38 protein-coding genes and 4 pseudogenes (1 of these 42 running past the window's edge) are annotated in these 49,421 nt (G+C 71.1%); 25 read left to right on the forward strand and 17 right to left on the reverse strand.

The genetic code is table 11. The features are described from left to right. Nucleotides 1–884, reverse strand: the start of a protein-coding gene (locus ACIPPM_RS29875; protein ID WP_401453391.1) for a PA14 domain-containing protein. 1,765 nt of this gene lie to the left of the window's left edge; the window shows 884 of its 2,649 coding nt (coding positions 1–884); it begins with the start codon at nucleotides 882–884; the stop codon falls past the left edge of the window. Nucleotides 885–1,035: 151 nt separating this feature from the next. Between ACIPPM_RS29875 and ACIPPM_RS29880 the strand changes: the two genes are divergently transcribed. The 5 genes from ACIPPM_RS29880 to ACIPPM_RS29900 all read left to right on the forward strand — a co-directional run bounded on the left by ACIPPM_RS29880 (nucleotide 1,036) and on the right by ACIPPM_RS29900 (nucleotide 6,931). After that, complete coding sequence (locus tag ACIPPM_RS29880; protein ID WP_401453393.1) at nucleotides 1,036–2,073, forward strand: LacI family DNA-binding transcriptional regulator; 1,038 nt, start codon at nucleotides 1,036–1,038, stop codon at nucleotides 2,071–2,073. 158 nt (nucleotides 2,074–2,231) lie between these two features. Then, nucleotides 2,232–3,317, forward strand: a complete 1,086-nt coding sequence (locus ACIPPM_RS29885; protein ID WP_401453395.1) for an ABC transporter substrate-binding protein — start codon at nucleotides 2,232–2,234, stop codon at nucleotides 3,315–3,317. A 68-nt stretch (nucleotides 3,318–3,385) separates the two neighbouring features. Continuing rightward, entirely contained in the window at nucleotides 3,386–4,951 is a 1,566-nt protein-coding gene (locus tag ACIPPM_RS29890; RefSeq protein WP_401453397.1) for a sugar ABC transporter ATP-binding protein, read from the forward strand. Further along, on the forward strand, nucleotides 4,944–5,909 hold the full coding sequence (locus tag ACIPPM_RS29895; protein WP_393914328.1) for an ABC transporter permease: 966 nt from the start codon (nucleotides 4,944–4,946) through the stop codon (nucleotides 5,907–5,909). Before ACIPPM_RS29890 ends, ACIPPM_RS29895 begins: the two co-directional genes overlap by 8 nt. Beyond that, the gene (locus ACIPPM_RS29900) at nucleotides 5,909–6,931 is read left to right on the forward strand and encodes an ABC transporter permease (protein WP_401453400.1); all 1,023 of its coding nucleotides are present in this window, start codon (nucleotides 5,909–5,911) and stop codon (nucleotides 6,929–6,931) included. Before ACIPPM_RS29895 ends, ACIPPM_RS29900 begins: the two co-directional genes overlap by 1 nt. 22 nt (nucleotides 6,932–6,953) lie before the next feature. Here the strand turns inward: ACIPPM_RS29900 and ACIPPM_RS29905 are convergent, their stop codons facing one another. Further along, the gene (locus ACIPPM_RS29905) at nucleotides 6,954–8,798 is read right to left on the reverse strand and encodes a glycoside hydrolase family 76 protein (RefSeq protein ID WP_401453402.1); all 1,845 of its coding nucleotides are present in this window, start codon (nucleotides 8,796–8,798) and stop codon (nucleotides 6,954–6,956) included. Nucleotides 8,799–9,164: 366 nt separating this feature from the next. On the opposite strand from ACIPPM_RS29905, the gene ACIPPM_RS29910 reads away from it, so the two are divergent. The 3 genes from ACIPPM_RS29910 to ACIPPM_RS29920 all read left to right on the forward strand — a co-directional run bounded on the left by ACIPPM_RS29910 (nucleotide 9,165) and on the right by ACIPPM_RS29920 (nucleotide 13,870). Then, the gene (locus ACIPPM_RS29910) at nucleotides 9,165–12,398 is read left to right on the forward strand and encodes a TIM-barrel domain-containing protein (RefSeq protein WP_401453479.1); all 3,234 of its coding nucleotides are present in this window, start codon (nucleotides 9,165–9,167) and stop codon (nucleotides 12,396–12,398) included. 122 nt (nucleotides 12,399–12,520) lie between these two features. Beyond that, entirely contained in the window at nucleotides 12,521–13,492 is a 972-nt protein-coding gene (locus tag ACIPPM_RS29915; RefSeq protein WP_401453404.1) for a DUF4331 family protein, read from the forward strand. A 99-nt stretch (nucleotides 13,493–13,591) separates the two neighbouring features. Then, nucleotides 13,592–13,870, forward strand: a complete 279-nt coding sequence (locus ACIPPM_RS29920; protein ID WP_401453406.1) for a glutaredoxin domain-containing protein — start codon at nucleotides 13,592–13,594, stop codon at nucleotides 13,868–13,870. On the opposite strand, the gene ACIPPM_RS29925 is transcribed toward ACIPPM_RS29920, so the two are convergent. The 4 genes from ACIPPM_RS29925 to ACIPPM_RS29940 all read right to left on the reverse strand — a co-directional run bounded on the left by ACIPPM_RS29925 (nucleotide 13,854) and on the right by ACIPPM_RS29940 (nucleotide 17,903). Then, a complete protein-coding gene (locus ACIPPM_RS29925) occupies nucleotides 13,854–14,879 on the reverse strand; it encodes a LacI family DNA-binding transcriptional regulator (RefSeq protein ID WP_401453408.1) in 1,026 nt (341 codons plus the stop codon). The two genes, ACIPPM_RS29920 and ACIPPM_RS29925, sit on opposite strands and share 17 nt — an antisense overlap. A gap of 57 nt (nucleotides 14,880–14,936) precedes the next feature. After that, nucleotides 14,937–15,773, reverse strand: coding sequence for an ATP-binding cassette domain-containing protein (locus ACIPPM_RS29930; protein ID WP_393604168.1), 837 nt, complete (start codon nucleotides 15,771–15,773; stop codon nucleotides 14,937–14,939). Then, entirely contained in the window at nucleotides 15,770–16,765 is a 996-nt protein-coding gene (locus tag ACIPPM_RS29935) for an ABC transporter permease (RefSeq protein WP_388999780.1), read from the reverse strand. The genes ACIPPM_RS29930 and ACIPPM_RS29935 overlap by 4 nt, the downstream gene beginning before the upstream one ends. Before the next feature lie 115 nt (nucleotides 16,766–16,880). Beyond that, nucleotides 16,881–17,903, reverse strand: a complete 1,023-nt coding sequence (locus ACIPPM_RS29940; RefSeq protein WP_401453411.1) for a sugar ABC transporter substrate-binding protein — start codon at nucleotides 17,901–17,903, stop codon at nucleotides 16,881–16,883. A gap of 405 nt (nucleotides 17,904–18,308) precedes the next feature. On the opposite strand from ACIPPM_RS29940, the gene ACIPPM_RS29945 reads away from it, so the two are divergent. Further along, on the forward strand, nucleotides 18,309–20,858 hold the full coding sequence (locus ACIPPM_RS29945) for a GH32 C-terminal domain-containing protein (RefSeq protein WP_401453413.1): 2,550 nt from the start codon (nucleotides 18,309–18,311) through the stop codon (nucleotides 20,856–20,858). Between the two features lie 61 nt (nucleotides 20,859–20,919). Here the strand turns inward: ACIPPM_RS29945 and ACIPPM_RS29950 are convergent, their stop codons facing one another. Both ACIPPM_RS29950 and ACIPPM_RS29955 read right to left on the reverse strand, forming a co-directional pair. Continuing rightward, nucleotides 20,920–21,753: an alpha/beta fold hydrolase gene (locus tag ACIPPM_RS29950; RefSeq protein ID WP_401453415.1), complete on the reverse strand. Its 834-nt coding sequence runs from the start codon at nucleotides 21,751–21,753 to the stop codon at nucleotides 20,920–20,922. A 204-nt stretch (nucleotides 21,754–21,957) separates the two neighbouring features. Continuing rightward, the gene (locus ACIPPM_RS29955; RefSeq protein WP_401453417.1) at nucleotides 21,958–22,476 is read right to left on the reverse strand and encodes a PaaI family thioesterase; all 519 of its coding nucleotides are present in this window, start codon (nucleotides 22,474–22,476) and stop codon (nucleotides 21,958–21,960) included. A gap of 53 nt (nucleotides 22,477–22,529) precedes the next feature. Here ACIPPM_RS29955 and ACIPPM_RS29960 point away from each other — a divergent pair, with 53 nt between their 5' ends. Then, entirely contained in the window at nucleotides 22,530–22,964 is a 435-nt protein-coding gene (locus ACIPPM_RS29960) for a winged helix-turn-helix transcriptional regulator (RefSeq protein ID WP_401453419.1), read from the forward strand. 168 nt (nucleotides 22,965–23,132) lie between these two features. Here ACIPPM_RS29960 and ACIPPM_RS29965 read toward each other — a convergent pair whose 3' ends face one another. Continuing rightward, nucleotides 23,133–23,714 (reverse strand): TetR/AcrR family transcriptional regulator, encoded by a 582-nt coding sequence (locus ACIPPM_RS29965; protein ID WP_401453421.1) that lies wholly within the window; start codon nucleotides 23,712–23,714, stop codon nucleotides 23,133–23,135. A gap of 115 nt (nucleotides 23,715–23,829) precedes the next feature. Between ACIPPM_RS29965 and ACIPPM_RS29970 the strand changes: the two genes are divergently transcribed. From ACIPPM_RS29970 to ACIPPM_RS29980, 3 genes are read left to right on the forward strand one after another with little or no spacing between them, the layout of a single operon-like run. Next, nucleotides 23,830–24,900 (forward strand): alpha/beta hydrolase, encoded by a 1,071-nt coding sequence (locus ACIPPM_RS29970; protein WP_401453422.1) that lies wholly within the window; start codon nucleotides 23,830–23,832, stop codon nucleotides 24,898–24,900. Beyond that, on the forward strand, nucleotides 24,897–25,835 hold the full coding sequence (locus ACIPPM_RS29975) for an MBL fold metallo-hydrolase (RefSeq protein ID WP_401453423.1): 939 nt from the start codon (nucleotides 24,897–24,899) through the stop codon (nucleotides 25,833–25,835). The genes ACIPPM_RS29970 and ACIPPM_RS29975 overlap by 4 nt, the downstream gene beginning before the upstream one ends. Nucleotides 25,836–25,849: 14 nt before the next feature. Further along, entirely contained in the window at nucleotides 25,850–26,773 is a 924-nt protein-coding gene (locus ACIPPM_RS29980; protein WP_401453425.1) for a fumarylacetoacetate hydrolase family protein, read from the forward strand. A 280-nt stretch (nucleotides 26,774–27,053) separates the two neighbouring features. Here the strand turns inward: ACIPPM_RS29980 and ACIPPM_RS29985 are convergent. Together ACIPPM_RS29985 and ACIPPM_RS29990 are read right to left on the reverse strand one after the other, a co-directional pair. After that, nucleotides 27,054–27,172: pseudogene (locus ACIPPM_RS29985) on the reverse strand (SAM-dependent methyltransferase); the annotation flags it as partial. A gap of 72 nt (nucleotides 27,173–27,244) precedes the next feature. Next, nucleotides 27,245–27,805 carry a DinB family protein gene (locus ACIPPM_RS29990; protein WP_401453427.1) on the reverse strand — a complete coding sequence of 187 codons (561 nt, stop codon included), beginning with the start codon at nucleotides 27,803–27,805 and terminating at the stop codon, nucleotides 27,245–27,247. 308 nt (nucleotides 27,806–28,113) lie between these two features. On the opposite strand from ACIPPM_RS29990, the gene ACIPPM_RS29995 reads away from it, so the two are divergent. Next, the gene (locus ACIPPM_RS29995; protein WP_401453429.1) at nucleotides 28,114–28,923 is read left to right on the forward strand and encodes an oxygenase MpaB family protein; all 810 of its coding nucleotides are present in this window, start codon (nucleotides 28,114–28,116) and stop codon (nucleotides 28,921–28,923) included. 66 nt (nucleotides 28,924–28,989) lie between these two features. Continuing rightward, complete coding sequence (locus ACIPPM_RS30000) at nucleotides 28,990–31,701, forward strand: hypothetical protein (RefSeq protein WP_401453431.1); 2,712 nt, start codon at nucleotides 28,990–28,992, stop codon at nucleotides 31,699–31,701. Here the strand turns inward: ACIPPM_RS30000 and ACIPPM_RS30005 are convergent. Beyond that, on the reverse strand, nucleotides 31,672–32,646 hold the full coding sequence (locus ACIPPM_RS30005; RefSeq protein WP_401453433.1) for an SDR family NAD(P)-dependent oxidoreductase: 975 nt from the start codon (nucleotides 32,644–32,646) through the stop codon (nucleotides 31,672–31,674). The two genes, ACIPPM_RS30000 and ACIPPM_RS30005, sit on opposite strands and share 30 nt — an antisense overlap. Nucleotides 32,647–32,734: 88 nt before the next feature. Next, entirely contained in the window at nucleotides 32,735–34,252 is a 1,518-nt protein-coding gene (locus tag ACIPPM_RS30010; RefSeq protein ID WP_401453435.1) for a catalase, read from the reverse strand. Nucleotides 34,253–34,515: 263 nt separating this feature from the next. Here ACIPPM_RS30010 and ACIPPM_RS30015 point away from each other — a divergent pair, with 263 nt between their 5' ends. Beyond that, on the forward strand, nucleotides 34,516–35,679 hold the full coding sequence (locus ACIPPM_RS30015; protein WP_401453437.1) for an endonuclease domain-containing protein: 1,164 nt from the start codon (nucleotides 34,516–34,518) through the stop codon (nucleotides 35,677–35,679). Nucleotides 35,680–35,774: 95 nt separating this feature from the next. On the opposite strand, the gene ACIPPM_RS30020 is transcribed toward ACIPPM_RS30015, so the two are convergent. Continuing rightward, a complete protein-coding gene (locus tag ACIPPM_RS30020; RefSeq protein WP_401453439.1) occupies nucleotides 35,775–36,080 on the reverse strand; it encodes a hypothetical protein in 306 nt (101 codons plus the stop codon). Between the two features lie 306 nt (nucleotides 36,081–36,386). On the opposite strand from ACIPPM_RS30020, the gene ACIPPM_RS30025 reads away from it, so the two are divergent. Beyond that, the gene (locus tag ACIPPM_RS30025) at nucleotides 36,387–36,899 is read left to right on the forward strand and encodes a transglycosylase SLT domain-containing protein (RefSeq protein ID WP_401453441.1); all 513 of its coding nucleotides are present in this window, start codon (nucleotides 36,387–36,389) and stop codon (nucleotides 36,897–36,899) included. Beyond that, nucleotides 36,896–39,072: pseudogene (locus tag ACIPPM_RS30030) on the forward strand (hypothetical protein). The gene ACIPPM_RS30025 and the pseudogene ACIPPM_RS30030 overlap by 4 nt, the downstream one beginning before the upstream one ends. A gap of 18 nt (nucleotides 39,073–39,090) precedes the next feature. On the opposite strand, the pseudogene ACIPPM_RS30035 reads toward ACIPPM_RS30030, so the two are convergent. Further along, nucleotides 39,091–40,057: pseudogene (locus ACIPPM_RS30035) on the reverse strand (DUF1152 domain-containing protein). A 123-nt stretch (nucleotides 40,058–40,180) separates the two neighbouring features. Between ACIPPM_RS30035 and ACIPPM_RS30040 the strand changes: the two are divergent. The 6 genes and pseudogenes from ACIPPM_RS30040 (at nucleotide 40,181) to ACIPPM_RS30065 (ending at nucleotide 47,171) form a co-directional block, all read left to right on the forward strand. Further along, nucleotides 40,181–41,083, forward strand: a complete 903-nt coding sequence (locus ACIPPM_RS30040; protein ID WP_401453443.1) for an ADP-ribosylglycohydrolase family protein — start codon at nucleotides 40,181–40,183, stop codon at nucleotides 41,081–41,083. Between the two features lie 145 nt (nucleotides 41,084–41,228). Then, complete coding sequence (locus tag ACIPPM_RS30045) at nucleotides 41,229–42,038, forward strand: methyltransferase domain-containing protein (protein ID WP_401453445.1); 810 nt, start codon at nucleotides 41,229–41,231, stop codon at nucleotides 42,036–42,038. A gap of 370 nt (nucleotides 42,039–42,408) precedes the next feature. Continuing rightward, nucleotides 42,409–44,649, forward strand: coding sequence for a telomere-associated protein Tap (tap, locus tag ACIPPM_RS30050; protein ID WP_401453447.1), 2,241 nt, complete (start codon nucleotides 42,409–42,411; stop codon nucleotides 44,647–44,649). A gap of 15 nt (nucleotides 44,650–44,664) precedes the next feature. Further along, a complete protein-coding gene (gene tpg / locus ACIPPM_RS30055; protein WP_401453449.1) occupies nucleotides 44,665–45,228 on the forward strand; it encodes a telomere-protecting terminal protein Tpg in 564 nt (187 codons plus the stop codon). 334 nt (nucleotides 45,229–45,562) lie between these two features. Next, nucleotides 45,563–46,363, forward strand: a complete 801-nt coding sequence (locus ACIPPM_RS30060; RefSeq protein ID WP_401453451.1) for a hypothetical protein — start codon at nucleotides 45,563–45,565, stop codon at nucleotides 46,361–46,363. Nucleotides 46,364–46,617: 254 nt separating this feature from the next. Further along, nucleotides 46,618–47,171 (forward strand): annotated as a pseudogene (locus ACIPPM_RS30065) (Type 1 glutamine amidotransferase-like domain-containing protein). 134 nt (nucleotides 47,172–47,305) lie between these two features. Here ACIPPM_RS30065 and ACIPPM_RS30070 read toward each other — a convergent pair. After that, the gene (locus tag ACIPPM_RS30070) at nucleotides 47,306–47,956 is read right to left on the reverse strand and encodes a hypothetical protein (protein ID WP_401453453.1); all 651 of its coding nucleotides are present in this window, start codon (nucleotides 47,954–47,956) and stop codon (nucleotides 47,306–47,308) included. Between the two features lie 347 nt (nucleotides 47,957–48,303). Between ACIPPM_RS30070 and ACIPPM_RS30075 the strand changes: the two genes are divergently transcribed. Next, nucleotides 48,304–48,486 carry a hypothetical protein gene (locus ACIPPM_RS30075; RefSeq protein WP_401453455.1) on the forward strand — a complete coding sequence of 61 codons (183 nt, stop codon included), beginning with the start codon at nucleotides 48,304–48,306 and terminating at the stop codon, nucleotides 48,484–48,486. A gap of 43 nt (nucleotides 48,487–48,529) precedes the next feature. Here ACIPPM_RS30075 and ACIPPM_RS30080 read toward each other — a convergent pair whose 3' ends face one another. Next, a complete protein-coding gene (locus ACIPPM_RS30080; RefSeq protein WP_401453457.1) occupies nucleotides 48,530–48,985 on the reverse strand; it encodes a bacteriocin immunity protein in 456 nt (151 codons plus the stop codon). Nucleotides 48,986–49,421: the final 436 nt, after the last annotated feature.

Raw genomic sequence — 49,421 nt, forward strand, 5'->3', positions numbered from 1 at the left:
TCGGCGACCGCGACGCCGTCGGTGCCGGTCAGGCCGCCCTTGCCGTCGTAGCGCAGGTCCGCATAGCCGCCGTGGCCGCCGACCACCGGCTCCGTCAGCGGGACGATCAGCCTGCTGGGGTCGGACGGGTCCAGCTTGGCGGTGCCGCGCGGCCAGGCGGAGCCACCGACATCGATGTCGAGGTGCTCGTCGAACCCGGCCGGGGGAGCGGCGAGCTGCTGGGCGAAGTCCAGAACCAGGGTCTTGCCGTCCGGCTGGATCGCCGAGTCCAGCGGGCCGTTGTAGGTGAACCCGTCCGGCAGGCTGAACGCCGACTGCGGGATCGCCTCCTTGGCACCGCCGGGCGGTGTCCAGCGCACATGCAGGTTGGAGCCGCCGTAGTGCTCGAAGTACTCCACCTTGATGTCATAGGCGTGACCGGCTTCCAAGGTGACGGGCGCCGAGTTCTGCTCACGGTCCCAGTCGTCCACCCAGTGGTCGATGACCTCCTTGCCGTCGACCCACAGCCGGAAGCCGTTGTCGCCGGAGATCGAGAAGGTGTGCGCGCCGGTCTTCTCCGGGGTGAGGCGCCCGGTCCAGCGCACGCTCACGTCGTCCTGCTGGCCGGTGCGGGCCTTCAGACGGGGTTCGAGGTCGGGGAAGTCGAGCGAGGGGTCGAAGGCGGTCGCCTTCAGCGTGGCGAAGTCGAAGGCTCCGGACGCCGACTGGGTGTAGTACTCACCCTTGAGACCGTGGGCCTCGGCCGGCCCGTCGGCCTTCGGCGCGGCCGGTGATGCCGGGGACGCCTGGGAGGCGGCGGCGCCGGAGACCACGAGCGTCAGGGCGGTGAACGCGGAGGCCAGCCAGCGGTGCGGGCGGGACCTGCGGCGAGAGGATGGTGGCACGAGTACCTCCGGGGGAAACGGAGTTGCGGGTGCGTGCTCTGCCCGTGCTCCAGCACATCTTGTATAACGTTGGAAACAAGGGCAGTTGGCATGAGAACACGCCTCCTGCGCTCTGTCCAGGTGTCTGACACGAGGCGTGGGAGGACTGAGGATGCACGTGAGTCTGAAGGACGTGGCCGAACGTGCGGGGGTCTCCGTGAAGACCGTCTCGAACGTGGTCAACGACTATCCGCACGTCACCCCGGCCATGCGGGCCCGCGTCCAGTCGGCCATCGACGAGCTGGGCTACCGGCCGAATCTGACCGCCCGTCATCTGCGCAAGGGCCGCACCGGAATCATCGGCCTGGCCGTGCCCGAACTCGGCAACTCCTACTTCGCGGAGCTCGCCGGTGCCGTCATCGACGCCGCCGCCCAGCACGAGTACACCGTCCTGCTCGACCACACCCAGGGTCGCCGCGAACAGGAGATCCTGGTCTGCCAGGGCTTCCGCGCCCGGGTCATGGACGGCCTGATCCTCAGCCCGCTGGAGCTGGAGACCGAGGACCTGGCCGCCCGCCGCGACGACGCCCCGCTGGTCCTGCTCGGCGAGCGCCGCTACGACCTGCCCTACGACCACATCGTCATCGACAACATCGCCGCCGCCCGCGCCGCCGTACGCCATCTGCTCGCCCTCGGCCGCCGCCGCATCGCCTTCCTCGGCGCCCGCCGGGACCGCTCCCACCAGCCCGCCCACCTGCGGTTCATCGGCTGGCAGGCCGAACTGGCCGCCTCCGGGGTGGTGGTGGACGAACGGCTGGTGGCCACCACCACCGGCTGGGGCCACGAGGACGGCGCGCGCGCCATGGCGGAGCTGCTCGACTCCGGCGAGCGCCCGGACGGGGTGTTCGCCTACAACGACCTGGTCGCGCTGGGTGCGATGCGGGTGATGTCCGAGCGGGGCCTGCGGGTGCCCGAGGACATCGCCGTGGTCGGCTTCGACGACATCACCGAGTCCCGGTACGCCGCCGTCACCCTCACCACCGTCTCCCCGGACAAGGAGGCCATCGCCCGGCTCGCCGTCGAGTCCGTCGTCGGGCGGCTCAAGGGTGACCAGAACCAGGAGACTCCCCGAGCCGCGCGCCTGCTCCAGCCCGGCTTCACCCTGGTGGAACGGGAGAGCACCCTCGGACGGCGTCCGCACTCGTTCTGACCAGCGTAAATCCCGTGTCACAAGCCCCAGTTGGCGCTGGTATCGGTTCGGTGTCGCCCGGCGCAAGGTGTTTACACGGCACTTCCAACGATGTAAAAAGCATCCTGATCTGGTCACGGCCGGACGGCCTTCCGCAGTCCCGAAGTGGGGTAATCCGCATGAAGCCGCACTCCCGCACCACCACCAGAAACATCCTCGCCATGGGGCTCGTCGCCGGGCTGGCGCTCGTCACCGGCTGCACCAAGTCCGAGAGCGACAACTCAGCCCCCACGCAGTCGAGCAGCGCGGGCGACGACGCGGGCAAGCAGGTCGCCGAGAGCGGCGGCGGCAAGACCTGCGCGATCGGCGACTACGGCGCCGACACGCTCGACCTGAAGAACGCCACCGTCGGCTTCTCCCAGTCCGAGAAGGAGGCCAACCCGTTCCGCATCGCGGAGACCGCCTCCATCAAGGCCGAGGCCGAGAAGCGTGGCATCAAGCTGCTCACCGCCAACGCCCAGTCGCAGTTCTCCAAGCAGATCAGCGATGTGCAGGACCTCATCGCCAAGGGCGCCAAGCTGCTCGTCATCGCCCCGCTGAACTCCGACGGCTGGGAGCCGGTGCTCCGGTCCGCCCAGGCCAAGAAGATCCCGATCATCACCATCGACCGGCAGATCAACGCGGCACCCTGCAAGGACTACGTCAGCTTCATCGGCTCCGACTTCGTCGCCCAGGGGCGCCGCGCGGCCGACCAGCTGATCGAGGCCACCGGCGGCAAGGGCGAGATCGCCATCCTGCTCGGCGCGGCCGGCAACAACGTCACCACCGAGCGGACCAAGGGCTTCGAGGACCGCGTCAAGGAGAAGGCCCCCGGACTCAAGGTCGTCTTCAAGCAGACCGGCGAGTTCACCCGCGAGAAGGGCCAGTCGGTCACCGAGCAGCTCATCCAGTCCAAGCCCGGCATCAAGGCGATCTACGCCGAGAACGACGAGATGGGCCTCGGCGCCGTCAACGCCCTCAAGGGCGCGGGCAAGAAGCCCGGCGCCGTGAAGATCGTCACCATCGACGGCACCCGTAACGCCGTGCAGGGCATCGCGGACGGCTGGATCAGCGCCGTCATCGAGTCCAACCCGCGCTTCGGGCCGCTCGCCTTCGCCACCCTGGACTCCTTCACCCAGGGCAAGCCCGTCGGTGAGGACATCGTCATCCAGGACAGCCAGTACACCGGCGCCAACGCCAAGGCCGACCTGAACAAGGCCTACTGAGCGCCCACTTCGACCGGGCGCCGAGAACCCTCCGAAGGTTCTCGGCGCCCCGAGCAGGCACGTCGCCCATGACCCCATGGAGAGCAGCCGTGACCGCACCACCCGACGAAGTCCTCGCCGTCACCGGCCTGACCAAGCGCTTCCCCGGTGTACTGGCCCTCGACGACGTGACGTTCACCCTGCGGGCGGGCCAGACCCACGCCCTGGTCGGCGAGAACGGCGCGGGCAAGTCCACCCTGATCAAGGTCCTCACCGGGGTGTACCGCCCCGACGAGGGCGAACTGCGCCACCAGGGCGAGGCGGTGGCCTTCCCCACCCCGCTCGCCGCGCAGCACGCCGGGATCTCCACGATCTACCAGGAGGTCAACCTCATCCCCCTGATGAGCGTGGCCCGCAACCTCTTCCTCGGCCGCGAGCCCCGCACCCGACTCGGCCTGATCGACTTCGCCCGCATGCACCGCGAGGCGCGGGACACCATGGCCGAGTACGGCGTCCACGTCGACGTACGCCGCCCGTTGCGCGAACTCGGCGTCGGCGCCCAGCAGATGGTCGCCCTCGCCCGTGCCGTCTCCGTCGACGCCCGCGTGGTCGTCATGGACGAACCCACCTCCTCGCTCGAACCCCGCGAGGTGGAAACCCTGTTCGGGGTCATCCGGCGGCTGCGCGAACAGGGCATCGCCGTGCTGTACGTCAGCCACCGCATGGACGAGCTGTACGCCATCTGCGACACGGTCACCGTGCTGCGCGACGGCCGCCTGGTGCACACCGGCCCGCTCGCCGAGACCGGCCGCCTCCAGCTGGTCTCCCTGATGCTGGGCCGCGAGATGGGCGAGGTCCGCGCCGAGGGCGTCACCAAGTTCACCGGCAGCCACGACGCCGGGTCCCAGCCCGTGCTCAGCGCGCGCAATCTGAACCAGCGCCACCAACTGCACGACGTCTCGCTGGACATCCGCCCCGGTGAAGTCGTCGGCCTCGGCGGACTGCTCGGCTCCGGGCGGACCGAGACCGCCAAGGCCATCGCGGGCGCCCTTCCGCTCGGTGCCGGTGAGGTCACCGTGGACGGGCAGCGCGTGCGCACCGGGTCGGCCGCGGCAGCGATCCGGGCCGGGATCAGCCTGCTGCCCGAGGACCGCAAGACCGAGGGGATCGTGCCGGGTCTGTCCGTCCGGGAGAACATCGCCCTGGCCGCGCTGCCCCGCATGTCCCGCTTCGGGCTCGTCTCCGAGGCCAAGGTCGACGCCGTGGTCGACACCTTCATGAAACGGCTGCGGATCAAGGCCGCGAGCCCCCACCAGAAGGTCGGCGAACTCTCCGGCGGCAACCAGCAGAAGGTGCTGCTGGCCCGCTGGCTGGCCATGCACCCCAAGGTGCTGCTGCTCGACGAGCCGACCCGCGGCATCGACATCGGCGCCAAGGCCGAGGTGCAGAAACTCATCGACGAACTCGCCGAGAACGGCCTCGGCGTGCTGCTGATCTCCTCCGACGTGGAGGAACTCATCGAAGGCTCCGACCGGGTGGTGGTGCTCCGGGACGGCTCGGTCGTCGGCGAGCTGACCGGGGACGAGGTCGGCGCCGACCAGCTCCTGCGGGCCATCGCCGAGGCCGCCGAGGAGGAGGCGCCCCACCATGACTGAACTCGCCCTGGACAACCGGACGCTGCCCGACCGGTCCACGGTCGTCGGCTGGCTCCAGAACTACGGCGTCTACCTGGGCCTCGCCGTCCTGCTGCTGTTCAACGTGTTCTTCACCGACCACTTCGTCTCCGGCGAGAACTTCCGCACCCAGGCCGTCCAGGTCTCCCCGGTGCTGATCGTCGCCCTCGGCATGGCGCTGGCCATCGGCACCGAGGGCATCGACCTCTCCGTCGGCGCCGTGATGGCCCTGGCCACCTCCGTCACCTCCCTCTACCTCGGCTACGGACCCTGGATCGCCCTGCTGGCCGCGCTGGTCGGCGGTGCCGTCATCGGCGTGGCCAACGGTTCGCTGATCGCGTTCGTCGGCGTCCAGCCCATCGTCGCCACCCTCGCGCTCATGGTCGGCGGCCGGGGCATCGCCCTGGTGCTGCTGCCCCAGCTCAAGGACGTACGCGACCCCGCCATGGCCACCCTCGGCTCCGGCAGCGTGGTGGGCATCCCCTACCTCGCGCTGATCGCGGCCGCTCTCGCCCTGATCGTCGGCTTCGTGGTGCGCCGGACCACCTTCGGGCGCAGGCTCCTCGCCATCGGCGACAGCCGCCCCGCCGCCCAGCTCGCCGGACTCCCCGTGCACCGGGTCCTGATCACCGTCTACGTCTGCTCGGGCATCCTCGCCGCCGTCGCCGGGTTCCTCGCCACGGCCCGGCTCCAGGCCAGCGACCCCAGCTCACTGGGCAACCTGATGGAACTGTCCGCCATCACCGCCGTCGTCGTCGGCGGCACCCCGCTCACCGGCGGACGCGTACGCATCGGCGGCACGGTGGCCGGCGCCGTCCTCATCCAGCTCCTGACGGCCACCCTGATCAAACACGACCTGCCCTCGTCCTGGACCCAGATCGCCCAGGCCGTGGTGATCGTGCTCGCGGTGTACGCGGCACGGGAGAGGGGGAAGCGGTGATGCCCAGCACCAAGGAACACCCCACCGCCGCCGGACGGACCGCACCCGCCCCCGGCGACACCGCCCGGCGCGGCGACCGGGTGGCAGCCCTCGCCCAGCGACACGGCGCCCTCGTGGCCCTCGTCGCCCTCGCCGCGGTGGCCTCGCTGTCCTTCGACTCCTTCGCCACCGGCGACAACCTCGGCAACATCGCGGTCTCCTCGTCGTTCCTCGCCACCGTCGCCCTCGGCATGACCTTCGTCATCGTCAGCGGCGGCATCGACCTCTCCGTGGGCTCCGTGTTCGTCCTCGGCGGTGTCCTCGCCGCCTGGGGCTCCCAGTACGGCACCGCCGTCGCGCTGCTGCTGCCGCTGGTGGTGTGCGCCGCGATCGGCCTCGTCAACGGGCTGCTGGTGGCCCGTACCGGGCTCGCGCCGTTCATCGTCACCCTCGCCTCGATGCTCGCCGCGCGCGGGCTCATGCTGGCCATCACCGACGAGGGCGCCAAGACCTTCCTGGTCGACCCGGACTCCGTCTTCGCCTCCCTCGGCCAGGGCAAGCTGCTCGGCATCGGAACTCCCGTGTGGATCACGGCGGTTCTGTTCATCGGCGGTGCCGTGCTGCTGCGGAGCACCCGGTTCGGGCAACGGGTGTACGCCGTCGGCGGCAACGAACAGGCGGCCGCGCTGATGGGCGCCCCCGTCGCCCGCACCAAGATCAGCGTGTACACCCTGTCCGGGCTGCTCGCCGGTCTCGCCGGGGCGCTGAACGCGGCCTACCTCGCATCCGGTGTCACGATCCTCGGCTACGGCATGGAGCTGGACGCCATCGCCGCCGTCGTCATCGGCGGCACCCTGCTCACCGGCGGCCTCGGCTACGTCAGCGGCTCCCTCGTCGGCGTGCTGCTGCTCAAGGTCATCCAGAACGTCATCAACCAGATCGGCTCCCTCGACTCTGCCTACCAGCAGGTGGTCAGCGGGGCGTTCCTCGTCCTGGTCGTCGTCGCCCAGACCTGGCTGGCCAGGCGGCGCCGGGTCGGCTGAACGCCTCGTCGGACCGCAGGGCTCACCCGGCCGCGGTCAGCGCCGCCAGCGCGCTCGCCTGGGTCCGCCAGTCCACCTGGTTCGGACCGGTACCGGCCCACCGCTGGCCCAGCCGGTTCAGCGGGTCCCGGTCCTTGGCCCACACCGAGTCGGCCTGCCGCACCAGATATGCGCGGTAGGCCGACGAGCCGGTGGCCGACGCCAGATCGGCCAGATGCCGCACGAAGACGCCCTTGAACTGCTTCTGGTTGTCGTCGCAACTCGCGCCGCCCACGTCGCACGACTCGGTCAGCACTCCGTCACGGGTCAGCGCGGGGGAGGACAGCGCGGCGTCCGCCAGCCGCTTCGCGGTGTCGAGATAGCGGCTGTCACCGGTCGAACGCCACAGCTCGGTGAGGCCGCCGATCGCCAGCCCCTGGTTGTAACTCCACACCGTCTGACCGTTGTTGGCGCACCCGCTGGTCAGCCCGTCGTTCACCAGGCCGGAGGAGTTGATCAGCCCGCTGCGCAGATACCAGTCACCGGCGGTCACCGCCCGGGTGCCCCACACCGTGTCCCCGGCGAGCCGCTGGTGCAGCGCCGACGTCAGCCACAGATACAGGCCGCTGGTCACCGCGTTCTTGTACGTGCGCTCCCGGTCCCACCACACCCCGCCGCCGCAGGTGCCGGTGTCCCAGAACCCCCGCACGTAGTCGGTGATGGTCACCGCCTCGTCCAGATAGCGCCGCTCGCCCGTCTGGTCGTACGCCGCCACCCAGGCGATCGCCCACCAGGCAGCGTCGTCCACCGCCCGGCTGATGAAGTGCCCCTCCACCGGGTCCGAACTACGGCCGCCCGCCGGGAAGACACCCTTGTTCTGCTCGAAGGTCCGCGCGAGAGCCCAGTCGTAGTCGTGCCGTCCCGTGGCCCGCGCGAAGTCGGCCACCGAGGTCAGCGCCACCGCCGAGTTCCACCAACTGCTGCGCCACCAGCCCTCGTCGGTCCGGTACGACGCCATCAGCGCGTCCGCCGCGCCCCGCGCCCGCGTCGGTGCCGGGCGCGCCCACGCGGTGCAACTCCCGTCCTGGTGCGCCGACTCACGTCCGCAGGCGCGAACAGCACCGCCGTACAGCAGCCCACGTGGGTCCCGCGTGGCGAACATCGCCGTACGCGTCGCGGAGGACCCGGACGGCACGCTGGTCCGGCCGAGCGAGGAGCCCTCCGGCCAGCTCGCGCCCTCGTCCCAGGAGCGGTCGAGCCAGATCTCGTCGCCCGCGCCGCCGTTCTCCAGCACACCCCACGCCATGCCGTTCGCCTGGTCCATGTGCAGGCTGATGGTGCGCCCGTACAGCGTGGTCGCGGGCACCGGACGTTCGTCACGGGCCGCCGTGGCCGGGTCGGCGCCGTCGCAGGAGGTGCCGTCGCACACCCGTGGGCGGAACCAGTCCGTGCAGGTCACCCCGGCCGCGTCGGCGCAGGCCCGGACCCAGCCGCGCCGGTGGGCGACCGGGTCGGTGACGTTGTACATCAGCGTCCGGGTGCCGGTCCACGAGGCGGGGATGCTCGCCTTCCCCAGCAGCCCGTCCCAGCTCGCGCCCCGGTCCCATGACCGGTCCAGCCACACCGCGTCACCCTGCTTGCCCTGGTCGACACTGGCCCAGGCCATGCTGTCCGGCTCGGAGACATGCAGTCGGAGGAGACGGCCGTTGACGGTCCGGTCCGGCACCGGGAACGACTCCTGGCGGGCCTTGGACGGATCGAGTGTGTCGCAGGAGAGCGCGCACACGGTCGTCGCGGCGCGCGCGGGGGAGGGGAGCGCGAGCACTCCGCCGAGCGCGAGCGCCAGGGCGAGCAGCGCGCCGAGGAAACGGGGTCTGTGAACCGGCATGGCGAGTCCTCCAACGTTGAACAAGCCCAGTCAGTTGCACGACAGCACCGAGGGGGAGGGCTGTACAGCAGCAAAAGCAGCCACAGACGGAAGCAGCCACAGCCGGAACCGGACGGAACACCTGTCGCGCGCGCCGCACGCCAACTACCCTGACAACGCTGTCGGTTCGCACCCTGGACACGTGAAAGCGGAGCGTGGTGTCATGCCGGGGAGCCGTGTTTACAACGTTGTATCGCTGTATCGCACCTGTGCTGCACCCCGTCGTCTCCGCATGTCCGTCGCGCTCGACGAGAGCGCCACCGCCCCCAGGAGCGTGCCGTGCGACCACCCTTCCCCCGTACCCTCCGCCCGCCGCGCGGACCGGTCATCGCCCTCGTCCTCGCATGCGCGGGTGTCGCGCTCGCCCCCGTCGGCGCCGACGCCGCCACCCCGGCCGCCAAGGCCCGCTCGGCCACCGTGACGGTGCCGGGCGCCCGGTTCCAGGTGCTGTCCCCGACCCTGATCCGCACCGAGTACGCCGGGGACGACAAGTTCGAGGACAGCGCCACCTTCAACGCCATCGGCCGGAACGCCTTCACCCCGCCCGCCTACACCTCCTCCGTGAAGGACGGCGTCCTCACCGTCACCACCAGCGCCCTGACCCTGCGCTACAAGGTGGGGTCCGGACCCTTCACCGCCGACAACCTGACCGTCCGCCTGAAGGCCGGGCAGCAGCAGGTGCAGGCGAGCCCCTGGCAGCGCCCCGACTGCGCGGTGGGCACCCTGTGCGAGGCCGAGGGCCAGCTCCACGACGGCCCCGGTGTCGCCATCGACCACACCGGATACACCGGCAAGGGCTTCCTCGCGGGCTTCGACGTCACGAACAACTCGCTGACCACGGACGTACGTTCACCGGAAGCGGGCGCCTTCGAGTACGCCGTCCGGTACGCCAACGCGGTCGGCTCCGACGGCCGCCGCGAGACCCGCACCCTCAGCCTCAGCGTGGACGGCGGCGCGGCCAGGACGTTCAGCCTCCCGGCCACCGCCGACTGGAACACCTGGGGCGTGGCCCGGCTGCCCCTGACCCTCGGCGCCGGAAGCCACACCGTACGGCTCCAGCGCACCGCCACCGACTCCGGCAACGTCAACATCGACAGCGCGGCCCTGGTGAAGCCGGGCGCCGACTACCCGGCGCGGGACCGCACCGCCGTCCCCGCCTGCGCGTTCGGCACCAGCTGCGAGGCCGAGGACGGCCTGCTCGCGGGCACCGCGGTCATCGCCACCGACCACCGGGGGAACTCCGGCGACGGCTTCGCCGCCGAGCTGAACAAGGACGCCTCCCTCACCCGCCGCGTGACCGACGTACCCCGCGACGGCACCTACCGCCTCCACCTGCGCTACGCCAACGGCACCGGCGGCGACGGCCGCCACGAGAAGCGCAGCGTGCAGGTCCGCACCGGCACCGGCACCCCGGCGACCCTCACCCTCGACCCGACCGACAACTGGGACACCTGGCAGACCGTTTCCACCACCGTCCAGTTGAAGGCCGGCGCCAACGACGTCACCCTCGCCTGCCCCGACACCGCCAGCTGCCACGTCAACGTCGACACCCTCGCCGTCACCGCCACGGCCGACCCCGCCCCCGCGCCGCACTTCGCCCTCGGCGGCTACCGCCGCAGCCTCGACGGGCTCGACGGCGACAACGACCCCAGCCCCCGCACCACCCCCGGCCTACTGCACCGCGACGGCTGGCATCTGCTGGACGACACCCCCTCCGCCGTCTACGACTCCCGCACGGGCAAGGCCACTTCGCGCGCCGCGCATGCCGGGAAGCCCTACCAGGACGGCTACCTCTTCGGCTTCGGCCACGACTACAAGCAGGGCCTCACCGACCTCGCCACCCTGACCGGCCCGCCCGCGCTGCTGCCCCGCTGGGCCTACGGCGTCTGGTACTCCGAGTACATCGACCGCACCGCGAAGGACTACCAGGGCACCATCCTGCCCGCCTTCCGCGCCGCCGGGGTTCCGCTCGACGTGCTCGTCACCGACACCGACTTCAAGGCGCCCAACACCTGGAGCGGCTGGAACTTCGACCCGGCCAAGTACCCCGACCCCAAGGGCTTCTTCGACTGGTCCACCGCGCAGGGGCTGCACAACACCCTGAACGTGCACCCCAGCATCCTGGAGTCCGACCCGCAGTACGCCAAGGCCCAGGAGACCGCCAAGGGCAAGCTGAGCAAGGGCGGTTGCGCCGGTTCGGCGGGCTCGGAGTGCCGTACCTTCGACTTCGGCGACCCGGACCAGCTCAAGGCGTACCTCGATCTGCACCGGCCCTTCGACCGCGCCGGGAACGACTTCTGGTGGCTGGACTGGTGCTGCGACGCCTCGCGCTCCTCGCAGCCCGGTGTCACCCCGGACGCCTGGATCAACCAGAAGTACGCCGGTCTCACGGCCGAGACCGCCGAGCGTCCCTTCGTGCTCTCCCGTGCCTACGGTTCCCTCCAGGCGGGCGGCTACAGCGGTGGCGTCGGACTGCCCACCGGACCCTGGGCCGACAAGCGCAGCACGCTCCACTTCTCCGGCGACACCGCCTCCACCTGGGGCACCCTGAGCGCCGAAGTCGGTTACACACCGGGCGAGTCCGCCGCCACCGGCATGGCCGCCATCAGCCATGACATCGGGGGCCACAACGACGGACACGGCATCCCCGGCGCCGAGACCTACACCACCGACGACGGCCGCACCCACCGCACCACCAAGCTGCCCGACGACCTGTACGCCCGCTGGGTCCAGTTCGGCACCTTCCAGCCCATCGACCGCCTGCACAGCAACCACAGCGACCGGCTGCCCTGGCAGTACGGCGACGCGGCCCGCGACTCCGCCACCAAGTTCCTCCGGCTGCGCGAGGCCCTCGTCCCGTACACGTACACCCTCGCCCAGCAGGCCGCCACCACCGGCGTCCCCCTCGTCCGCCCCCTCTACCTCGACCACCCCGAGGACGAGGCCGCCTACACCAGGGCGGGCAGCGAGTACCTGTACGGCCCCGACATGCTGGTCGCCCCGGTCACCACGCCCGGCACCAGCACCACCACCTCCGTCTGGTTCCCCCAGGGCACCTGGACCGACTACTTCACCGGCCGCACCTACACCGCGGGCACCGGCGGCGCCACGTACGACGTGACGACCACCCTGGACACCATGCCGGTGTTCGTCCGCGCCGGAGGCATCGTCACCACCCGCACCGGCAACGCCGCCCACGACTCCGGCACCCCGCTCGACCAGGTCGGCGTCACCGTCGCCACCGGCGCGCCGGGCGCCTTCACCCTCTACGAGGACGACGGCGTCAGCACCCCCGCCCGCCATCGCTCGGCCACCACCCGCATCACCTACACCGACCGCACCCTGCGCATCGCCCCCACCCACGGCACCTACAAGGGCGCCCCGAACCGGCGCACCTGGACCGTCACCTTCCAGGGCCTCACCAAGCCCCCGGCCCACGTCACCGCGAACGGCACCACACTCGCCCCCACCGCCTGGCAGTGGGACGCCACGGCCCACACCCTGAAGATCACCACCCCGAGGACGAGCGTCCACCAGCCGGTGTCGGTCTCCTACCGGTAGCCGGTACCGCACAATGAGGGCCCGCGCTGCGACACGGCGCGGGCCCTCTTCCGAGTGACCCGGCGCCGACGAGCGGCCCGGCCACCGCCCGAGCGAGGGACGTCCGGGGCAGCCTGGGCGCCATGTCTCATCACCTCAGCGGCCCGGACCTGCGCCCACCCCTGGGCGACGCCCGGCTGGACATGACCGACCTGTTCGCCTTCACGGTCCCGGACGACCGCACCGTACTCATCCTGAACGCGCACCCCGCCGTCCCCAAGGAGGGTGCCGCGCTCCACCCCGACGCGGTCTACCGGATCAACGTCGACACCGACGGCGACCACCAGGCGGACATCGCGTTCAGCTTCGTCTTCTCCCCGCCACGGGACGGTCATCAGACCGTGAGCGTGTACCGGGCGACCGGTCAGCAGGCCCGTGACCACGAGGCGGCGGGCGAGGAGATCATCAAGGACGCGCCCGTCGCCCTCGGCGCCGAGCCCCAGGTGGTCACCGCCGGGCCGTACCAGTTCTCCGCCGCGCTGCGCAGCGACCCCTTCTTCGCCGACCTCGAAGGCATCGCCAACCAGTTCCAATGGACCGGGAAGGACTGGGGCGCGGACAAGAACGTCTTCAGCATCGCGCTGGAGATGCCCAGTTCGGAACTGGGCCCGGACCCGGTCATCGGCGTGTGGGGGCGGGTGAGCCTCCGTACGGACGGTGAGCTGAAGTCCGTCGACCGCGGCGCCCACCCCTCGCTGACCGCCTACTTCAACCCCGAGAACAGCGCCAAGACCGCGTACAACGAGGGCGAGCCCGCCCAGGACCGGGACACCTACCTGCGGCAGTGGACCGAGGTGCTCCAGCACATCGGCGGCTACGACCCGGCGGCCGCCGAGGAGACCCTGCGCACGGTCCTGCCGGACATCCTCCGCCTCGACCGCTCCCGGCCCGCGGCCTATCCCAACGGACGCACCCCCACCGACGACATCACCTCCGCCCGGCTGACCATGGTCTCCGGCGGCAAGATCACCAGCGACCACATCGGCCCGCACACCGACCTGTCGGACCAGTTCCCCTACCTGGGCACCCCGCACGCCGAACCAGCCAGCCTCTGACTGGCCCCGGCCGCACGGGAGATGGCCCGCGCGCCGACACCGCGCGGGCCTCCACTACCCTCGGACCCGGACCAGAAGAAGCCGACCGAGGGGAAGACCTTGACCGACTACCGGGATGGCGTGGTCGTCTACTGGCGGCCGTTGTGCCCGTTCTGCATCAAGCTCCGGCTCCGCCTCCGCCTCGCCCGGCTGCCCCGGACCGAGGTCAACATCTGGCGCGACCCCGACGCGGCCGCCTTCGTCCGCCTGGCGGCCGACGGCAACGAGACCGTCCCCACCGTGACCGTGGCGGGCAACGCCATGGTCAACCCGTCGATGAGAGAGATCCGCGAGGCCGTCCGCCGGCACGCCCCGCATCTGCTCAAGCCGACGCGCTGACCCGCTGCTCGCCCGACCCCCGCACGATCAGCCGGGTCGGCACCGTGACCGTACGGGCGCGCGAGCGGTCGCCGTCCAGCCGGGCCAGGGCCGTGACGGCCGCCGTACGGCCGATCTCCTCCGGGTTCTGGGCGACCACCGTCAACGCGGGCTCCAGCGCCTCGGCGAGCGCGACATCGTCGAACGCGACCACCGCCACGTCCTTGCGGCCGCTGCGGGCCAACTGCGCGACCACGCCGAGGGCCACGATGTTGTTGCCCGCGAACAGCGCGGTCGGCGGGTCGGGGAGGGCCAGCAGCCGCGCCGTCGCCTCGCCCGCGTCGTCCTGGTCGTGGGCGCTGGCGACCAGCAGCCGGTCGTCGGGCAGCCCCGCGTCCCGCAGCGCCTCCCGGTACCCGGCCAGCCGCTCCCGCCGGGTGTACAGCCGGGTCGGCAGGTCCCCGACGAAGCCGATCCGCCGATGCCCGTACCCGACCAGATGCGCCACCCCGGCACGGGCGCCCTCGCGGTTGGAGCTGACCACGCAGTCCGTCGCCAGCCCCGCCCCCGGCCGGTCCACGAACACCACCGGCAGCCCCACCGCCCGGTGCGGCCGCAGATGGGCGTGGTCGGCGCCCACCGACGGCACCACCATCAGGATGCTGACCCGGCGCGCCAGGAACTTGTCCGTCAGCGCCCGCTCCCGGTCCGCGTCGTCCGCCGACGACCCCATCAGCAGCGTCAGCCCGCGCTCGCGGACGCAGTCCTCGATGCTGCCCGCCACCGCCCCGAAGAACGGGTTGCCGAGGTCCGGCACGACCAGCCCGATCGTGGTGTCCGGACCGCCGACCCGGATGTTGCGGGCCATCAGGTTCGGCTGGAAGCCGAGCCGCGCCACGGCCGCGAGCACCTGCTCCCGGGTCCGCGCCGAGGCGGGACCGTCCTCGTTGAGGACACGGGAGACCGTCTTGGCGCTCACCCCGACCTCGCGGGCGACATCGGCCAGGGTGGGGCGGCGGTTCGCGGCCATGCGGGACACGTCTCCTGTGCTCGTCGGCTCCGGCCGGGAACCCCCGGGCCGTGGAAGTCAGGTGGCCTGGACCCCGGCGGCCTTCGCGGCCTCGGAGTCCGCGACGACCGTACCTCCGCTCTCGTCCACCGTGAGCGCCCCGGTCATGATGGCGACCACCTCCGCCATCGAGTAGTCCGACGGCTTGATCACCGCCGCCCGGCGCCCCAGCCGGTGCACATGGACCCGGTCCGCGATCTCGAAGACATGCGGCATGTTGTGGCTGATCAGTACCACCGGCAGCCCCCTGTCGCGCACCCGCCGGATCAGGTCCAGCACCTGGCCGGACTCCTTCACCCCGAGCGCGGCCGTCGGCTCGTCCATCACCACGACACTGCGCGCCCACGCCACCGACCTGGCCACCGCGACCGCCTGCCGCTGCCCGCCGGAGAGCGTCTCCACGGCCTGGGTCAGCGAGCGCAGGCCGATCTTCAGATCGGCCATGTGCTCGGCGGCCTCCTGCCGCATCCGCTTCTTGTCCAGCATCCGGAAGACACTGCCCAGCACCCCGGGGCGGCGCAGCTCGCGGCCCAGGAACATGTTGGACGCGATGTCCATCGACGCCGCCACCGCGAGATCCTGGTGGACCGTCTCGATGCCGTGCGCACGGGCACTCTGCGGCCCGGTGAACCGGATCGGCTCGCCGTTCAGCAGGATCTCGCCCGCGTCCGGCACGATCGCCCCGGTCAGCGCCTTGATGAGGCTGGTCTTCCCGGCGCCGTTGTCCCCGATCACCGCCAGCACCTCACCGGGCAGCAGATCGAAGTCGGCACCGTCGATCGCGGTCACCTGGCCGTAGCGCTTGACCAGCCCGCGGGCCTGGAGGACGGGCGTGGGGGAGTCGGCGGCGGTCATCGGGCCTTCTTCCGGGAGATCTGGTCGACGGTCACCGCGAGGATCACCAGGACCCCGGTGATCAGCGTCTGGTAGATGGACGCGACCCCCATCAGCTGGAGGCCGTTGCGGAACACCCCGACGATCAGCACACCGATGAACGTGCCCAGCACCGAACCGCGCCCGCCGAACAGGGAGGTCCCGCCGATGACCACGGCGGTGATGCTGTCGAGGTTGTCCGTCTGCCCGGCCTGCGGATCACCCACGCCGGTACGGGAGATGAGCAGCAGCGCGGCCACCCCGTACAGCAGACCGGCGACCGTGTACACGCCGATGGTGAGCCGGGAGGTGCGGACGCCGTTCAGCCGGGCCGCCTCCACGCTGTTGCCGAGCGCGTACACGTGCCGTCCCCAGCCGGTGCTGCTCAGCGCGTAGGCGAACAGCAGGAACAGGGCGATGGTGACCAGCGAACCGTAGGTGATGTCGGTGTGGCCGAGCGGGAAGGTGCCGCCGAGCGCGGTCAGCGGGCCGGGCAGCTCGGTGACCGTCTGCTCCTCGGAGTAGATGTGGGTCAGCGCGAACGCCACGTTGAGCATGCCCAGGGTGACGATGAACGGCGGCAGCGGGATCTTCTCCGTCAACACCCCGTTCAGCAGCCCGAATCCGGCGCACACCAGCAGCCCCAGACCGATGGCGAGCAGCGGCGGCAGCGAACCCTCGGCGGCCATCCGGGCCATCATGATGCTGCCGAACGCCATCACCGCCCCGCACGACAGGTCGATCCCCGCCGTCAGGATGATCAGGGTCTGCCCGATCGCGAGCGTGCCCACGACCATGACCTGCTGCACGATCAGCGAGAAGTTCCCGCCGGTCAGGAACTGGTCGGTGGAGAAGGAGAAGAAGACACAGGCGATCAGGAGGGCGGCCAGGGGACCCGTGGTGGGTGCCGTGAGCAGTCGGCGCGCCGTGCTCGGCGCCGTGAGCCCGGCGTACGGCGTGGTCGTGGCGGTCATACGACGTCCTTGTCGAAGGGCTTGGCGGAGGTCGGGGGACTCGAGGGGACAGCGGGGGCGGCCGGTCCGGCGGGGGAGTGGCCGGGCCGGCCGCCCGGTCAGATGGGCCGGGGCCTCAGCCCCAGCAGTTGTCCAGGCCGTACGCGGTGTCCTTCGCGTCCACCCCGGACTGGGCCTTGTCGGTGATCAGGGTGACGCCGGTGTCGGTGTAACCGGACGCCTTCTTCCCGTCCTTGGCGTACGACACGACCGCCTTCACGCCCTCGGCGGCCATCTTGAGCGGGTACTGCTGCGAAGTCGCCGCGATCTTCTGGTCCTTGACCGCCTTGGTGCCGGTGCAGCCGCCGTCCACGGACACGATCAGTACGTCCTTCTCCCGGCCCTTCGCCTTCAGCGCGGTGTAAGCACCCAGCGCGGCGGGCTCGTTGATCGTGTAGACGACGTTGATGCCCGGCTCCTTCTGGAGGCAGTTCTCCATCGCCGTCTGCCCCTTGGTCTGGTCACCGGCGGTGTCCTGCGAGCACACCACGGACGGGTCCTTGGCGCCGACGCCGAAGCCCTTGAGGAACCCGTCGTGCCGCTGCACGCCCACCGAGACGCCCGGCGCCAGGTCGAGCGTGGCGATCTTCGCCTGCTTGCCCTTCATCGCGGCCTTGGCGTACTGACCGATCAGCTCGCCCGCCTTGAGGTTGTCCGTGGCGAACAGCGCGTCCACCGCGCTCTCCGGCTCGGTCGGCGTGTCCAGCGCGATCACCAGCACGCCCTTGGCGCGGGCCTTCGCCAGCGCGGGCACGATCGCCTTGGAGTCGCTCGGCGTGATCAGGATGCCCTTCACCCCGGACGCCACCATGTTCTCGATCGCGGTGACCTGACCGGCATTGTCCCCGTCGAACTTGCCCGCCGCCGTGAGCAGTTGGGCGCCGTTCTCCTTCGCCGACTTCTCCGCGCCCTCCTTCATCTTCACGAAGAACGGGTTGGTGTCGGTCTTGGTGATCAGCCCGACCTTGACCCCGCCCGAACCCGACGCGGACGACCCCGAACCGGAGCCGGAACCGCAGGCCGTGAGCGTCAGAGCCACGGCGCCCGTGCACGCGGCGACTCTCAGCAGGGACAGGTGCGGACGAGTGAAGCGAGACATGAACGACTCCTGCGGGATTGCGAGCGGCGCGGCCGGCATCGGAGCATGCCGTCCCGAGGTGTCATCGTTGACTTATGTCATCGTTGACACGTCATGGCGAGGATGATGGACGGCCGCTCACGGCGACGTCAATGCCCTGTGCCTGTCACAAATCGGCAACGTACGCGGCTTGTGCCGGGCGTCGTGAATCAGCCAACAAGCGCTGCCGCGCGAACCGTTGACGGGCCGGTGTCCCTGCCGCATCATCGACGCACCCGCTCGCTGTCATCGATGACATGAGTCAACGATGACATCTCCCGCCGACGCCAGGGACGACGGCACCGGCGGCCTGCCCACTCCTTCCCGGACCCGTGCGCCCCGCGCGTCACGCTCCGCCGCGGGGCCGACCGCAGCACAGGAGATGTCATGAGCTCGGTACGTGGAACGCGGCACGCCCGCGCCTGGCTGATCGCGGCGGCACTGTCCGCCTGCGCCCTGGCGGCCGCCTCGCTCACCCCGCCGGCGGCCGCCGCCGACGCACCGCCCTACACCGAGACCTACCGCCCCCAGTTCCACTTCACCCCCGAGAAGAACTGGATGAACGACCCCAATGGTCTCGTCTACTACCAGGGCGAATACCACCTCTTCTACCAGTACAACCCCAACGGCAACTCCTGGGGCGACATGTCCTGGGGCCACGCGGTGAGCACCGACCTCGTGCACTGGAAGCAGCTCCCGCTCGCCCTGTCCCACGACGACGAGGAGATGGTGTTCTCCGGCAGTGCGGTGATCGACCGGAACAACACCAGCGGCTTCGGCACGCCGGGCAACCCGCCGATGGTCGCCATCTACACCAGCGCCTTCAAGAGCGGCGGCAAGCAGGCGCAGTCCCTCGCCTACAGCACGGACCGCGGGCGCACCTGGACCAAGTACCAGGGGAATCCCGTACTGGACATCGGCTCCACCGAGTTCCGCGACCCCAAGGTCCAGTGGTACGCGCCGACCAGGAGCTGGCTGATGACGGTCGCCCTGCCCGCCGAGCGCAAGGTCCGCTTCTACACCTCCAGGAACCTCAAGGACTGGAAGCTGCTGAGCGACTTCGGTCCGGCGGGTGCCACCGGGGGTGTCTGGGAGTGCCCGGACCTGTTCCCGCTCCCTGTCGACGGCGACCCGCGCAAGGTCAAGTGGGTCCTGGTCACCAACGTCAACCCCGGTGCGGTGGCCGGGGGTTCGGGCACCCAGTACTTCACCGGCGACTTCGACGGCACCCGGTTCACCCCGGACGACGACGGCAGTTACACCCCGCCGCAAGGGGTGGTGGTCCAGGACTTCGAGGGGGTCGGCTTCGGCGACTGGACGGCCACCGGCACCGCCTTCGGCGCCGGACCGGCGACCGGCGCGGTGGACGGCCAGCAGACCGTCACCGGCTTCGACGGCAAGGGCCTGGCCAACAGCTTCCACGGCGGCGATCCGAGCACCGGCACCCTCACCTCGCCCGGCTTCACCGTGACCACCCCGTACCTGAACTTCAAGACCGGCGGCGGACGCCACCCGCACCAGCCCGGCACCGCCGTGGACCGCGGCCCCACCCCCGAGGGAACCGTCCTCGCCGACTTCGAGGGCGGCACGTACGGCGGCTGGACCGCGACCGGGGACGCCTTCGGCCCCGCACCGGCCACCGGCACCCTCCCCGACCAGCAGCAGGTCTCCGGGTGGCTCGGTGACGGCCTGGTCAACACCTACCGGGGCGGCGACACCGCCACCGGCACACTCACCTCACCCGAGTTCACCCTCGACAAGGACTACCTCGACTTCCTGGTGGGCGGCGGCAATCACCCGGCCACCGCAGCCAACCGCACCGCCGTCGAACTCGTCGTGGACGGCCGCACGGTACGCACCACCACCGGCCGCGACTCCGAGGCACTCGACTGGGCCTCCTGGGACGTACGCGACCTCAGAGGCAAACGGGCCCGCATCCAGATCGTGGACGACAACACCGGCCGCTGGGGCCACCTCGACGTCGACCACCTCGTCCTCTCCGACACCCGCGCCGAGGGCCCCACCGACGAGACGGCGGTGAACCTCCTCGTCGACGGCCAAGTGGTCCGCAGCGTCACCGGCTCGGACAGCGAGGCGATGGACTGGGCCTCCTTCGACCTGCGCCCCTACCAGGGCCGCACGGCCCGCATCCAACTGGTCGACCGCAACACCGGCGGCTGGGGCCACATCATGGCCGACAGCTTCACGGCCGCCCAGACCCCGGCCCGCTCCGCCGTGGACCGCGCCTCCTGGGTCGACTACGGCAAGGACCACTACGCGGCCGTGACCTGGAACGACGCCCCCGACGGCCAGCGGTACATGATCGGCTGGATGGCCGGCCTCGACTACGCCGGAGCCACCCCCACCACCCCCTGGCGCAGCGCCCAGACCGTCCCCCGCCGCCTCACGCTCCGCACCATCGACGGCCGCGCCCGCCTGCTGAGCGAACCCGTACCGACACTCTCCACCCTGTGGCGACAGCCCACCACGACGACGGGCCTCACCGTCACCAACACCTCCCGCACCCTCCCCACCAAGGGCAAGGCCCTCGACATCGAGGCCACCTTCACCCTCCGCGACGCCGACCGCTTCGGCCTCAAGGTCCGCACGGGCAGCGGGGGAGAGGAGACCGTCGTCGGCTACGACCGCACCACCGGCGAGCTGTACGTCGACCGCACCCACTCCGGCGTCACGGACTTCAGCCCCTCCTTCCCCGGAGTCCAACGCGCCCCCCTCAAGCCCCGCGACGGCAAGATCAAGCTCCGCATCCTGGTCGACTGGTCCTCCGTGGAGGTCTACGGCGGCGACGGCGAGGCCACCATCACCGACCTGGTGTTCCCCACCCCCACCTCCGACGGCATCCAGGTGTTCGCCGACCACGGCTCGGCCAGGCTGGACCGGGTGATGGTGCGTCAGGTGGGCTCGTACCGGGAGTGACACCTCTGCCGGCCGGGCACCCGAGCGAGTGGGTGCCCGGCGCTGTACCGCTGAGGTGGGGTCAGCGCGGTCGCCGTACGAAGTCCACCAGTACGGCGGTCAGTTCGGCGGCCGCGTCCTCCTGGACGAGGTGGCCCGCGCCGGTGATCGGCTCCAGCCGCGCGCCCGGGATGCGGGCGGCGAGTTCGTGGCCCTTGGCGGGCGGGATCCAGGTGTCGTCCTGGCCCCAGCAGATCAGCGTCGGGAGGTCCAACTCGCCGTACCGGTGCTGTACTTCGTCGGTGTAGCACTGGTCGGCCTGGGCGATCTGCCGGTAGAAGGCCGCCTGGCCGGAGTCACCGAGCCAGGGCTGCACGAGCCGGTCGAGTACCGCCGGGTGGAGGCCGGGGCTGCTGGCCGAGCTGACGTACTCACGCACCAACGCCCGGTGCAGGGCGGGCGGAAGCTGCTCGAAGACCTTGGAGTGCTCGCCGACGAGCCGGAAGAACGGGGAACCCCAGGGAGCCAGCGCGACCGGGTCGACCAGTGCGAGGGCACGGTAGCGAGCCCCGTGCAGCAGATGCGCCCGCAGCGCGACGGCACCGCCGAAGTCGTGGGCGACCACCGTCGGTTCGTCGAGACCCCAGTGCGCGAGCAGCTCGGTGAAGACCTTGCCCTGCGCGGCCAGGGAGACATCCTGGCCGTCCGCCTTCTCCGACGCGCCGTAACCGGGCATGTCCCACACGAACACCTGGTGGTGGCGGGCGAGCGCCCGGGCGACCGCGCGCCACACGTACGAGGAGAAGGGCGTGCCGTGCAGGAGCACGACCGGGGTCCGGCCGGGTTCGCCGATGCTGTCCCAGCGGACGTCGCCCGAGGTACTGCGGAACGTCTCGGACAGATGCCATTCACTCACGGGCGCTGTTCCTCTCAGTCGCGTGCACGGTCGAACCGGGTGATCACACCGGGTGGGGCTGCGGGGTGACGCCACACCACGGGCGACGTCGCCGGTACGACCACCGAGACGGTGAATCTATTCCGTCACCGCATCAGAGGTGCGGCACCAGGGCGCGTGAGGGTGGCGAGAGGGGTGCGGAGGCCACTCGGTCCGCGAGGGCTTTCAAGCTGGGATGATCAGACAACTGCTGGTGGCGGTGGCGAGGACGTTGCCCGCCGCGTCGCGCAGGTCGGACTCGGCGAAGCAGACACGCTTACCGGCCTTGGTGACTCGCCCTCTCGCGAAGATCTCGCCGGTGTGCGCGTGGATGGGGCGCAGGAAGTTGACCTTGATCTCGATGGAGCTGTAGCCGACCCCGGCAGGGAGGGTGGTGTGCACGGCGCAGCCCGCTGCGGAGTCCAGCATGGTGCAGGCCATGCCGCCGTGCACCATCCCGATGGGGTTGTAGACGGATTCGTCCGGGGTCGAGGCGAAGACGACTTCGCCCTCCTCGACGTCGATCAATGTGAAGCCCATCAACTCGCAGATCGGGGCTCCGGCTCGTTCCCCGCGCATCCATTGGGAGAGGAACTCGATCCCGGGCAGCTCGCGGCTGCTCTCGGCCGTGACTTCCGGGTTGCTCCACGTGACCGTCTTGGAGTGGGTTGCGAGCGGGGCGACGGGAGGGGTCTGAGACGACATGGCGGCACGCTAACAGGCTGAGTTCACTCCGTAAACTCAGATAGGCTGTCGGCATGGTACGGGAATGCTCAATCGCAGCGGCCCTGGCGGTCGTGGGTGAACAGTGGTCGCTTCTGGTCCTGCGGGAAGTGGCTCTGGGCGTCCGGCGTTTCGACGCGATCCAGGCGGCGACAGGCGCTTCTCGGGCGACCCTGGGAGCCCGACTGCGCTCACTCACCGACTCCGGGCTCCTCGAGCGGATCGAGTACCGCGAACCGGGCTCGCGAGCACGCCACGAGTACCGGCTCACTCCCGCCGGCCGTGAACTGCAACCGGTACTCACGGCTCTCATGCAGTGGGGGGACCGGCATCTGACCGGCGTTGAGGGCCCGCCCTTGACGGTCACTCACTCAGGGTGTGGGGCAGCGGTCCGCGCGAGCCTCCGCTGCGAACGGGGGCACGTACTGCCGGACACCGGCCACGAACTCACGGTCCAGCACAACCGGTAGCAGCCCCGCCGGTCGAACGCTCCGGAGAGGCTTCCCATGCCCGGGTGACCTTCAGGACCGACGGCGGTAGAGCGCGCTGCCCCGAACTGCGGGGCGGTTCGGCGACCAGGCTGTCTCTCGTGGGTACCGGACGAGGTCACGACGACTCACGGAGCCCCCACTCAGCACTCAGCCGATCGCCGCGACGGCGGCCCGGGCGAGCCGCGGGGCCAGCGTGTCGTCCAGCGCCCCGTGGCTGAGCAGCAGGCGGAAGTGGATCGGCGCGATCAGCGTTTCGAGCACCCGGGCGGCGTCGGTGTCGGCCGGTACCTCGCCGCGCGCCACCGCGCGACTCACCATCACGCCAGCCGCGGCGACGCGGGACTCCCAGAATTCGAGACGCGCCTGCTCCAGTGACGGATCATCGGCCGTCGCCGCCATGGTCCGCATCAGGGTCACGGCCATCGGGTCGCGAACATAGGCGATCACCTCCGCGGCGAACCGTGTCAGGTCCTCGAGCAGCGTCCCGGTGTCCGGGACCGGGAGTCGCTCCTCGCTGCGCTCCAGCAGGGCCTCGACCACGATCCGCTCGACCGACCCCCAGCGGCGGTAGATCGATGTCGCGTGGACTCCGGCACGGGCGGCGATCTCGGGGACGGTCAGCTCCCGGATTCCGCGCTGCTCAAGCAGTGCCAGACCGGCGTCGTGCACGGCACGGCGCACCCGGCCGGACCGGCCGCCGGGACGAGGACGAGGGTCGGGAGAAGTCACGCAGAGAATCCTAACGCAGCGACATTGCTTTTGGAGTGTGAGTGCGTCTAGCGTTAACGCAGCTTCACTGCGATAACGGATGTGGCGCGACCGGGCGTCACTCAAGGAGGCAACCATGGGCTACCAGTGGCCGCTCGACCCCGCGATCCTTTTCGAGGAGCGCTCCGCCCAGATGACAGGCGGTGGCCTCGACGCGACTGACGTCGCCGCCGTCCGTTCCGCCACCGTCGACATGTGGCGCGACGGTGACGGCGGCTGGGTCCGCGAATGGTCCCGGCTCGCCGAGCGGTACGTCGCGTCCGGCCGCCTCGATCTCGCCGCCCTCGCCTACGGCTGGGCCAAGTTCCCGTCGCTCGCCGACGACGCGAAGCGCACCGCCCTGCACCGTCAGGCCGACGTCTACGCCCAGATGGTGGCCACCGACCCGAAGATCGAGTTCGAGCGACGGGTCCTTGACGTCCCGTTCGCCGGGACCACCACTCCGGTTCCGGTGCACCTGCTCGGCGCACCCGGCCTGGCTGCCGACGTACCGGTGATCCTGGCCAGCGGCGGGGTCGACACCTGGAAGATCGACCTGCACGGGACCTGGGCCGCACTGGCCCATATGACCGGTGCCCGCGTGCTCGCCTTCGACATTCCGGGCACCGGGGAGACCCTGGTGCCGTTGTCCCCCGGCAGTGTCGAGGTCGTTGACGGCCTGGTCTCCGCCGCCCGCGGGCTCGGCGACGGACGGGTCTTCCACTTCGGTATCTCGATGGGCGGCTACTTCGCCGCAGCGACGGGCCTGAAGGGCACCGTCGACGGCGCTGTCGTCTGCGGCGGACCGGTCGAGGCGGCCTTCGCCCCGGACAAGGAATCGCACGCCGGAATGGCGGACATCATCGGCAACGCGGCCGGGTTCGACCGCAGTCCGGCGCCCGCCGAGCTCGCCCAGCGGCTGCGGGGCATGTCGCTGCGCCCGCTGCTCGACCAGGACACGAACGCGCCGATGCTGGTGATCAACGGCGCCGACGACATCCACGTCCCCCAGGACGACACCGTCGTCTTCACCGGCCGACACGACACCCAGGTCACACTGATCCCGGAGACCGGCCACTGTGCCGCGTCGAAGTTCGAAGAGATGGCCGGAAACGTGATCGCCTGGCTCAACGCCCGCATTGCCGAGAACAAGGGTGCGGTCGCGTGAGCACGCCGACGCGACCACACCGGTTCGAGCCACCCGGCCGGGCCACCGAGGTGGCCGACGGGATCTTCGCCTACGTACAACCGGACGGCAGCTGGTGGATCAACAACACCGGCTTCCTGGTCGGCACCCACGGCGTGGTGAGCATCGACTCCTGCTCGACGACCGACCGGACCCGCGCCTACCTCGGCGCCATCGCGCGGGAGACCGGCCAGCCCGTGCGAACCCTGATCAACACCCACCACCACGGCGACCACACGTTCGGCAACTACCTCTTCCCCGGTGCGACCATCGTCGGGCACGACCGAATCCGTGCCGCCGTCCGCGAGTGGGGCGAGCCGCACTCGGCGCCGCTGTTCACCGACGTCGACTGGGGGCCCGTCGAGCTGGCGCCACCGTTCCTCACCTTCGAGGACCACGTGACGGTGCATGTCGACGAGCTGATGTGTGACGTCCGGTACGTCGGTGCACCCGCCCACACCGACAACGACTCTGTGGTATGGATTGCCGAGCGCCGGGTGCTGTTCTCCGGCGACCTGCTCTTCAACGGTGGCACTCCGTTCGTGATGCAGGGCTCGGTGGCCGGGGCCCTCGCGGCCCTGGACCGGCTGACCGCGCTGGAGCCGGAGACGATCGTGCCCGGTCACGGCCCGGTCTGCGGGCCCGAGGTGATCGACGCCGAGCGCGGATACCTGCGCTTCGTGCAACAGACCGCCGCCGAGGGCCGGGCCGCGGGTGTCTCGCCGCTGGAGGCGGCACTCGGCACGGACCTGGGCGAGTACGCCGACCTGCTCGACCCTGAGCGGCTGGTCGGCAACCTGCACCGCGCGTACGCCGAGGATGCGGGCGCCGCACCGGGCGCAGCCATCGACCTCGGCGCAGCCTCTGCCGACATGATCACGTTCAACGGTGGTCGGCCGCTGAGCTGCCACGCCTGAACTGGAGAACCGCCATGCGCTGGACCAGCTATCGCAGCACGACCGACGGGCGCGAGCATGCCGCCCTCCTCCACGACGGTGAGCTGCTCGCGCTCGACCGCCCCCTCCTCGCCGCTCTGCACGACGACACTCCGCTCGACGGGTGGGCCGAGCACGCCCGAGCCCGGCCCTGGGAACGGCTCCCCGCCGAAACGACTCCACTGCTCGCCCCGGTCCCCGACCCGCCGTCGGTGCGGGACTTCATGGCCTTCGAGAACCACGTCGTGACGTCGCACGCCGCATTCGGCGCCGAGGTCAGCCCGGTCTGGTACGAGCAGCCGGTGTTCTACTTCTCCAACCCGGCCGCGATCCTGGGGCCCGAGGACGAGGTGTCGATGGCACCGGGGACGGCACGCTGGGACTTCGAGCTGGAGGTCGCGGCCGTTGTCGGTCGGACGGGCACCGATGTGCACCCCGACCGGGCGGAAGAGCACGTCGCCGGGTACGTCGTGCTGTGCGACTGGAGCGCCCGCGACCTCCAGGCCACCGAGACCGCGGTCGGCCTCGGGCCCGCCAAGGGCAAGGACACCGCCACGTCCCTGGGACCCTGGCTCGTGACACCCGACGAGCTCGAGCCGCACCGGAAGGGGCGAGGCTACGACCTGCGGATGAGCGCTTCCGTCAACGGCCTGCCCTACAGCGACGGAACCTGGGCGGACCTGTCGTGGTCGTTCGCGGAGATGCTGTCCTACGCCTCGCGGGGCACCCGGGTGCGGCCCGGCGACATCATCGGCAGCGGGACCGTCGGGACCGGGTGCATCCTCGAGCTGGGTCTGACCCATGGCGAGGCGGCCTTTCCCTGGCTCCGGCCCGGCGACGAGGTGACGCTCGAGATCGAACAGCTCGGCGCCATCCGCAGCCTGATCAAGAGTTCGGCCGCGCCGGTCCCGCTGAGGTGACCGGCCCGCCGATCCGCACGAGCACTGTGTGGCCCACGACCATCAGGACGACACCCCAGCAGCGATACCGGCGGGGCAAGGGCGTTTCGCTCCCGAACCGGGCCCGGCTCCGCCGCGCCTTCAGCCGTCCACCGGCTGACCGTCCTGTGTGTGGCTCGACGCCGATCCGGTGATCACGGGGGGACGTTACGTCCGGCCGACACTCGGCCGGCGACTTTCGCCCCGTCCGGCTCACAAGTCGCCACGATCATGGCCGACTTGCTCGGCGGAGTTCGGCCGGGCGCTCCCGGAAACTCAAGGTGGAGTCCGAGGTGAGCACTTGTCCGTCCACCGCGAACCCGCAGGTCCCGCGGAAGGTCACCAGAGGCAGGCTCACGTCGAGCATTCGACCCAGCTGCGGAGGCGGCTTCGGACAGCCACCGAGTTTGATCGGTCGGCCCGACGGCGGCGGCCTCGGTCAGCAGCCCGCGCTCACTGCCCCACCCGCCCGTCGACCCGCTCACGCAGCAGATCGGCGTGCCCGCAGTGACGGGCGTACTCCTCGATCCGGTGCACCAGCAGCTCCCGGACCGCGATCCCCTCCCTGCCCACACGCAGTCCCAAGTCGGCGTACCCGGCCAAGGCGGCGTCGGTCGCGGCCTGTTCACGCTCCAGATCGCGGAACGCGTCATCGACAACGGCCTGTTCGGCAACGGCGCCGTCGAAGTCCACGTCCCGCGCGCCGTACAACTTCGGCAGCGGGTCGCCCTCGCTGATCCAGTTCCGCCAGTCCCGTTCCGCGCTGGCGAGGTGCCGGATCAGCCCGAGCAGTGACATCGTCGACGGTGGAACCGACCGGAGGGCGAGCTGCGCCGGGTCGAGACCCTCGCACTTCATGCGCAGGGTCAGCCGGTAGTCCCTCAGATAGTCCTGGAGCGTCGCCAACTCGCCGTCCGGGCTGGGACCTCCGGTGTTGCGGGGATCGTCTTCCGGATCGACCCACATGTCGGGGTAGACGGTCGCCTCGGTCCATCGCGCGCGCTGTTCGGTCATGCGGTGCATGCTCGCCGGACACCGCCCGGTGCCGCCACCGAATTCTTCGAGAGGGGACCACGTGGGCCCGGACATCGTCGACATGCGATCAAGCACGTCCGACGCGGCGAAGCGACGCAACAACGATGCGGCTGGCGTCCCCCCACCCGACCGTGTTCACTCGGTGACAGTCGAGGGATTGGGGCAGGGCAATGGCCGACCGACCCCCACCCACGCGTGCGCGACCGCGTCCGGAGCGGACGACCACGGTCGCCGCGGTCCCACGTCCGGGTCTGCGCGGCCGACTCGGTGACGCCCTCTTCCGCGGAGTGGCAGGCCCCGACGGTCCGGAGAGCCGACGCCGCGTCCACGGCACCCCCGGCCCCCGCTGGTTCGCACCGGACCGCCCGATCCGCGTCGTCCACGGCGACGCGTCCATGTTCCCCGGCGGCCTCGCCGCGCTGCTCCTCCAGTCCCTGCACCCCCTGGCGATGACGGCGGTGGCCGACCACTCCGACTACCGCAACGACCCCTGGGGCCGCCTCGCCCGTACGAGCACCTTCCTCGCGTACACCACCTACGGCGCGGCGGACGACGCCCAGCGAGCCGTGGATCGCGTACGAGCGGTGCACGAGCACATCCGGGGCCGCACGGCGGACGGCGAGCCGTACCACGCGGCCGACCCGCACCTGCTGGCCTGGGTGCACTGCGCGGAGGCGTACTGCTTCCTCACCGCCCACCAGCGCTACGGCAAACGGCCGTTGACCGCGGCGGGCCGCGACGCCTACGTGTCCGACATGGCCACGGTCGCCACCGCGCTCGGCATCGAGAACCCCCCGACGACACTCGCGCAGCTCCACGAACGCCTCGACTCCTACCGCCCCGAGCTGCGCCTCACCCCCCAGACCCGGGAGGCGGTGCGGTACGTCCTGCTGCGCCCGCCCCTGCCCCCACCGGTCCTCCCGCCGTACCTCGTGCTCGGCGCGGCCGCCGTGTCCCTGCTCCCCGACTGGTCCCGCGCGCAGCTGGGCCTCCCGGTGCTGCCCCGCGTCGAACGCTGGTGCGCGGTCCCGGCCGGTGCAGCGGTGACGGCCCTGATCAGATGGCTCATGCCGACACCGCCGTCCCTCCGCGCCTGAGCACCGCTACGCCATCGCCGCTCGACCACGGTGGCGTTGTCAGTGGGGCGTGCGACGATCGCACACATGATCGTCCCGCTGGTGTCCCTGGTCCCGACCACGGCCCCCCACGCCTCGACCACCTACGCCGACTGGGCGGCCGCTCACGACCCGGCCGCAGCCGGAGCCGCGCGCGAACTGGTCGACGGCATGCGGACCGAACTCGGCCGGACGTGGGCCAAGCCCGGCCGGTTCGTCGACGCGATGGCCGTACGGGCCCGGCGGTTGCCGCCCGCGCACCTGCCGTGGTTCTGGGACACCGTGGGCCACCGGCTGATCGGCTGCGGAAGCCGACCGGGCGGCCGGGCCTACGCCGCGGCACGCGCCGCCGAGGCCGAGCACGGCCTGCCGGTGGACCCCGGCTATCGCAAGGCCAACGCCCTGCTGTTCGCGGCGGGCGGCGCCATGCCGGCCAAGGAGTTCAAGGCGCATCAGCGGTTCCTCACCGAGACGCTGGAGCCGTCCGCCGCGCACTCCGCGCTCGGCGAGTTCCTCACCGCGTGGGTCGAGTCCCCCGCCGACCTGCCCACGGACCTGGTGCGCCGGGTGCGGGCCTCCGCCAAGGCGGCCGGCCACACCGACGAGGAGGTCGCGCGGATGGTCGGCGTGATCCTCGCGGCCGCGCGCGACAAGGTGGTACCGGAAGCCCTGCTGGAAGCCGCGGGCTCGGTTCTGGCGGCACACCCGCCCACGGACCCGGTCGTCGCCGGGCTGGTGGAGATCTTCCCGGCCGGTGCGACCGACGGCGGCGCGTGGCTGCGGCTGCTGACCGGTTGCGGCGCGGCGGAGGCGATGGCGGACGGCCGGGTGGTGCCTGAGGGCGGCCTTCGCCGCTGGGTGGGCCACTTCGCGCACATGTACCAGTACGCGACACAGCCCGGAGGCGGTGTCGCCCGCCAGCAGCTCCCACCGGAACTCTTCGACCTGGTCGTCCGGTGGGGTCCGCGCCTGCGAGCCGAGACCACACCGCTGACGGTGCACACCACCAGGCATCACTACCAGGGCGTCGACACGGATCTGCTGGACGCCTGCCTGGCGGCCGGGGTTCCCGTCGTGGACCCCGGCCCGGAGATCGAGACACACTTCTGGGGCGAGCACTCCCGGCGTGACCTGGCCGCACTGGCCGCCGACCCGGTGCTCGGCCCCCGCCTGGAACGACTCGTGCACGAGGAGCTGCTGCCGAACGGCCCGCTCGGCCGCCGCGAACGCCGCCCCGGCTCGGCGGTGACCCTCCTGCCGGGCAACACCGGCATCGCGCGGCAGGTCGCGCGACGGGTCGAGGCACTCGTGGACACCATCGCCGGGGGCGGCATGGCGGGCGCGGAGGAGGCCGTCGCAGAACTCGAACTCCTCCTGGACGAGCCCACGGTGGCGGCGCTCGACGACATCGCCGACGCCCTCGCCGAGGCGGGAGCGGCAGGCGCGCTGCGCCGCTCCCTCGCCGCTGGCCTGCCGGAGGAACTCGCCTGGCCCACGCTGGAGTCGGTGTACGCGGAGTTCGCGGCGGACGGCGGACCCGACGCGGTGGCCGGAGTGACCGCCACCTGGCCCGTCCTGACGGTGTTCGGCACCGACCGGGCGGTCGCCGTGGCCCCGGACGGGGTGCGGGGCTCCTGCCGGTTCGCCGTACCGGAGGGGGCGACCATGCACGCGGTCCACTACGTGGGCGGCTCCTTCCTGGTCAGCTGGACCCATTCCCCGAACCCGTACTGCTGCGACACCGCCTGCTGGGCCGACCGTCCCCATGACACGTTCACCCCGGACGAGACGTCCGGCCTGGCACCCTTCGGCGGCCACCTGGACGGCGCCTACGGCTTCCAGTTCGAGACCGCCGACGGGACGGGTCGGCACGGCGGCGAGGGGGTGCTGCGAGCGGGCGGCAGGGAGGGAATCGACCGCGACGAACTGCAGCTAGGGGACGGCGAAGGCGTCTGGACCAACGCCGTATACGCCGACCGGCCCTGGCAGGAGGCCGACCCGGTGACGGGGGAGCCCGTGGGCCCCTCACCTCTGCCGCGGTTCCTCACCCCGACCCCGGAAGACGGCATGTCCCTCGACACCGAGGCGCTCCAACTGGCCCCTCTCCCCGCCCCGTTGACCGACTCCCCGCTGGGTAGCCGGGACGGTCTGGTCGGCACCCGCATACAGTTCCGTACCCGGCACCGCCATCACGCGCCCGACCACTTCCTGGTGGAGAGCGTGGACGGCCGCACGGCCCGCTTCGACGCCGACCGGCAGGGCCGACGACCGTGGGCCCTGTGGGCACCCCCGGAGGGCCCGGCCCAGGACGTGGTCCTCACCGACGCGGACACTCCCACCGGAGTCCGCGCCTACGCCGCCGACGGCAGCCTCCTGTGGGAGCAGGACGGCCATCACTCGCCCCGCCACCCGCGGACGGAGCGCCGCCGACGCGTCACGGCCTCCGGCGGCACGGCCCTGCCGCCCGCCTTCTGGTACCTCCTCCGCACCCGCGACCCCGCGGGCTCCCGCGCCCTGCGCACGGTGCGCCGGGAGACCGCCGACACCCTCCTGACGACCGCCCGCACCGACCCCGCCGCGCTGCGCGCGACCGTGGCCCGGGAACTGCCCGAGATCACCGAACCCGCGCTGGCCGACGCGGTGGCCGCGATCGCCGGACGAGCAGCCCGAGTGGAGGACCGCCGACTCGGGCTGCACCGCCGAGCGACCCTGCCGGCCGAGCCCCGGGAGTCAGGCGGACCGCTCGCCGTGGGCGAGTGACGTGACGTACTCCCACAGCTCCTCCCGGACCTCCCCGGGGTCGGGGTCGGCGCCGATCGGGTACGTGGTGGGGCGCGGGCGGCGGTCGTGCCAGAAGAGGCCGTCGCTGTCGGTGGCCTCAGGAGCGGTGCCGAGCCACACGATGGTGTCGGCGCCCTGCTCGGGGGTGCGGATGATCGGCCACGTCACCGTCCGGAAGACCGGCATCCACCGCCGCACGCCCGCGGTGTCCGCCCACCCCGGATGCATGGCGTGCACATGCACCCCCTGCTCCCGCAGCCGCTCCGCCCACTGTTCGGTGACCACGAGCTGCGCCCGCTTGGTCCGGGCGTAGAACTTCTTCGGGCTGTACGGAGTGTCCTCGGACTCCGGATCACCGGCGGGTAGCTGCTGGCTGTACTGCCCGCCCGAGGTCACGTTGATCACGACCGAGGGCGCGGACCGCGCGAGCAGCGGTGTCAGCTCCTCGATCAGCACATAGGGCGCCAGCACATGGGTGGCGAACGTCAGCTCCACGCCGTCCGCGCTGTACTGCCGCTCGTCCGGCATCACCCCGGCGTTGTTGACCAGCACGTCCAGCCGGTCCTCCTGCTCCAGGAACCGCGTGGTGAAGTCCCGCAGCGCGGCCCGGCTGCTGACGTCGCACACCACCGGTCGTACGTCCACATCGCCACCGGCCTGCTCCCGGGTGAGCGCGGCGGCCTGCTCGGCGCGCTTCTCGTCACGGCCCAGTACCCGCACCGACGCGCCCAGCCTGGCGAAGCCGACGGCGGCCGCCAGGCCGACGCCCGACCCCGCGCCGGTGACCAGGACGACCTTGCCGTCCATCCGCTCAGGGCCGTCGGGCCAGTCGGGCAGCACCCGCCGCAGGAGCAGTCCGGGCCAGCCGTAGCCGAGGACGACGGTGCGATCCAGTGCGGTGTCGATCAGGGAGGTGACACTCATGGAGTCCGCAGTACCCACCCCCGCCCGACCCACACAGCCCGGCGCCCCTCGCCCCGCGAACGGGGGAGGGGCGCCGGGCGGGGCCTGGTCAGGCCTTGTGCTGCATGCTGCGGCGGGCCGGGTTGCCCTGGTCCTCGGCCTTGGGGTCCATCTCATCGGCCTTGGCGCGCACGCCCTCGGCGATCCGCGCGCCGAGCTTGGGGTCGATGTTGGACCAGTACTCGAAGGCGCGCTCGAGGACGGGCTCGGTCACGCCGTTGAGGAGGTGGCCGACCACGTTGTCCACGAGCCGGTCGCGGGCGTCGTCGTCCAGGACCTCGCGGACGAGGGTGCCCGCCTGCCCCCAGTCGTCGTCCTCCGCGTGCGAGACGTAGGCGGTCCGGGTGATGTCGCCGTCGGTGTGCCAGGTCGGCGGGGTGCCGTACTGGGCGGTGTCGGCGGCGGCGCCGCCCTTGGAGTTCGGGGCGTACACCGGGTCGCTGGTCTTGCGGTAGGCCATCGCGCCGTCCTTGGAGTACGTGTGGACGTCGGTGATGGGCGCGTTGACCGGGAGCTGGGCGTAGTTCGTGCCGATGCGGTGGCGGTGCGCGTCGGCGTACGAGAAGAGCCGCGCCAGCAGCATCCGGTCGGGGCTCGGGCCGATGCCGGGCACGAAGTTGTTCGGCTGGAACGCGAGCTGCTCGATCTCGGCGTGGTTGTCCGTCGGGTTCCGGTCCAGCGTCATCTTGCCGACCTCGATCAGCGGGTAGTCGCTGTGCGGCCACACCTTGGTGAGGTCGAAGGGGTTGAAGCGGTAGTCGGCGGCATCCTCGTACGGCATGACCTGCACATACAGGGTCCAGCTCGGGTGCTCCCCGTCCCGGATGTGCTCGAACAGATCACGGGTGTGATAGTCGGTGTCCACGGCCGCCATCTGGTCGGCCTCGTCCTGGGTGAAGAACTCGATGCCCTGGTCGGTCTTGAAGTGGTACTTGACCCAGAACTCCTCACCGGCCTCGTTGATCCACATGTAGGTGTGCGAGGTGTAGCCGTTCATGTGCCGCCACGTGCGCGGCACGCCCCGGTCGCCCATGAGCCAGGTCACCTGGTGGGCCGACTCGGGGGAGAGGGTCCAGAAGTCCCACTGCATGTCATGGTCACGCAGGTTGTTGTCGGCGCGGCGCTTCTGGGAGCGGATGAAGTGCTGGAACTTCATCGGGTCCTTGACGAAGAACACCGGCGTGTTGTTGCCGACCATGTCGTAGTTGCCTTCGCTGGTGTAGAACTTCACCGCGAAGCCGCGCGGGTCACGCCAGGTGTCCGGGCTCCCGCGCTCCCCGGCCACGGTGGAGAACCGGGCGACCAGATCGGTACGCGTACCCGGCTGGAAGACGGCCGCCTTCGTGTACGGGGTGACATCCCCCGTCACCTCGAAGTGCCCGAACGCCCCGCTGCCCTTGGCATGCGGCTGCCGCTCGGGAATGCGCTCCCGGTTGAACTGGGCCATCTGCTCGATCAGGTACGCGTCCTGGAGCAGGATGGGTCCGGCGGGGCCGACGGTGAGCGAATGCTCGTCACTCTCGACCGGTGCGCCGGAGTCTGTCGTGGTGTGCGGGGTCTCGGTCATACCTGCTCGCTGATCCTCTCCACTCCGCCGGGCGCGGCGCTCACCGCCCGCCCTCGCGCGACCCGCGGACACACGGGCTCAGACATACCGGGTGACCGGGGGCGCGGTCGGCAAACATGGGCGGGGGCCAGATGACCTGAGTGGGGGAGCGGAAGGGCGGTTGCGGTCACCCGCACCGGAAGCCGACTGCCGGCTCGTCGTCGGACTCGGGCACCCTGAGCACCTCCACTCTCACTGTCAGTGGCGAGTGCCATGCTGGCCGGGTGATCACTCGAAAGACGGCGGTGTCGTACTTGTCCGACGCGACACGGGCCTGCCCGATCCCCCTCTCTCCTGAGCGGTTCCGACGCAAGGACCGGGCCCCGCACGACTTCCTGTTCTTCGGACATGTGCCGGTGCGCTCCTACAAGCACGGCGGCCAGTGGCAGTTCATGCCGCAGGATGTGCTGGAAGCGGGCCGCGCCGTGGCGGAACTGCCCTGGAACTTCGAGGACCTCGTGCCTCTGGGGTACCGCGAGCAGGAGACGCGGGGTTCGGGACACCCAGGCTGGCGCACCGAGCTGCGGCGCGTCGTAGCCGGTGTGGGAGCGGACGACGACTGCGGCTGCCCGCGGCCCCCTGCGGCAGCCGCACAGCAGCCGCTCCACACCGCCGCCGACTGCGTACTACGGAGATACCTGGACTACTCCATCGCCTGCACGCTCCCCGTACGCGCCCTCGTGCGGGCGGGCGGTAACTGGATGATCCCCCGGACCCTCGCCCTCGTTCTCGACCGGAGAGACGAGCGCGAGAGCAGCTTGTATGCCGTCGGCCAGCCCTGTGAGGGCTGCGGCTCCGTCGGCCCTGATGACAGTTGGCGTTCGCCCACCGCTGCCGGCTGGAAGATCCTTTGCCCTGACTGCGCGGCTGCGGGCCTGCGGCGTTACCGCCGCGAACTGCAGGGCGTCCCCTATGCCCGGGTGCGGGAGAACGGCCCCGGCCCGGTCGGGTTTCTGTGCGCGATGTGCGAGACGGCCCGCCCGGCCACTGACTGGGATCACTGCCATGACCACGGCCTGGTCCGAGGCCCTCTGTGCGGCCGGTGCAACTCGCTGGAGGGCCGGGGCAAGGAGTTCCTGGCCCGGCCGGGCAGCGTGCCGTACTTGCTGCGCTGCGACGGCTGCCGTACCCGGCGGAGTCTTCCGCCCCACCACAGGCTCGCCGCCCTGCGCCGCCACTTGCACCTGACCTGGGGCGCCCAGGGCTGCGACTGGCCCATGCACGTGCACGTCTCCCTCGAGGAAACCGACGAGGGCTACGCCTTCACCATCCACTGCTCCGGCCCGCGCCACAGAACCCGCACCGTGCGCGGTGCGCGACTCACGCATGGGGAAGCCGAGCAGATCCTTCTCGATGCCTTCGAGGAAGGAGTTGCGCAGGAGACCTGACCGGGGCCCGGGCACCACCCGGCAGGCCGCCACCTCCCGCCTCGCCACCCTCCGCGCCGAACAGCCGGCCGCGGCCGACCGGGCTCCCACACAGCTCACAGCGCGATCGGGCGGTACTTCAGAGCCTCGTCGACGAGCTGCTCCGCAGACGCGTCCTTGAGGTCGTCCGAAGGGTGGAAGACCAGGTCGCTCACCCGGGGATACGACACGTTCGCCGCCAGGAGCCGCAGAAAGTAGTCGCTCTCCGGGTCGGCCGTCAGAAGCCTGCGAACGATGTCGACGAGCTCGTCCCGGGTGATGTCCGCGACCACGAGGTGAGCAGGCCGGGCCGCCTCCCTCGCGAAGTGCTCCAGACTCCTGCTGCCAGCCGGTCGGTGGGTGGGCCCGGTGACGGTGGTCATAGGGGCTACGTCACGTCCTACCGCGGATCGTAGGAGGGGCCCCGCTCTGAGCAGCACCGCCAGTATCGAATCCGGGCATTTCGGGCATTTCTCCGTACGGGGGTAGTAGGTCACATGGTTGCGTCGGCGTTTGCCCGCCTTTAATCATGTTTATCGCTGCCAGAGCGGCGGACCGGACCGGGTGTTGATTCCCGGGTCCAGCCCGTTCCTCGTCAACCCGGCGGCCGCGGGGCCTCGCCCCGGCGCCCTACAGGCTCACGACCGATCCCGGCCTGTGCCTCAACGACGTCTGATGGAGAGACCCTCTTGACCGCGATTTCTGTTTCCCGCCGTGCCCGCCTGCGCAACCTGACCCTGGCCGGCCTCGCCACCACCGGTGCCGCGGCCGCCGCCGTGACGCTGATGCCGTCCTCGGCGTTCGCCGCGCCGCAGGCCACCCACACCGTCCACGCCGTCTCCCACCGCGCGCACACCGCCCCGCACGCCGCCTCGGCCGCTTCGGGGAACCTGGACGGCTGGATCAAGCAGTCGCTGGCCATCATGAAGGCCAAGGGCATCCCGGGCAGCTACGACGGTCTGAAGCGCAACATCATGCGCGAGTCCGGCGGCAACCCCAACGCCCAGAACAACTGGGACGTCAACGCGCAGAAGGGCATCCCCTCCAAGGGCCTCCTGCAGGTGATCGACCCGACGTTCAACACCTACCACGTGGCCGGCACCGCGCACAGCGTGAAGGACCCGGTGGCCAACATCACCGCGGCCGCCAACTACGCCGCGCACCGCTACGGCTCGATCGACAACGTCAACTCCGCGTACTGAGCCGACGCACCCCAGGCATACCGCCACGTGACCCCCCGACCACGCCCGGTCGGGGGGTCACGGCGTTCTCCTCCTGGCCGCGACGCCGCGCCGACGCGCGTGGGCAGCGCTGGCGGCAGGTCCTCGCGGGAATGGCCACAGGCCGGCTCTCCATCGGTACGCGTAAGCCCGCGAAGGGCCTTCCCTCCTGGGTGACGCCGGAGGCGGTGAGGGGCGGCTTCGCCACCGGGACCGCGGGCGAGGGCGGACCGCTCCAGGTCCACGAGATCGAGGCGGCGCGGAGCCTCGGGGTGACCGCCGAACGGCGCGCGCTCTTCAGGCACTGCCTCACCGAGCCCGGACTCGCCCGGCTGTGGGCCCGTTTGGACAACGGCGACTACGAGATCGCCGTGCCCGAGGAGGCCGCGCTGCTCACCCTGGCCTGGCTGGTGCGGCACGGGGAGACGGGCGCGGCGCTCGATCTGGTGGCCGAACTGGAGCCGTTCGCCCACCGGTTGAGGTTCCTGCCCCGCCCGGCGGCCGGGCCCGCGCCCGACGCCACCGAGGCCGTCCACCGGCGCACCGTCTCCGACGTCGTCGGCACCCTGGAGCGGCGGCGGCCCAACGCGGCCGTGGAGACCCAGCGCGAGGCGCTCGCGGTGTGGCAGCCCTTCGGTGACGAACTGCTGGTCCACTGGCTGCGGACGGCGCGGGACGGGCACGTCCTCGAACGCGCCCCGGACAGCGGCTGGGTGGCGCACGGTGAGGCTCTCCTCGACCGGTACTGGCAGCTTGCCGCGGAGCACACCCGCTGCACCAAGCACCGCAACCCCGAGGAAAACCTGGGCATTCTGCGTGGCGCGCTCGAAAAAGCCGTCGCCGGACGGGAGTTGGACGCACGGCGGCTCGGATTGCTACGGCATGCGGTGGCCTCCATGGTACGGCGGCGTGGCATGCCGGGCTCCGCCGTGCACACGGCCCTGCGTCGGCGTCAGGCCGAGCAGGCGGCGCTTCCTTCGCACCATGCCCTGGCCCAACTGGTGCTGCGCCGACTCGCCTTGCTGCCACCGGAGACGGGCATCAGCGATGTCCACCCGCTGCTGGACCCGGTGACCGGGGAGGAGGGGCGCGAGTCCGGCCTGCCCGCCGGATCGGACATACCGGCCGCGATCCGCCACACGGTCGAATCCGCGCTGAGCGCACCGCTGGCCACCCTGGTGGAGCGCGGCGTCGTCCCCTCCGCCGAGGTTCTGGCCGAGCTGGTACCGCAGTTGGTCGCCGCCACCACGGCACAGGTGTACGGCGAGGAGACCCTACGGGCGTTGATGACCGCGAACTACCGGGCGTTCCGAAACCGCCGCTCGCTGCTCCTGCTCAACCTTGAGCGGCAGGTGCGCGTGGATGAACTGCCCTGGGTGCGGGCCGTGTCGGGGCAGCGGTCCGCCGCTGTGGGCACGCCGGACGACGAAGGTGCGCTCGGCGTGCTGCGGCAACTGGGCGAGCTGGCCGTGCAGGCGTTCCCGGGCACGACCCTGCCCAGCCCGCTGGTCCGCGAGTTCGGCGTGCTCGGACGTCAGGGTGATGTGGGCACGCCGTTCGTCGAGGAGCTGGCCGCCGACATCTTCATGGGAACGTTCAGCCCGAAGTTCCTCAGTGCGGCGCGGACCCGGCCCGTTCCCACGGTGCCCGGACCTCTCCCGGTTTCGCACGGCTGTGCGCCGAGCGGGCCGGGACGGCGTTGCGGTCCTGGTCGGTCGCGGCGAACGGCACGGTGATCGAGCAGGCCCAGATCCTGACCACGCACAACCTGGCGACACTGGTGCACCGGGTGGGCATCACCCCGAGGCCCGGCTGGGCCGACCTGGCGCGCCGGTGCTTTGTGACCGTCTGCCGACTGACCGCTCGTGTGCAGCACAACCCGCGGCCCCTGAGCACCATCAAGGACGCCGCGTACGCGTGGCGCCAGATGGTGTTCCACCTGTCCCTGTGCCCGCCGGAGGAGCAGCGGCGGGTCATCGAGGGCCTGGACGAGGAGACGGCCCGCCACGCCGCGCACGTCGCGACCCGGCTGACGCCCGCTCTGAACGGCCTGACCCTGATCGCCGAGGGCGGCGCCTTCGGCGACGACGGCACGGCGGACGGCGGTCGCGCCCGGCGCTTCCTGGGCTGGAGTACCGGCGGCCACTGGATGTAGTGCCGGGTGCCCGTCGGCTCAGTGGGGGAACAGCCGTGGCGGACGCTGGCGGGGCAGCGTGGCGCGGAACTCCTCGATCCTGGAACTCACCTGCCGCATCAGCGACGTCCGTTCCAGCAGGTCAAGGTAGAGATTGCGGCGGGCCAGCCCGGGCAGGTCCACACAGAAGTACATGGACATCAGCGGGTTCACGAACAACTCGCCGCCCTTGGTTCTTTCGGTGAACCGGACGTCGCCGAAGTCACCACGCACGGCGGCGGCCACGGACCCGTTCACGATGCTCGGGTGGCTCGGGGTGTGGCGCTGGGCATGAGCCACCGCATCGAGATACAGCGCGCCCTCCCGCCCTGCCCCGAGCAGCGAGAACGCGCCGAGATACGAGCCGTCCCGGTCCAGGGCGGCCAGGTTCTCCAGCACGAGCGAGTGGTTCACACCGTGGTACGCGTCCACCCCGAAGCCGAGGCAGGCGACCAGTCGGTGGGGAACCTCGTCGAGCCCGCTCACGGCGGCCAGGCTCGCCATGTCCTCCTCCGGTGTACCGAGACCGTGCTCGTCACCGCGCATCAGGATGTCGGTCCCGCCGTCCACCAGCACCACCGCGTCGACACCGCCGAGATGCGTGATCAGCGCCCTGTAGGCCGCCCGCAGCGGACCCACCCCGATGCTCGGGAACGCGTACACGACCGGCGACATGTCCTGTGTCCGGAGCCACTGGGCGAGGGTCCGCTCGGGGAAGTAGTCGCCGCGGACCGGGGTGTCGGGCCCGACGGCCGCGACGTCCTCGTCCACCCACACATCGGGGCTCAGCCCGTACAGGTCGGCGAAGGACAGGTTGGCGAGGTGCACCTCCTTGCCCGCCGACCGCAGCGCCAGCGCGAGCGGCAGCCCGGCGTACACGTCGAAGCCACCGCCCGCCCACGGCTATGAGAACCCGCCGCGCGTCGCGCAGACGGGTGAAGAACGCGGGCTCCCCCAGAGTGATCACCGCGCGACGCTAGCAGGAGGACGATCGAACACCGAGCCGGTCCAGCTTCGATTTCCAGGTCAGAAGCCTGCCCGCTCCCGAAATCGGAGCGCGGGAAAGTCGTCGCCTTGCGATACTGCACCGATGATCAACGTGCCTACCGCCGCGCTGGATTCTTTGTACGGGCTCGCGTTCGGCGACGCCTTCGGGGACCGCTGGTTCGGCATCCTGCGCAGGGACGGTCCGGCAGCCCTGGAGGCGCGGACGCTGCCTCCGGAACCGCTGTGGCACTGGAGTGACGACACCGTCCAAGCGCTGGTCCTCGTCCGGGAGCTCGTCGAGGGCGATGGCGTCGTCGACCAGGACCGCCTGGCCCTGCGCCTCGCGGCGGCGTACGCCGAGGACACGCACCGCGGCTACGGAGCCTCGATGCACGACGTGCTGCGCCGGATCGGGGCGGGCGAGCCCTGGCAGGACGTGGTCGCCGGACAGTTCGGCGGCCAGGGCTCCTGGGGCAACGGCGCGGCCATGCGCGTTGCCCCGCTCGGTGCCTGGCACAGCGCCGACCTCGACGTGGCCGCCGAGCAGGCCGCCCACCAGAGCGCGGTCTCGCACCACCATCCGGAGGCGGTCACCGGCGCGGTGGCGGTCGCCGTGGCCACCGCGCTGGCGACCCGCAGCCGGGGCGGACCCACCCCGGCCAGAGCGGACTTCCTCCAGGCGGTCGCCGACCGGCTCCCCGACAGCGACGTCCGGTCGGGAGTGCGGATCGCGGCCCGGATGCCGGAGCACACCTCGGTCCGGCATGCGGCGGAGGTCCTGGGCTCCGGCTACCGGATGTCTGGGCCCGACACCATCCCGTACGCCCTGTGGTGCGCGGCGGGCCACCTCGACGACCTGCAGGAGGGCCTGTGGGTCACGGTCGCCGGGCGCGGCGACATCGACACGACCTGCGCCATCGCGGGCGGGGTCATCGCCGCCCGCACCGGCGTCGCCGCCCTGCCTCCGGCCTGGCACGCGGCCCGTGAACCGCTGCCCCGGTCGTGACGTCGCGCAGCGCACGCACCGTTGATAGCCGCTTCGAGGTGTCTTCCCGTTCCCACAAGGGAGGGCCAAGGCCCCAGCCTGCTTCTGATGTACGGAACCGGTGCCAGCGGTGAGACCAACTACGGTCACCGTCTAGCGTGATCCCATGAACGACCACGAGGGTGCTCACGGCTTCACCTCGGTGGACGCCCAGCCCCGGCCCGCTGAGTGGGTGCGGGTACTGGACCGGCTGAGCGCGGAGCCGTTCTACGCCGCGTACAAGCAGCGACTCGACGAGCTTCTGCGTGCCGAGCCCGGCGGGCTGTTCCTCGAGGTCGGAGCCGGTACCGGGGACGCCGCCGTGGCCCTGCGCTCCTCGAGCGGGGCCAGGGTCGTCGCGATCGACAGCTCGTTGACGATGATCACGCAGGCGCGGGACCGGGGGCTGTCGCATGCCGCCGTCGCCGACGGCCACCGGCTGCCGTTCGCAGCGGACCGGTTCGACGGCGCCTGGGCCGACCGGGTCCTGCAGCACGCCGCCGAACCGGCCAGGATGTTGAACGAGTTGCTGCGAGTGGTCCGCCCCGGTGGCCGGGTCGCCCTGGCGGACCCGGACTACGACACCCAGGTACTCGACATCGACGACCAGGAACTCGCCCGTCAAGTACTGCGTTTCCGAGCCGAGGTGGGCCTGCGCAACGGCTCGCTCGCCCACCGGCACGCCGGACTGCTCGCGGCCCGCGGCGTCCGCGACATCACGGTGGAGGCCCGAACCCTGGTCGTACGCGACCCGTCGGCGGTCGACAACGTCATGGGCCTGCGTACCTGGGCGCACACAGCCGCAGCCCGGGGCTACCTCCACCCGCTGGACGCGGACCGGTTCGTGACCCGGTTCGACGATGCCGTGCGCACCGACCGCTTCACCTACGCCGTCACGTTCTTCCTCACGGCGGGCACCCTGGCCGGGTCGGACTGACACCGGCCGGTTCGCGGACGCCGGGTGTGTAGCGCTGGCGGCTGCGCAGGCGGGCGACGATGCCGCGAATGACGGGCCGGTCCCAGACCTCTGCCGACGGGAGGCGGGCTCCGGACAGAAGCATCACCTCGGTCACATCCGGCTTGTGAAGCCGCCACCACGCGCGGGCGACGGCCGGTTTCCCACGTCGTTGGTCCGGCCTGCTCGTCGGCGTGGTGGACGTGCAGCCGAGTGCGCGATCACGGATGCGCCGTCGAAGCCGTCAGCACGGAACATCGCCTCACCCTCGATGGGGAACGTACGGTTTTCGTACGGTGAAAGTACGTGAGTCTTGCGGTTATTGGGTAGGGTGCGGGTCAGGAGGTGTTCCATGTCCGAGATGTTCGACGCGGTCGACGCGCTGATCGCGTCGCGTGCCGCGCTGCCCCCGGCGCAGGAGCGCAAGCGGCTGCGCGCCGCGCACGGCCTGACGCTGGACGATGTCGCCGGTGCGCTGAAGGTGCGCCGGGCCACGGTGTCCGCCTGGGAGTCGGTGAAGAAGCCGACCGAGCCACGCGGCCCCGAGCGTGAGGCGTACGCGCGGCTTCTCAAGCAGCTCGCGGAGCTCTACCCGGCCCCGGTGTCCGCCACGTCCACCGACGCCTCCGCCGCCCCGGTGCCTGCCACGTCCCCCGCCGCCCCGGTGGAAGCCGAGACGCCGTCCACAGGCACGGCCCCCGAGGCCGCGGTCACGACCGCGACCGGGAACACCCGAACTCCCGCCCCCGTCACCGCTGTTCCGGCCACCGCGCCCCGCCCGGCGGGCACCACCAGGACCCCGCCGACGTCGCGCCGTCCCGGCGTACGGAAGGCGCCCCCTGCCGGTGCCCCGGCGGGCGCCGCAGACCCGCGGTTCGAGAACGGCCCGTTGACGGTCGTCGATGTCGAGGACGGGAAGGTGCTGGCGTACTGCACCGGCGGCCTGGTCCTGGACGTGCCCGCCAAGTCCCTGCCGTCCCTGGTGGACTGGACGCTCAAGGAGGCGAAGCTCGGGGCGCCGAAGCTCTCCGGCCCCGGCAAGGACGCCGACCCGCTGCTCGTACTCACCGAGGCCGCGCTGGAGCGCTACGGCCTGCCCGCAGCCCTCACCGAGGAGGAACGGATCGCCGGGCGCATCCCGGAGGGCCACAAGGTCATCAAGCAACTGACCCGCGCCCAGTGGCAGCTGACCAAGCGCGGCTTCGGCCCATGGGCGCGGATCTACCGCCCCGCGACCGGGGCGGAGCGGGCCTGCGTCCAGCTGTGCATCCCGTCGTGGAACGCCCTGGACACCCGGCACTGGGGTGCGGCCGGTCAGCTGCCGCCGGCCGAACTCGCCCGGCTCCTGGGCGTGTACGCGTCCCGGGTGATGACACCGCGCGGATCGACCGCTGTGACCGGCCTGGAGCTGATGACCGCGCTGCACCCGCCGACCCGAGCCTCCGAGCCGGACGCCGATGGCAAGCGGCACTCCGCGCACAACCCCGGCTCGCTCGGCAAGGACCCGGTGGACTGCGCACCGTGCGAGGCCCCCGACGGCCACCCGCTCCTGGCGAACCTGCCCCGGTTCCACGTACGCGGCCCGGCAGAGAAGCTGTTCGAGGAGGCGTACGACTGGGCACGGCCGATGACCGATGCCGAGTGCACCCTGCGCCACCTGGTCGGCATCGACGTCAACATGGCCTTCGCCGCCGGCGCCAACGGCCTGACCGTCGGCCTCGGAGCGCCGACGCACCTTTCGGACCCGGTGTTCGACCCGAAGCTGCCCGGCAGCTGGCTGGTGGACCTGTCCCATGTCGACCTGTCCCGGGTGAAGGCGGGTAAGGAGTGGGTGGAGCTGGACGGCAGCATGCTGCCCTCCCCGTTCACACCGAAGGGCGAGCGTCCCGAGGGCCCGGCCTGGTACGCGACGCCGACCGTGGCATACGCGGTGGAGCTCGGCTACGACGTGCGCCCGCTGGAGGCGTGGGTGCGCCGCGAGAACGGCCGCTACCTGGACGGCTGGTACAACCGGCTGCGCGACGCCTACGTCGCCACGATGGCCGACCTCGGCGTCGCCACCGACCTAGCCCCGGCCGACTTCCTCACCGCGATGAACGGCTACGCGGCCCGCGACCCGGAGCTGGCCATCGTCGTCTCCGCGGTCAAGGCCACGGTGAAGGGCGGCCTGGGCAAGCTCCGCGAGCGCCCACGCGGCGAGGGCTGGCGGCCCGGCGAGCCGTGGCGCGCCCTTGCCCGCCCGACCTGGCGCCCGGACATCCGCGCGGCCGTCATCTCCCGCACCCGGATCAACCTGCACCGCAAGATCGTCAAGCACGCGGCGTTCACCGGCCAGTACCCCATCGCGATCCTGTCCGACTGCGTCGTCTATGCCGCGAGCGGACCGGGCCCGCTGGACTTCCTGCCCTATCGGGAGGACAAGCCACTGCCCGGCGGCTTCAAGCTCGGCATCAACCCCGGCCTGGTCAAGCACGAGGGCACCCAGAGCGTGCTGTGGGGCGAAGAGGTCCGGGAGCGGTTCGACGCCCCCGAGCTCAATCTCGCCCGGTACATCAAGGACGGCAGTGTCACCGACGCCGACCACGGCGAGTAGGGGAGCGGGCAGGCGATGGCCAAGGAGTTCGGGGACGGACTGGACAAGGCGGTGCAGAAGGCGTTCACCCGCCCCGCGCCCAAGTCCGCGGGCCCGCAGATGCGGTACATGGTCAAGCAGCTCGGCGGCACGAAGGCGGTCGCCGAACTGCTCGGCATGTCCCAGCGGCAGGTGGAGCGGTACGTGGCGGGCACGGCCAAGAAGCCGCGCGCCGACCTCGCCGCGCGCCTGGAGCGCGAGGTGAAGAAGCGCTGGCAGCCGCAGATCCGGGCCAGGGCCCGCGAGAAGGCGGCAACGACCGGCGGCATCGTCATCGACGTCCACGCCCGCCTCGGCTACGCCGGTGCACCGATCAACACCACGGATGAGGACCGCATCAGGCACCTGACCGTCGCCCTGCCCCCGCAGCACGCCGCTCGGCTCTTCGACGCCCAGCAGCAGGGAGCGGGCGACGACCGGCTGCGCGAGCTCACCGCCGAAGCACTCAAGGAGGTGTACTTCCAGGACGGCGGCCGCCGCGCCGGCTCCCTGCAGGAAGTACAGATCAACGACGTGCTGGACCTGGAGTTCGAGCTGTAGCCCCCGCACCCGAAACAGCCGGGAGGCCCGCGGGCCAGAGCTGACCCGAGCCCGGCCTGCGTGTCCGCGAAGTCCGGATCACCGGCGGCCCGTCTGCCGGATGGCCGTTCGGGCAGCGGGAACTGCCCCGTTGTCGGCCCCCGCTGCCCTTACCGCGCGCCGATCGCCTGCGGCAGGGGCGAGTCCTGAGGCGACGCAATAGATGACGTACGAGACCTCGTCCGAACGGATTCCTCCATGCGGCACACCACCGAACCCCGGGGGAACGCGGCCCCCGACCGGCGCACTGCCGGCCCTTTGCGGGAGGGCGATTCGCGCCTGGGATCATGGACGCATGCCCGAAGAGTCGGACCTGATGTCCAGCCTGTGGCCGCTCGTGCCCTCCGAGGCCACCGATTGGCTGCTGGAGCTGTGCGGTGATGGCATCACGGGGTTCATGCCTCCGGCGATGCCTGACGCCGTGTGGGTGCTCAACGCCATGTACGAGCACAGCCAGGGGCCGATCGATGTGTCGTACCACGAGTACCACCAGGCGCGGCTGGCGGACGGGAATGTCCAGCCGCACGTCGTTGGAGGCATCGACCTCGACGCGGTGAGCGTCGCCACGGGAGGAGGGCTCGGCCGCGCCGAGCATCCGGGGCCCGGTTGGCGAAGGCTGCGCTGGGCCGACCTTGCCTCGCGGACCGGCGACCCGGTCGTGGCCGACGGCCTGATGCCCTCCTACCGCTGCTTCCCCTCGGCCAAGAAGGAGGGCAGCTGGCCGCTGGGCATGGTTCCGCCGACCGAGGGGAGCCTGGACCGTGAGACCTGGAACCGGCTGATCGCCCTCCTCACCCAGTTCAGTCCCGCAGGCCCGGACACCCGTTGCCTGGCCTACTACAACCCGCTGATGCTCGGGGCCGTCGACTTCGACAACCTCCACGTGCGTACGGGCCGGATCGGCGACGCCGAGGTCCTGTACGACCAGTCCGAGGCCGACTTCAGCCCGTCCAACCTCTGGGCCGATGACCGCTCGTGGGTCCTGTGCACCGACTACGACCTGTGGGCCACCAAGGTCGCCGGGCCGTCAGCCCTCATCGACGCATTGCTGAACGACAACGACATCGAGGCGGTTCGTCTGCCTGGGGCGCGCTGAGGACGACCAGCTTGCAATCTCCTCCAGCGCGGAGCGCGCCCTTCCGTCGTCCCCGGCACCTCTGACCAGGGCGATCGGCCGGCCCCCTCGCCGGTTCGCAAGCCCCGGATACCGTGAGCGGCGGCATTGCGGAGTATCGCCGGTTTTCTCGGCCCTGGAAGGCTTGGACCTGGCCTGCCCATGGGCTGCCCACGTGACCCACCGTCCGCGGGACGCCAATGACCGGCGCCCGTTGTCCTTGAGGAGACACCTTGGTGGCTGTTGCTCCCGCTCGTCGTCTGGCTCTGCTCGGAGGCGGCTTCTCCACCGACGACGATGGTCTGCTGGACGACTGGGTCCTGGACCACGTCTCAGCTCCTCGCCCGAGAGTGTGCTTCATTCCGACCGCCAGTGGCGACGCCCCCGGCTACATCGAGCAGTTCTTCCAGGCATACCGGCCGCGTTCCTGCGCACCCGACGTCCTGCGGCTGTTCCGGCGGGAGCTCGACGACGACGCCATGCGCGCGTTCCTCCTGTCCCAGGATGTGGTCTATGTAGGACCCACCTCGCGGACAGGCTGGGCCTGTTGACCGGCTCGGTCTGTCCGCACTACGACAGCGAGCCGGGCCGACGAGATTCCTACCAGGCAGCCGTGGCGAACCGTCTGCTGCCGGGCGGCTGGGCCGTCGAGGACGGCGTCGGCGCCCTCTTCACGGAGGGACGACTGACGGACTCCGTCACACGCATCCCGCAAGCGCGCTTGTATCGGGTGGTACCCGGCGGAGTCACGGAGCAGGCGGTGTCACGTCGTCTGCTCACCCCTGGATGAAGGTTCCGCATCTGCGGGCTCAGGGTGCGTACCGAAGGCCAGCAGCACAGCAGTGGTGCGCCGGGTGGCCAGCCGGCCGTTCTGCAGGGCGCCCCCCCCGGGGTACGGGCCTGGCGTGGCCGCTCGGTCGGCCGTCAGAGCGTGGCGGAAGGCGTGTCCCCGTTCTGGGCCTGTCGGGCGCGCTTGGCGAGCACCGTGGCCAGGTCCCGGGTGGCGTCCTCGTTGACGTCGTCCTTCTTGTCCTTGTCCATTGAATCCGCCATGGCCCACAGCAGCGTCGTGCCGACCCGGAACTGGGCCACGGTGCTGGGCTCGCCGTGATAGCCGTAGGAGCCGAACCTGGCGTCGCGCCTCTCCCCTATCGGGCCGAGGCTGAACTTCCTGGCCCGTTCTCCCGCCCTCTTGCCGTAGTAGTCGTTCCACAGCACGTCGTACGCCTTGCGGGCGGCCTGTTCACTGTCGTAGGCGATGACCAGGAAGGTGGCGTTGACCGCGCTGTCGTCGCGTCGGAAGGTCGAGGCGCCGTAGAAGCGGGAGTTCTCGCAGCCCGCGTTGTCCTTGATGGGGCAGGCCACTGAAAGGTAGAGCTTGTCCATCTCCATGGCATAGGGCCGGACGGACTCCTTCCAGCCCGGCATGGCCCCGCCGTCCGGCAACGTCTCCCGGACTTGTTCCTTCCTGAGCGCCACCGCCTTGCCGTTCCCGGTGTCGATCTCCGCACCACCGCCACAGCCGGCCAGCAGCAGCGCCGCAACGATCGCCACGAGCCATCGGTCGTTCCTCATGAACACGCCACCACCCCTCGAGTGGTGATCCTACGTGGACCGTTCTTCGGACATCGGGCGCCGCTCCAACTTCCGGACGTCCAGGCACTGTTGCCCGGATGAGGCCGCGACTGAGCAGCGGTAAGGGGCAACGGAGGCAGGCGGGCCGGGCCCGTGTCCGCAGTGATCCGCCGGACAGCCCCTGGGGTCTGTCTCCTTGGGGGGCATTCCCTGCGGTAGGCGGAGTGTTCAGCGTACGACTGGGCCACGACTCGCAGCGCGTATGCCAAGCCGGCTGAGCGGGGGTCCGAGGGGCTCATGGCCGGGTAGTCGTACGTCAGTTGCTCGTTCATGTCGAGCATGGGGAGATGGCCGTGGAGAAGAGCCTCGCCGCCCAGGATCTCGGCCACGTAGGCATAGGCGTGGTTGTCGTCCGTGATGCGTGCGACGAGGAACTTCACAAGATCGTCCATGTGGCCATCCTCGCGGGCGGGGCATTCGACCGTGCCGCGCATGCCGGACCACAGGCGACGGCGAAAGTCCAAGGATGATCTCTGTACGGCGCTGTACCGTGACCCCGCCCCCCCCCGCAGTTCAGAGCGCGATCGGTCGGTACTTCAGAACCTCGTCGACGATCTGCTCCGCGGACGCATCCTGAAGGGCGTCCGAGGGGTGGAAGAGCAGGTCACTCACCCGGGGATGTGACACGTTCGCTTCGAGGAGCCGCAGATAGTGGTCGCTCTCCGGGGCGCCCCTCAGGAGTCTGCGGACGATCTCCACGAGCTCGTCCCGGGTGATGTCCGCGACCACGGGACGAGCCGGCCGGGCCGCTTCCCGCGCGAAGTCCTCCAGACTCCTGCCGGCGTAGTACTCGGCGAAGTCGAGAGCCTCGTAGTCGTGCCCGGTGGCCACGTTGAAGGCCGCGATCGCCTCGCTCGCCGCCTCCGGGTGCCCTTCCAGCAGGTCAGCGATCCGCTCCACCTCGGCACACAGCCGATCCACCCGCTGCCGACTCACCAACGGGGGCAACAACTCCGGTCTCAAGTCCACAGCCGAATTATGCCGGTCGGGGCTGACACGCCCGGGCCGGGCTCGGGGCGCTGCCCTTTCTCATCGAGGGCGCCCGGCACGTCTTCCACGTGTGCCTGTTTGGCCTTGGGGGCTGTCTTGGCGTCGTCCGTCTCCGGGGGCCTGTCTGACGGACCGGTGTCTGTCGTGCTGTGTGGAGACCGGGGGGTGCGGGGGCGTGTGTCTCCCGGCCGCCGGCCCGGCCACCTTCCTTCCGCCGGCTGGCGGCCTGTCTCCCGTCGGGCGGTCTGCCTTGCGCCGCCCGTCGTTCACTTCCTTGGGGGTTGGGGGTGGTTCCTGGTCTCCTGGCCTGCCTCTTGCCTCCTGCCTCCTGCCGTGCCCGGTGGGGCCTGCCGGGCCGGGGCTCCGTGCTTAGCGGGGTTTTCCGGGGTGGCTGGTCTGTCCCTGTTGGTCTGGT

It is taken from the genome of Streptomyces sp. NPDC090119 (genome assembly GCF_044747085.1).
Classification (GTDB): Bacteria; Actinomycetota; Actinomycetes; order Streptomycetales; family Streptomycetaceae; genus Streptomyces.

Coding starts and splice junctions, on each gene's coding strand:
- tap (WP_401453447.1), top strand. CDS start 42,409: ATGTCCGAGATGTTCGACGCGGTCGACGCGCTGATCGCGTCGCGTGCC.
- tpg (WP_401453449.1), top strand. CDS start 44,665: ATGGCCAAGGAGTTCGGGGACGGACTGGACAAGGCGGTGCAGAAGGCG.
- ACIPPM_RS30070 (WP_401453453.1), bottom strand. CDS start 47,956: ATGAGGAACGACCGATGGCTCGTGGCGATCGTTGCGGCGCTGCTGCTG.
- ACIPPM_RS29945 (WP_401453413.1), top strand. CDS start 18,309: ATGAGCTCGGTACGTGGAACGCGGCACGCCCGCGCCTGGCTGATCGCG.
- ACIPPM_RS29935 (WP_388999780.1), bottom strand. CDS start 16,765: ATGACCGCCACGACCACGCCGTACGCCGGGCTCACGGCGCCGAGCACG.
- ACIPPM_RS29990 (WP_401453427.1), bottom strand. CDS start 27,805: ATGACCGAACAGCGCGCGCGATGGACCGAGGCGACCGTCTACCCCGAC.
- ACIPPM_RS29925 (WP_401453408.1), bottom strand. CDS start 14,879: ATGGCCGCGAACCGCCGCCCCACCCTGGCCGATGTCGCCCGCGAGGTC.
- ACIPPM_RS29955 (WP_401453417.1), bottom strand. CDS start 22,476: ATGTCGTCTCAGACCCCTCCCGTCGCCCCGCTCGCAACCCACTCCAAG.
- ACIPPM_RS29940 (WP_401453411.1), bottom strand. CDS start 17,903: ATGTCTCGCTTCACTCGTCCGCACCTGTCCCTGCTGAGAGTCGCCGCG.
- ACIPPM_RS30075 (WP_401453455.1), top strand. CDS start 48,304: ATGGCCGTGGAGAAGAGCCTCGCCGCCCAGGATCTCGGCCACGTAGGC.
- ACIPPM_RS29895 (WP_393914328.1), top strand. CDS start 4,944: ATGACTGAACTCGCCCTGGACAACCGGACGCTGCCCGACCGGTCCACG.
- ACIPPM_RS29980 (WP_401453425.1), top strand. CDS start 25,850: ATGCGCTGGACCAGCTATCGCAGCACGACCGACGGGCGCGAGCATGCC.
- ACIPPM_RS29970 (WP_401453422.1), top strand. CDS start 23,830: ATGGGCTACCAGTGGCCGCTCGACCCCGCGATCCTTTTCGAGGAGCGC.
- ACIPPM_RS30045 (WP_401453445.1), top strand. CDS start 41,229: ATGAACGACCACGAGGGTGCTCACGGCTTCACCTCGGTGGACGCCCAG.
- ACIPPM_RS29960 (WP_401453419.1), top strand. CDS start 22,530: ATGGTACGGGAATGCTCAATCGCAGCGGCCCTGGCGGTCGTGGGTGAA.
- ACIPPM_RS29905 (WP_401453402.1), bottom strand. CDS start 8,798: ATGCCGGTTCACAGACCCCGTTTCCTCGGCGCGCTGCTCGCCCTGGCG.
- ACIPPM_RS29890 (WP_401453397.1), top strand. CDS start 3,386: ATGACCCCATGGAGAGCAGCCGTGACCGCACCACCCGACGAAGTCCTC.
- ACIPPM_RS29885 (WP_401453395.1), top strand. CDS start 2,232: ATGAAGCCGCACTCCCGCACCACCACCAGAAACATCCTCGCCATGGGG.
- ACIPPM_RS29915 (WP_401453404.1), top strand. CDS start 12,521: ATGTCTCATCACCTCAGCGGCCCGGACCTGCGCCCACCCCTGGGCGAC.
- ACIPPM_RS30000 (WP_401453431.1), top strand. CDS start 28,990: ATGATCGTCCCGCTGGTGTCCCTGGTCCCGACCACGGCCCCCCACGCC.
- ACIPPM_RS30005 (WP_401453433.1), bottom strand. CDS start 32,646: ATGAGTGTCACCTCCCTGATCGACACCGCACTGGATCGCACCGTCGTC.
- ACIPPM_RS30040 (WP_401453443.1), top strand. CDS start 40,181: ATGATCAACGTGCCTACCGCCGCGCTGGATTCTTTGTACGGGCTCGCG.
- ACIPPM_RS29900 (WP_401453400.1), top strand. CDS start 5,909: ATGCCCAGCACCAAGGAACACCCCACCGCCGCCGGACGGACCGCACCC.
- ACIPPM_RS30060 (WP_401453451.1), top strand. CDS start 45,563: ATGCCCGAAGAGTCGGACCTGATGTCCAGCCTGTGGCCGCTCGTGCCC.
- ACIPPM_RS30020 (WP_401453439.1), bottom strand. CDS start 36,080: ATGACCACCGTCACCGGGCCCACCCACCGACCGGCTGGCAGCAGGAGT.
- ACIPPM_RS29880 (WP_401453393.1), top strand. CDS start 1,036: ATGCACGTGAGTCTGAAGGACGTGGCCGAACGTGCGGGGGTCTCCGTG.
- ACIPPM_RS30010 (WP_401453435.1), bottom strand. CDS start 34,252: ATGACCGAGACCCCGCACACCACGACAGACTCCGGCGCACCGGTCGAG.
- ACIPPM_RS29930 (WP_393604168.1), bottom strand. CDS start 15,773: ATGACCGCCGCCGACTCCCCCACGCCCGTCCTCCAGGCCCGCGGGCTG.